Below are 55,228 nucleotides of genomic sequence, written 5' to 3' on the forward strand. Positions count from 1 at the left end.
CCACATTCAAGAACGGCGTACTCGTCGAACGCGAGGACGACCACCACCCGCAGCCCGAAGGCAACGAATCAGGAGGTGACGCTCAAGCCGCGTGACACGCCGATCCACAGGTCTTGACTATTGCTCCGGTCGGCCGCCTCGGAACCAGGAGGACATCATGGCCAAGTACCTGTTGCTCAAGCACTACCGCGGCGACCACGAGATCGCGCCGGGCGGGCTCGTGCCGATGGACCAGTGGACGCCCGAGGAGGTCCGGGCGCACATCGACTTCATGGTCGCCGTCGCGCAGGACTTCAAGGAGCGCGGCGAGTTCGTCGGCGAGCAGGCGCTCACGCCGGAGGGCACGTTCGTCCGCTACGACGGCGCGGGCCGCCCGCCGGTCACCGACGGGCCCTTCGCCGAGACCAAAGACCTCATCGCCGGGTTCATGATCATCGACGTCGACTCCGAGGAGCGCGCCTACGAGGCCGCCGCGCAGCTCTCGGCCGCGCCCGGCCCCGGTGGAGAGCCGATCTGCGAGTGGATCGAGGTGCGCCCGGTCCTCGGCCAGCTGCCGACGGTCACCGAGTGAACGACCTCCTGCGCGACCTGCGACCGCAGGTGCTCGCCGTCCTCGTCGGCCGTGGGAACGATCCCGCGGCCGCCGAGGACGCCGTGCAAGAGGCGATGCTCGAAGCGTCGCGGCATTGGCCGACGGAGCGTCCCGACGATCCGAAGGCCTGGCTGATCCGGGTGGCTGGCCGCAAACTGATCGACGCCCGCCGCGCCGAGGAGGCCCGCCGTCGCCGCGAGGAACGCTTGGCCGCCGAGCCCGAGCCGGGCCCCACCGAACAGGCCGACGACACGCTCCTGCTGCTCAGCCGCTGCTGCCATCCCTCGCTCACCCCCGCCTCGGCCGTCGCCCTCACCCTCCGATCGGTCGGCGGTCTCACCACACGGCAGATCGCCGAGGCGTTCATGGTCCCCGAGGCGACGATGGCCCAACGGATCTCGCGTGCCAAACGCGCCGTCAGCGACGTCCGGTTCGACCAGCCTGGCGACGTCCGGGCGGTGCTGCGCGTTCTCTACCTGATCTTCAACGAGGGGTTCACCGGGGAGGTCGACCTCGCCGCCGAGGCCATCCGCCTCCCCCGACTCCTCGCGGCCACGACCGACGACCCCGAGGTCGACGGGCTGCTCGCCCTCATGCTGCTGCACCACGCGCGGCGGGCCGCCCGGCGCACCGCCTCAGGCGACCTCGTCCCGCTCGCCGAACATGACCGATCGCAGTGGGACACCGTGATGATCGCCGAGGGCGTCGCCGTCCTTCAAAGCGCGCTGGCGCGTGACCGACTCGGCGAGTATCAGGCGCAGGCCGCCATCGCCGCCCTCCACGACGACGCCCGATCCGCCGACGAGACCGACTGGCCGCAGATCGTCGAGTGGTACGACGAGTTGGCGCGGATCGCCGACAGTCCGGTCGTCCAGTTGAACCGCGCCGTGGCGGTGGGGGAGGCCGACGGACCGCTCGCCGGACTGCGCGCCGTCGCGGAGGTCGACCCCGCCACCCCACGTCACACCGCGGCGGCGGCCTATCTCCACGAGAAGGCCGGCGACCTCGCCCGCGCCGCCGCCCTCTACGCCGACGCCGCCGAGGCTGCCACCAACGAGCCCGAGCGGCGTCACCTCATCGCCCAGGCCGCCCGGCTTCGCCAGCGACCACACGGTGTTTAGGCTGGTCGCAACTGTTGTCTGAAGGATCGGGGGAGTCACCATGCGCGCAGTCCGTCATGAGTCCATCGCGGTGTCGCAGTCGGCGGATGCCGTGTTTCAGGCGGCGCTCGGCGTCGTGCAGAACGCGAAGAACACGAGGATCCTGGCGGTCCACGACCAGGCCCGCAAGATCGTCACGCGGGAGAAGCCGAAGATGTCGAACGCCAAGTTCCAGGAGGTCTGGGTGCAGGAGAACGGCGACGGCGCGACGCTGAACGTCGCCGTCGGGACCGACCCGCGCACGCCCAAGGCACTGCTGGACGGCAAGTTCAACGGCTCCTCGCTCGCCAAGCTCGTCGAGAACATCCAGGCGGTGCTCGCGGGCACCGCCTCGGCCCCCGTCACGCCGGTGCCGAACCACTACCTGCAGAAGAAGGAGCAGGTCGCCTGGCTCGACCCGAACGAGGACCCGCAGATCGAGCTCGACGGCAACCTGCTCGCCCTCTACGGCCTCTGAGCGATCTCCGTCTCCTCGACGAACCTGGCGGTCAGGGCGACCGGGCGGTCGGGGTCCTCGGTGGGCCGTCGTGGTCGAGCGCCCTGGCGAGGGTGTCGATCTTCTCCAGCGCCTCGACCGCCCGGCGGCGACGCGCGGGGTCGGGGGAGTCGAGGGCGTCGGCCAGCGTCGGGACCGGCTCGTCGCCCGCGCGGGCGAGCGCCCCGTAGAGGGTTTCCGCGACCGACGGATGCGGCTCGTCCAACGCCGCCTCGGCCAGTGCCGTCATCTCGCGCCGTCCCACGTCCGGCAGCGACAGGGCTCGGCCGTTTCATGCGCACCGATCATTCCCGCAACTTGTTCACCGCCAACGGATGGGCTAACGACACTGTGATCGTTCCGATGCACGAGGACATGGCCGTGAGCGAGGTCTTCGCGCGCCTGCCGTCCAACGATCCTCCAGTCCTCGTCGCGGTTCACCATCCGAACCGCGCTGACGGGGAGGTTTTCACCTTCCTGCGCGTCACGCCTCGCCCGTCGAACGCGTTCGGCGAGCAGGACGCAGGCGGCACCGCGACCATCGGCATGTTCGTGGACGCGATCCAGGGACGTGGGTCTGTGAACATCGCTGTCAGCGCCTGGCATGCCGTCGACGCTTCGAAGTTCTCCCTCGCGTCGGCGTGAGGCGCCGGCGTACCCTGACCTCATGAGCGACGTCACCGTCTTCCACCACACCGCCTGCTCGACCTCGCGGCACGCGGTGGAGGCGGCGGTGCGGGCCGGGGTCGAGATCGACGTGGTGCAGTATCTCAAGGCGCCGCTCGACCGGGACGCCCTGCTGGCGCTCATCGACAAACTCGAGGACGCGCCCGCCGACCTCGTGCGCAAGGACAAGTTCTTCAAGGAGCAGGGCCTCGACGCCGTCGGCTACACCACGCCCGAGCAGGTCGCCGACCTCCTCGTGGAGCATCCCAGGCTCATGGAACGGCCCGTGCTGGAGCGCGGCGACCGGGCGATCATCGGCCGTCCGAAGGATCGCGCGGAGGCCTTTCTCGCCGAGGGCTGAACGTCTGGCACAATAGGCCCTTGTGTCCGGCTTCGGTGAGGACCCTCTATCCAGTTCACCGGCTCCGGCCCCCGACCCACTCGGTGCGAGTCCCCACCCGCGCCGGACGTCATCAGTTCCGATTATCAAGGAGACACCACACCCGTGGCCGTCAAGATTCGCCTCAAGCGGATGGGCAAGATCCGCGCGCCGTTCTACCGCATCGTCGTCGCCGACTCGCGCACCAAGCGCGATGGTCGTGTGATCGAGGAGATCGGCACCTACAACCCCAAGACCGAGCCGTCGACCATCAAGGTCGACTCCGAGCGCGCTCAGTACTGGCTCGGCGTCGGCGCGCAGCCGACCGAGGCCGTCGCCGCGATCCTCAAGCTCACCGGCGACATCGGCGGCAAGCCGTCGCTGAAGGAGCCCGCGCCCAAGCCCGACAAGGCCGCGCTGTTCGACGCCGCGCTCAAGGAGCTGCACGCCGAGCCGAAGGCCGAGGCCACCACGCCGAAGAAGGCGGAGAAGGCTGAGGAACCGGCCGCCGAGGGTGCCGAGTCCTGAGCATGGCCGCTCCCACACGAGAGGTCGTCGAACACCTCGTCAGCGGCATCGTCGACCACCCCGACGAGGTCGATGTGCGCGCCAAGCAGACCCGACGCGGCGAACTGTTCGAGGTCCGGGTCAATCCCGAGGACCTCGGCAAGGTCATCGGACGCAAGGGCCGCACGGCCTCGGCGATCCGCACGGTGACCGCCGCCGTCGCCGGCGACGCCGCGCGCATCGACTTCGTCGACGTCGACCGCCAGCGCTGAGGAGGGCACGATGACCGTCACGGTCGTCGTCGGTCGCCTGGGCCGTGCCCACGGGATCCGCGGCGAACTGGCCGTCGAACCCCGCACCGACGAGCCCGAGCGCAGATTCGCGCCGGGCTCGTCTGTCGTGTGCGGGGGACGTCGCCTCACGGTGAAAACCGCCCGTCCGCATGGGCAGAAGCTCGTCGTGCGCTTCGTCGAGGTCGCCGACCGCACCGAGGCCGAGACGCTGCACGGCAAGATCATCGAGGCCGAGGTGCCCGACGACGAGATCCCTACCGACGAGGACGCCTTCTACGACCGGCAGCTCGTCGGCCTGACCGTCCGCTCCGGCGGCGCCGACGTCGGCACGGTCCGGCGCGTCGACCACCTGCCGGGCCAGGATCTGCTGGTCGTCCGGACCCCGACCGGCGAGGTCCTCGTGCCCTTCGTGGAGGCCCTCGTCCCCGAGGTCGACCTCGACGCGGGCGTCGTCACCGTCGCCGACGTCCCCGGCCTGCTGAACCCCGGCCAGGCCGACGAGGCGCGCGACTGATGCGTCTCGACATCGTCTCGATCTTCCCCGAGTATCTGCGCCCCCTGGAGCTGTCGCTGCCGGGCAAGGCGCGCAAGAACGGCCTCATCGAGATCGCCACCCACGACCTGCGCGACTGGACCGACGACCGGCACCGCACCGTCGACGACACCCCCTACGGCGGGGGAGCGGGCATGGTCATGAAGCCCGAGCCGTGGGGCCGCGCCCTCGACGACCTCGCCACCGACGACTGCGTCGTGGTCGTGCCCACCCCCTCGGGACTCCCCTTCACCCAGGCCGACGCAGAGCGGCTCAGCGGCGAGTCGCACCTGCTCTTCGCCTGCGGCCGCTACGAGGGCATCGACCAGCGCGTCGTCGACGAGGCGGGCGAGCGCTGGCGGGTCGAGGAGATCTCCCTCGGCGACTTCGTCCTCAACGGCGGCGAGGTGGCCGCTCTCGCCATCATCGAGGCCGTCGTGCGCCTGCTGCCCGGCTTCATGGGCAACCCCGACTCCATCGTGGAGGAGTCGCACTCGCTCGACGGTCTCTTGGAGTACCCCGTCTACACCAAACCGGTCGCGTGGCGCGGCCGCGAGGTGCCCGACATTCTGCTGTCGGGCCACCACGCGAAGATCGCCGCCTGGCGGCGCGAGCAGTCGCTGGAGCGCACCCGTGAGCGCCGCCCCGACCTGTTGGGCGAGTGACCTCGTTCACCTGCGTGTCACGGGAATTTACGCGTATAGGGCGTGCGTAATCTCGCCGTAACGCAGTGGGCGACCTTCCTGAAACCTTGGTCGCCAAGGATGTTCTCGGGTCCTCCAAGAACAGCAGTGTGGCTGTGGGACGCCGAAGTAAACACCACAACCAGTACAACGAGGTTGATATGTCTCTCGAACTTGCGTGGCTGCTCATCTGTGCGGCTCTCGTGATCTTCATGACGCCAGGCCTGGCGTTCTTCTACGGCGGCTTGGTCAAGGCCAAGTCGGTGGTCGCCATGATGATGCTGAGCTTCGGTTCGATCATCGTCGTCGCGCTGCTCTACACGCTGATCGGCGCCGGCATCGCATCGCAGAACGGTGCGGACTCGAACGCGTTCTTCGGCAACCCGTTCTCGGACTTCGCCCTGCGCGAGACCGCCACGGCCCTCGGCGACAGCGATCCCGAATCGTACGGCCTGTTCGCCGGACACGCCTTCCTGGTGGCCTTCTGCATCATCACCGTCGCCCTCGTCTCGGGCGCGGTCGCTGATCGCGCGAAGTTCTGGCCGTGGATGCTCTTCGCCGCCCTGTTCTCCGTCGTCGTGGTGTTCCCGACGTTCCGCTGGCTCTGGGGCCTCGACGCCGAGGGCGATTTCGACGGCTGGCTCGCGAACGACGTCTACGGCTTGGGGGCCTCCTTCGACTGGGCCGGCGGCACGGTCATCCACCAGTCGGCCGGCGCTGCGGCGCTGGCGCTCGCGCTGGTCCTCGGCAAGCGCAAGATCGGCTTCTCGAAGGAAGAGGCTGTCAGCCACAACGTTCCGCTCGTCCTCATCGGCGCCGCGATCCTGTGGTTCGGCTGGTTCGGCTTCAACACCGGCGTCCACGGCGGCGACGTCGACTCCACGGGTCTGATCTTCTTCAACACCCTGATCGCTCCGGCCGCCGCCGCGTTCGGCTGGATCGTGGTGGAGAAGTTCAAGGACGGCAAGTCCACCGCCGTGGGCGCCGCTTCGGGCATCGTCGCCGGCCTCGTGGCCATCACCCCGGCCTGTGCGGCGCTGACCCCGCTGTGGGCCATCATCCTCGGCCTGGTCTCGGGCGCCATCTCGGCGCTGGCCGTCGAGCTGAAGTTCAAGTTCGGCTTCGACGACTCGCTCGACGTCGTGGGCATCCACCTCGTCGCCGGCTTCATCGGCTGCGTCTACATCGGTCTGTTCGGCACGGTCGGCGTGGACGTGGAGAGCGTCCTCTCCGACGGCAAGTTCAGCCTGCTCGGCGCCCAGGTGCTGTCGTCGCTGACGGTGATCGCCTTCTCCTTCGTGGCGAGCTTCGCCATCGCCCTCGGGATCGAGAAGACGATCGGCTTCCGCGTGAAGGAAGAGGACGAGATCGCCGGCATCGACTCGGTGCTGCACGGCGAGGGATACGCGATCGACTGATCGCGACGCTCGTCTGACAGAGCCAGGGACGCCCGCCGGATACGCTCCGGCGGGCGTCCCGTCCTGTCGACCCCGTGTCCTCGCGAGGACACGGACATGGCAAAATGGTGCGCTGTTGTGATCGCCGCTGCCGTGGGGGCGGCGATCAGCTATGTACGACCCCCTGTCGCCGTTCGGCGACAGCGACACGAACACACCGTTCGGCGGCCTACGGCGCCTGCGAGGAGCACATCATGACCAACATCGTCGATCAGATCGCCGACGCGTCGCGTCGCGACGACATCCCGGAGTTCCGCGCCGGCGACACCGTCAAGGTGCACGTGAAGGTCGTCGAGGGCAACCGCTCCCGCGTCCAGGTGTTCCAGGGCGTCTGCATCAAGGTGCAGGGCTCCGGCATCGGCCGCACGTTCACGGTCCGCAAGGTCAGCTTCGGCGTCGGCGTCGAGCGCACCTTCCCCCTGCACACCCCGGTCATCGAGAAGATCGAGGTCGCCACCCGCGGCGACGTGCGCCGCGCCAAGCTGTACTACCTGCGCAACCTGCGCGGCAAGGCGGCCAAGATCAAGGAGAAGCGCGAGGACTGAGCGCGTCGCTCGGACCGATTCGCTCCCGCACCGTAGGCTCTCGTCGTGACGACGCGCAAACAGCAACGGCATCGTAAAGGCCTGCCGATCTGGCAGGAGTCCCTGATCCTGGTGGTCGTCGCAACCGTCATGGCGATCGTCGTCAAGACCTTCTTCCTCCAGGCGTTCTACATCCCGTCGGAGTCCATGCAGCCCACGCTGCTGGTCAACGACAAGCTCCTGGTCCAGAAGGTCTCGCTGTGGAGCGACGAGCCCGAGCGCGGCGACATCGTGGTCTTCGACGACCCCGGCGACTGGCTGGGGCCCGACGAGCAGCACGAGCCGACGAACGTCGTCTCGAAGGGGTTGTCGTCCGTCGGCCTGCTGCCCACCGGCGGCCACCTCATCAAGCGGGTGATCGGCGTCGGCGGCGACCACGTCCAATGCTGCGACGGCAGCGGCCGCATCATGGTCAACGGCGAGCCGATCGACGAGCTCTATGTGCTCGACCCGACGGCCATCCGCCACCGCGAGTTCGACGTCACCGTCGACGAGGGCTATCTGTGGGTCATGGGCGACAACCGGGACAACTCGGCCGACTCCGTGGCCCACCTGGGCGATCCGGGCGGCGGCCAGGTGAGCGTCGACTCGGTGGTCGGCATCGCCTGGGTGCGTATGTGGCCGTTGAACCGCATGGGCGGACTCGACGACGCCGGGGAGGTCTTCGAGAACGTCCCCGACGTCCCGATGGAATGACCGTCCGGCTCACGGGTCGGGCGATCCGGCGCGACGCGGGACTCTACGGCTACGAGCGGGCGCTGCGCCGCCGCGGCCTCGCGCCGGTGGCGGGTGTCGACGAGGCGGGACGGGGCGCGTGCGCGGGTCCGTTGGTGGCCGCCGCAGTCGTGCTGGAACGAGAGATCCCGGGACTGGCCGACTCCAAACTATTGACTCCCGCGCGGCGCGACCGCTGCTACGACCTGGTCCTCGAACGGGCCGGCGACGTCGCCGTCGTGGTCGTGTCGGCCGCCGACTGCGACCGTATGGGGGTGCAGCGCGCCAATGTCGAGGCGTTGCGGCGCGCGCTCGCGCGGCTGTCGGTGCGGCCCGGGTACGTGCTGACCGACGGCTTCCCCGTCGACGGGCTGGGCGTGCCCGGCCTGGCGATGTGGAAGGGCGACCGGGTCGCGGCGTCCATCGCGGCGGCGTCGGTCGTGGCGAAGGTGACGCGCGACCGGATCATGGCCGACCTGCACGAGGAGCACCCGGTCTACGACTTCGCCACGCACAAGGGCTACGCCACCGCTGCGCACGAGGCCGCCTTGCGGCAGCATGGGCCCTGTCGGGAGCACCGGCACAGTTACGCCAACGTCAAGAAGGCCGCGGCGGCCCTGACCACACAGGAACACGGGGACCATGAGCACTGAGAACGTCGAGAAGTTCGAGGCCGAGGCCGAGCTGGCGCTGTACCGCGAGTACCGCGAGGTCGTGAAGGTCTACCAGTACGTCGTGGAGACCGACCGCCGATTCTATCTGTGCAACGGGGTCGACGTGAAGGTGCGCTCGGAGACCGGCGACGCCTACTTCGAGGTGACGCTCACCGACGCGTGGGTGTGGGACGTCTACCGCTCGGCGCGCTTCTCCGAGCAGGTCAAGGTGCTCACCTTCAAGGACGTCAACGTCGAGAAGCTCAAGGACGCCCGCCATCAGCGACCGCCGAAGGCGCGCTGACATGCCCGCGGCCCGCCCGTTGCCGCCCCCGCCCCGCGCGACGGGTGGCGCCGGACGGGGACTGGTCTGGCTGCTGGCCGTCGTGGCGGTGCTCGTGGTCGTCACCGTGGCCGTGGTGCTGTTGGTCCGTGACCGGGCTCCGGCGCTGACCGAGTCGGAGGCGCGCGAGGCCTATGACACGCTCGTCGAGGCGGTCGAGGATCGCGACTGCGCGCTGTACGAGAGCCTCACGACCGCGGACTTCCGTGACGAGGTGGACGACCTCGGCTACCAGTGCGACGCCTGGGAGGAGGCTGAGACCGGGTCGGCGACCTGGTCGGATCTCGAACTCGACGACGAGATCGAGATCGACGGCGACACCGCGACGCTCGTCGTGGAGGGCACGGTGGTGGTCGAGTACGCCGAGGACGACTTCATCGACACCGAGCGGTTCCGCGCGGCCTTCCAGGTGCGTCGGGTCGACGGCGAGCCGCGCTTCGCGCAGGGCCGCCTCGACGAACTCGACGAGTAGTTTTCCACAGGGGTTGTGACGAAGTGAGTCACACTGTCCACAGGTCGGAAAAAACCGGTGGCGGCACGGTGACCTCGCGGCGAGGCTCGGCCTATGAGCTACGCACGCAATCAGGCCGTAGCGGCCTATGGGGAACGCATCGCCGCCGACCATCTGCGGTCGGCGGGCATGGACGTCGTCGACCGTAACTGGCGGTGCCGTCAAGGGGAGATCGACATCGTCGCGCGGGACGGCACGACCGTCGTGGTCTGCGAGGTCAAGACGCGCAGCACCGACCGCTACGGCGGCCCGGTCGAGGCGGTCACGGCGCGCAAGGCCGAGCGGCTGCGGCGGCTCGCCCACGCCTGGCTCGAGGCGCACGACGAGCAGCCGGAGGGATTGCGCATCGACGTGGTCAGCGTCGTGGTGCCCTCCCGCGGCCGGGCGAAGGTCACCGCGATCCGAGGGGTCGCGTGATGGCCGGGCGGGCGCTGTCGGTCACCCTCGACGGGCTGACCGGGCGCGTGATCGAGGTCGAGGCCGACATGGTCGGCGGCATCCCGACGACGGTGATCGTCGGGCTGCCCGACGCGAGCGTCAGCGAGGCGCGCGACCGCTGCCGCTCGGCGGTGGTCAACTCCGGGGCGCCGTGGCCCGACCAACGGGTCACGGTCAACCTGGCCCCGTCGACGCTGCCGAAGTCCGGATCGCACTACGACCTCGCCATCGCGATGGCCGTGCTGGCCGCGCAGAAGGCGGTCGCGCCGGAGACGCTGTCCGGCACGGCGTTCGTGGGGGAGCTGGCGCTCGACGGGCGGCTGCGGGCGGCGCCGGGCGTGCTGCCGGCCACGCTCGCGGCGGCCGACGGCGGCTGTTCCCACGTGGTGGTGCCGGAGGTGAACGTGCCGGAGGCCGAGCTGGTCGACGGGATCACGGTCACCGGGGTGCGGTCGCTACGGCAGCTGGTGGCGATGATGACGGGCGAGGAGCAGCCGGACGACCCGCCGGTGCCGCCACTGGAGGCCTCGGGGGCGCAGCCGTGGGGGTCGTCCGAGCGCCTCGCCCGGCTCGACCTGGCCGACGTCGCGGGGCACGAGGACGTCCGGCTGGCGGTGCTGGCGGCCGCCGTCGGCGGCCATCATCTGGCGATGGTCGGCCCGCCCGGCGTCGGCAAGACGATGCTCGCGCAGCGGCTGCCCGGCCTGCTGCCCGACCTGGAGCGGCAGGACGCCATCGAGGTCAGCGCGGTCCACTCGGTCGCGGGCCTGCTGCCCAGCGACACGCCGCTGCTAACCCGCCCGCCCTTCCTCGACCCGCACCACACGGCGAGCGCGGCGGCCATCGTGGGCGGCGGCAGCCGTCAGGTGCGCCCGGGCGCGATGAGCCTGGCCCATCGTGGCGTGCTCTTCCTCGACGAGGCGCCGGAGTTCGCCAGCAATGTGCTGGAGGCGTTGCGGCAGCCGTTGGAGAGCGGCCGGGTCGTGGTGGCGCGGGCCGCGCAGACGGCGGTCTATCCGGCGCGCTTCCAGCTCGTGCTCGCCTCGAATCCCTGCCCGTGCGGACAGGCGGCGAGCCTCGACGGCTCGTGCCGCTGCACCCCGGCGATGCGGCGGCGGTACGGCGAGAAGCTGTCGGGGCCGATCCGCGACCGGATCGACATCCGGCGCACCCTCACCGCGCCGACGCGTCCGGAGCTGGCGGCGTCGGTCGCGCCGGGGCGGGGCACCGCCGAGCTCGCCGAGCGTGTGCGGCTGGCCCGCGAGCGGCAGCACGAGCGATACGCGGACACCCCGTGGCGGCTCAACGCCGACGTGCCGGGGCCGGAGCTGCGGCGGCAGTGGCCGGTCGCGGAGTCGGCGCGGCTGCTGCTGGAACGGAACCTCCGTTCAGACCGTCTCAACCCGCGCAGCGCCGACCGCGTGCTGCGCCTCGCGTGGAGCATCGCCGACCTGCTCGGGCACGACCGGCCCACCGACGAGGACGTGCGCACGGCGCTGAGCCTGCGGTCCGACCTGCCGCTCGACGCCTCGATGCGGGAGTTGGTGAGCGCGGAATGAACGGCGATCAGCGCGACCGGCTCACGGTGTCCCTGGCCGCCGAGCCCTTGGACGCCTCGCTGCGCCAATGGGTCGCCGACCGTGGCGTCGCGGTGGTCGCGGCGGCCTGCCGGGGCGAGAACGGCCTCGACGTGCCGGAGGAATGGGCCGACCGTTGCCGTCCCGGAGTCGTCGACTCTCTGGTGGAACGGGCCGAGACGGGGGAGTTCCGCTGGGTCGTGCCCGGCGACGCCGAGTGGCCGGTCGCCCTCGACGACCTCGCGGGACTCGACGCGGCCCCGTGGGGCCTGTGGGTCCGGGGGCCTCGGCCGTTGGTCTGCGGCCGTTCGGTGGCGGTGGTCGGTGCGCGCTCCTGCACCACCTACGGCGCCGAGATGGCCGGCGACATCGGCGCCGACCTGGCCGACCGCGACTGGACGGTGGTCAGCGGGGCCGCCTTCGGCATCGACGCCTGCGCCCACCGAGGGGCGCTCGCGGTCGGCGGCGGCACCGTCGCGGTGCTGGCCTGCGGGGTCGACGTGGTCTATCCGCGCGCCCACGCGGCCCTGCTGGACCGGATCGGCGCGCACGGCTGGATCGTTAGCGAGCACGCGCCCGGAGCCACACCGCAGAAGCACCGTTTCCTCACCCGCAACCGGCTGATCGCGGCGTTGAGCGCGGGTACGGTCGTGGTCGAGGCGGCCACGCGCAGCGGCTCGCTCAACACGCTGCACTGGGCCGACCGGCTGGGACGGCTGTCGATGGCGGTGCCCGGTCCCGTCCAGTCCCAGCAGTCGCAGGGCGTCCATCGCGCCATCCGCGAGGGCGAGGCCGTGTTGGTGACGTCGGCGGCCGAGGTCGCCGAGGAACTGGACGGCGTCGGATGGGCTGCGCGGGAGGCGGACCGGGAGGTCGGCGAGCAGGCGCGGCGGGCGCTCGACCTGCTCCGCGCCGAGCCGGGGCGCTCGGTGGTGGCCGTCGCGGGCACGCTGGGCGTGCCCGTGGCCGAGGCGCGCGCCCAGCTGTGCCTGCTGGAACGGCGGGGTCTGGCCCGGCCGGGAGCGGACGGTTGGGAGGCCTGCGGCGAGGTGTGACCGGTCGTCGGCGAAGCTGGATCAGTGAGCGACGCCGCCGACCTGGCCTGGGATCGGGCCATCGAGGACTACCGCCGCCATCTGGCGGTGGAGCGGGATCTGTCCGAGCACACGGTGCGCGGCTATGCGGCCGACGTCCGGGGCTTGGCCGATCACGCCGAGCGCATGGGCGTGCGCGAGCCGTCGGCGCTGTCGCTGCAGGTGGTGCGCAGCTATCTGGCGGCGCAGCGCTCGTTGGGACGGGCGCGTTCGACGCTCGCCCGACGGGGCGCCTCGGCCCGTGACTTCACCGCCTGGCTCCAGCGGACGGGCCGTTCCGAACAGGACGCGGCGGCGTCGCTGGTCACGCCGTCCGGCCGTCGGGAGCTGCCCTCGGTGGTCAGTGCCGCCGACATGCGGGCGGTGCTCGACGCGGCCGCCGAGCGGGTCGAGACGGACTCGGCGACGGGGCTGCGCGACCTGGCGATCATGGAGACGCTGTACGCCACGGGAGTGCGGGTCAGCGAGCTGGCCGGGCTCGACCTGGGCGACGTCGACCGGGCGCGCGGCGTCGTGCGGGTCTTCGGCAAGGGCCGCAAGGAGCGCTCCGTGCCGTGTGGCCGTCCCGCGCTGGAGGCTATCGAACGGTGGGTCGCGTCGGGACGACCCGAGTTCGCGACCGAGGCCAGCGGGCGGGCGCTCTTCCTCGGCGCGCGCGGCGGCCGGATCGACCCCCGGGTGGTGCGCGAGGTCGTGCATCGACGGCTCGCCGCCGTGGACAGCGCGCCCGACCTCGGCCCGCACGGCCTGCGCCACACCGCCGCCACGCATCTGCTCGACGGGGGAGCGGACCTGCGGTCGGTGCAGGAGTTCCTCGGCCACGCCTCCATCGGCACCACCCAGATCTACACCCACGTCAGCGACGACCGCCTCCGCGCCGCCTTCCGCCAAGCCCACCCCCGCGCCTGAGGGTGCTCACAACAGGGGCGCCGGGTCGACGAACTGGCCGTTCTCCTGGACGGAGAAGTGCAGGTGGCAGCCGGTCGAGGAGCCGGTGGTGCCGACCGCCCCGACCTTCTGCCCGGCGCTGACGGTCGAGCCGACGCTCACGCTCGTCGAGGTGAGGTGGCTGTAGGACGTGACGAGGCCGCCGCCGTGGTCGACCTCGACCCGTGTGCCATAGGCGCCGGCGGAGCCCGCGAGGCGGACCGATCCGGCCGCCGCCGCGACCACAGGGGTGCCGCACGGAGCCCCGAAGTCGACGCCGTCGTGCAGCTTGTAGACGCCGGTCACCGGATGGACGCGCATGCCGAACGCGGACGTCACAGGTCCCTCGACCGGCGGCGCCAGCGTGCCGTCGCCGAGCAGGGGCGGCTCGGGCACCGGGCCGTCGGGGTCGATCAGCTGGTAGCGCCCGCCCAACAGCTCGGCCGGGTCGAGGTAGGTCTCGCCCTCCAGGCGGCCCAGATGCAGGCAGGCCGCCGCGCCGCATCCGGTGTGCCCGGCGAGCAGCGTCCCGATCGGCTCGCCCGCCCTGACGGCGTCCCCGACCTCCACCGTCGCCGCGACCGGCAGATAGGTCGACCGCTCGGCGCCGTGGCTCACCGTGACGACCGGCCGGCCGCCGACCTGGCCGACGAAGGCGACGGTGCCCGCCGCGACGGCGCGCACCGTCTCGCCGGGCGACCCTGCGAGGTCGACGCCGCGATGGCCGGGGCCGTAGTCGTGCGCCGGCGGCGCGAACTCACGGGCGATGGAATGGTCCGACAGCGGCCAGGTCCAGCGCTGTCCCGCCGAGGCGGGCGGAGCGAGGAGGCCGAGCCAGAGAGCCGAGAAGAGGACGAGGGGGACCAGGTGACGAGTACGCATACGCCCACACCACCGGCTTCGCCCGCCGCGCGCCAGCATGATTTCCGAACCTGTGGACAGTGTGACTCGACTTTCACGAGGCCTGTGGATTTCTCCGCCGAGGACGCGTGCCCTAGTATGGAGGCACGCTCCCGTCCGCGGGAGCGAATTCGCGCGTCAGCGGCGTCCTCGCACCTTCGGGTCGGAGGAGGCCCTGAGAACCCTGGTCCGGCTTCGTCCGGCGGCTCTCAGGTGGCGCCAGGGCGTCGACGGAGGGTCGGCGCGACAACCAGGAACAGGGCGCAGCTGTGCCCGGAAATGAGAGAACATGGCCGTCGTGACCATGCGTCAGCTGCTGGAGAGCGGTGTCCACTTCGGACACCAGACCCGCCGCTGGAACCCCAAGATGAAGCGCTTCATCTTCACCGAGCGCAACGGCATCTACATCATCGACCTGCAGCAGTCGCTGGCCTACATCGACGCGGGCTACGACTTCGTCAAGACCACGGTCGCCCGTGGCGGCACGATCCTGTTCGTCGGCACCAAGCGCCAGGCGCAGGAGCCGGTCGAGGAGCAGGCCAAGCGCGTCGGCATGCCCTACGTCAACCAGCGCTGGCTGGGCGGCATGCTCACCAACTTCTCCACGATGCACCAGCGTCTCCAGCGCATGAAGGAGCTCGAGGAGATCGACTTCGACAACGTCGCCGGCTCGGGCCGCACCAAGAAGGAACTCCTTCAGATGCGCCGTGAGTACGACAAGCTCAACCGCACCCTCGGCGGCGTGCGCGACATGGCCCGCACGCCCTCGGCGCTGTGGATCGTCGACACCAAGAAGGAGCACCTGGCGGTCGACGAGGCCAAGAAGCTCGGCATCCCGATCGTCGCGATCCTCGACACCAACTGCGACCCCGACGAAGTCGACTACCCGATCCCGGGCAACGACGACGCGATCCGCTCGGTGGCGCTGCTGACCCGCGTCATCGCCGACGCCGTGGCCGACGGCCTCATCTCGCGCGGCGGCGCGAAGACCGGCGAGGAGGCCGCGGGCGACGAGCTCGGCGCGGGCGAGCCGCTGGCCGAGTGGGAGACCGAGGTCCTCGCGGGCGACAACGCCGAGGCCGCCCCCGCCGCTGAGGCTGCCGAGGCCGCTCCGGAGACCGAGGCCGCTCCGGCCGCCGAGGCTCCCGCCGAGAGCTGATCCTTCCCTTTCCCTTCTTTATCCGAGAACGAGGTAGACACATGGCGATTGCCGCCGCAGATGTCAAGAAGCTCCGCGACGCGACCGGCGCGGGCATGATGGACGCCAAGAAGGCCCTTGTCGAGGCCGACGGCGACTTCGACAAGGCCGTCGAGATCCTCCGTATCACCGGCGCGGCCAAGGCCGCCAAGCGTGGCGCGGAGCGCGAGGCCACGGCCGGCCTGGTGGCCGCGTCGGGCAACGCGATCGTCGAGCTCAACTCCGAGACCGACTTCGTGGCCAAGAACGAGCAGTTCATCGAGCTGGCCGACACGCTGGCCGCCGCCGCGGACGCCGCCCGTCCGGCCGACGCGGAGGCCTTCGCGCAGGTCGCGCTCGCCGACGGCAAGACCGTCGCCGAGACGATCAGCGAGCTGGCCGCGGTCATCGGCGAGAAGCTCGAGCTGGGCCGCGTGGCGACCTTCGAGGGTCAGACCGCGACCTACCTGCACCGTCGCGCCAGCGACCTGCCCCCGGCCGTCGGCGTGCTCGTGGAGTTCACCGGCGACGACGCCGACGCCGCCCGCGGCGCGGCCATGCAGGTCGCGGCCATGCGCCCGCGCTACCTGACCCGCGAGGAGGTGCCCGCCGACGTCGTCGCCAAGGAGCGCGAGATCGCCGAGGCCACCGCCCGCGAGGAGGGCAAGCCGGAGCAGGCCATCGCGAAGATCACCGAGGGCCGCCTCAACGGCTTCTTCAAGGAGAACGTCCTCCTGGAGCAGCCGTCGGTCACCGACAACAAGAAGACCGTCAAGGCGGTCCTCGACGCGGCCGGCGTGACCCTCAGCGGCTTCGCCCACATCGAGATCGGCGCCTGATCGGGTTCTGACCAGCGAGAACGCCCCCGCCCTCGGCGGGGGCGTTCTGCGTATCCGATAGCCTGTCGTCCCATGGCTCGCCGTGTGTTGCTCAAACTGTCAGGTGAGGCCTTCGGCGGTGGCGCGATCGGGATCGACCCCGACGTCGTCAGCCGCATCGCCGCGCAAGTGGTCGAGGCCGTCCGCTCCGACGTCCAGGTCGCGATCGTCGTCGGAGGAGGCAACTTCTTCCGGGGGGCCGAGCTCAGCCAGCGCGGCATGGAGCGCGGTCGCGCCGACTACATCGGCATGCTCGGCACCGTCATGAACGCGCTCGCGCTGCAGGACTTCATCGAGAAGCAGGGCGTCGAGACGCGCGTGCAGTCGGCCATCGCGATGGCCCAGGTCGCCGAGGCGTACATCCCGCGCCGCGCCGTGCGCCACCTGGAGAAGGGCCGCGTCGTCATCTTCGGCGCCGGCGCCGGTATGCCCTACTTCTCCACCGACACCGTCTCCGCGCAGCGCGCCCTGGAGATCAAGGCCGACGCCGTCCTGATGAGCAAGAACGGCGTCGACGGCGTCTACGACTCCGACCCTCGCGAGAACGCCGACGCGCGGCGCCTCCACGAGGTCAACTTCGACGACGCGCTGCGTCAGGGCCTCAAGGTCGTCGACGCGGCGGCCTTCGCGCTGTGCATGGAGAACAAGCTGCCGATGATCGTCTTCGGGATGGAGGGCGAGGGCAATATCGTGCGGGCCCTGCGGGGTGAGAAGATCGGCACGCTGGTCCACGCCGGGCCGCCCACCACCACAGGAGAGACATCGTGATCGACGAGACGCTGTTCGAGGCCGAGGAGAAGATGGACAAGGCCGTCGAGCACACGCGCGAGGAGTTCGCCGCGATCCGCACCGGTCGGGCCCATCCGGCGATGTTCGCCCAGATCACGGCGGAGTACTACGGCACGCCCACGCCGCTGCAGCAGTTGGCCAGCTTCCTGGTGCCCGAGCCGCGCACGGTCGTCATCAGCCCCTACGATCTGAGCGCCAAGAGCGCCATCGAGAAGGCGATCCGCGACTCCGACCTCGGCGTGAACCCGAGCGACGACGGCAAAGTGCTGCGCGTGACGCTGCCGGAGCTGACCGAGGAGCGCCGCAAGGAGTACATCAAGCTCGCCAAGTCCAAGGCCGAGGAGGGCCGCGTCTCGGTGCGCGCCGTGCGTCGCAACGCCAAGCAGGCGCTCGACAAGGCGGAGAAGGGCTCCGAGATCAGCCAGGACGACAACACCGCCGCCGAGAAGCGTCTCGATGCCCTGACGCGCACGTACGTCGACACCATCGACGACCTGCTCAAGGGCAAAGAGGCCGACCTGTTGGAGGTGTGAGCGTCCGATGAGCCATTCCGTCACTCCGCCCGCCGAGAAGAAAGACCACGGACGGGCCGGCCGCGACCTGCCCGCCGCCATCGGCGTGGGCGTCGGCCTGGTCGCGTTGGTCCTGGCCTCGCTCTTCTGGAAGAAGGACCTGTTCGTCCTCGTCGTCGTGGTCGCGCTGCTCGTGGGCCTGTGGGAGCTCAAGCGCGCCTTCGCGACCGCGGGCATCCGGATCCCGGTGCTGCCGGTCGCCCTCGGCGGCACGGTCATGCTGGCGTCGGCCTTCTACGCCGATATGGAGGCGACCGCCTTCGCGATGTCGCTGACGGTCATCGCCACGCTCGTCTGGCGGCTCGCCGACGGCGCCGACGGCTTCGTCCGCGACGTCAGCGCGGGCGTGTTCTGCCTGGCGTATCTGCCGCTCATGGGCGTGTTCGTGCTGCTCATGCTCGTCGAGGACGACGGACCGTGGCGCATCGTGGCGTTCATCGCCGCGACGGTCGCCTCCGACGTCGGCGGCTACGCGGCGGGCGTGCTGCTCGGCAAGCATCCGATGGCCCCGAAGATCAGCCCGAAGAAGTCCTGGGAGGGCTTCACCGGCTCGTTGCTGACAGGCATCGGCGTGGGCGTCCTGACAGTCGTCCACCTGCTCGACGGCCACTGGTGGGTCGGCGTCGTGCTCGGCGTCGGCGGCGTGGTCATGGCGACCCTCGGCGACCTGTCGGAGTCGCTCATCAAGCGCGACCTCGGCATCAAGGACATGGGCGACCTGCTCCCCGGCCACGGCGGCCTCATGGACCGCCTCGACTCCCTCATCGCGGTGGCCCCCATCGCCTGGGTGGTCCTGCACTACTTGGTTCCAGTCTCCTGAATCTCATCGTGGGCGGGGTGTGACACACCCCTGAAACCTGGATGAGGCAGGGTGGACGCATGGCGATCAAAGTCGGGTTGGAGCACCGCACGTCGTACGACTTCGACCGGCCGGTGAGATTGAGCCCGCATGTGGTGCGGCTGCGGCCCGCGCCGCACGCGCGCACGCCGATCGAGGCGTACTCGATGCGGGTCGAGCCGGCCGGGCACTTCGTGAACTGGCAGCAGGACCCCTTCGGCAACTGGCTGGCGCGGCTGGTCTTCCCCGAGCCGGTCGAGCGGCTGGAGGTGACCGTCGGGCTCGTCGCCGACCTGACGGTGGTCAACCCCTTCGACTTCTTCACGGAGGAGTACGCCGAGCGGTTCCCCTTCGCCTACGAGGAGGGCTTGAAGGCCGACCTCGCGCCCTATCTCGCGCCGGTCGTCGAGGAAGGGCACGACGGGCCCGGACCGCTCGTGCGCGCCTGGCGGGACGCCCTGCCGGACCTGCCCGCCGACGGCGTGCCGACGGTCGACTTCCTGGTGGCCCTGAACGCCGCCGTGCACCGCGACGTCGAGTACTCGGTGCGCATGGAGCCCGGCGTGCAGAGCCCCGACACCACCCTGCGCCGCCGGATCGGCTCGTGCCGCGACAGCGCCTGGCTGCTCGTCTCGCTGCTGCGCCAGTACGGACTCGCGGCGCGCTTCGTGTCGGGCTACCTCGTGCAACTGGCGACCGACCCGCTCGTCGCCGCGCAGGCCCTCGACGGCCCGACCGGCGCCACCGAGGACTTCACCGACCTGCACGCCTGGGCCGAGGTGTTCATCCCCGGCGCGGGCTGGGTCGGCCTCGACCCGACGTCGGCGCTGTTCGCCGGGGAGGGGCACATCCCGCTGTCGGCCACGCCCGACCCCGCCTCGGCCGCGCCGATCACCGGGATGATGGAGCCCGCGGAAGTCGCCTTCGACTTCTCCAACGTCGTCACCCGCGTCCACGAGGACCCCCGCGTCACCCTCCCGTACACCGACGAGGCGTGGGCGCGGATCGACGCGCTCGGCGAGGCCGTCGACGAGCGCCTGGCGGCCGACGACGTCCGGTTGACGATGGGCGGCGAGCCGACCTTCGTGTCCATCGACGACATGGCCGCCGAGGAGTGGAACACCGCCGCCGACGGCGAGGACAAACGTCGCCTCGCCGGAGAGCTGGCCGCGCGGCTGCGGGAGGTCTACGCGGGCGGCGGCGTGGTCCATCGCGGGCAGGGCAAGTGGTATCCGGGCGAGCCGCTGCCGCGCTGGCAGATCGCGATGCAGTGGCGGACCGACGGCGAGCCGATCTGGCGCGACCCGACGCTGCTCGCCGACCCCTGGACGCCCGACGAGGCCCGCGACGACGCGCCCGAACGCGCCGAACGACTCGCCGCCCGGATCGCCGAGACGCTGGGCCTCGACGCCGACGCGGTGATCCCCGCTTGGGAGGACCCGCTGGCCGCCTTCGCCGCCGCCCTGCGCCAGCCGGACGGACCGCCGCCGGCCGACGTGCCCGAAGAGCTGACGGCCTCCTGGGCCGCCGCGCTCGACGCCCGCGAACAGGCGCCTGCCGGATGGGTGCTGCCGCTCGTGCCCGAGGACGACGTCTGGACGAGCCCGCAGTGGTCCTTCCGTCGCGGGCGCCTCGTGCTGACCCCCGGCGACTCGCCCGTCGGCCTGCGGCTGCCGCTCGACGCGATCGCCTGGGAGCCGGCCGAGCCCGCCGGCGACCCCTCCTATCTCACCGCCGCCGCGCCGCTGACGCCGACGCTGCCCAGCGTCATGCGGATCGAGCCGGAGGACTCGCCGACCACGGCGCTCGCCGTCGAGGCCCGCGACGGCTTCGTGCATGTCTTCCTTCCGCCGACCCAGCGGCTCGAGGACTACGTCGGGCTGCTCGCCGTGGTGGAGCAGGCCGCCGCGAAGGACGTCACGCCCGTGGTGGTCGAGGGCTACGGACCGCCGCCGGACGCCCGGCTCACCCAACTGGTCGTGACGCCCGACCCCGGCGTCATCGAGGTCAACGTGCAGTCCAGCCGCACCTGGGCCGAGCTGCGCGACCTCACCGACACGCTCTACGCCGCCGCCCGCGAGACCCGCCTCGGCACCGAGAAGTTCGACCTCGACGGCCTGCACACCGGCACCGGCGGCGGCAACCACATCACCCTCGGCGGCTCCACCCCGGCCGACTCGCCGCTGCTGCGCCGTCCCGACCTCCTCGGCAGCCTCATCGCCTACTGGCAGCGCCACCCCTCGCTGTCGTACCTGTTCTCCGGACGCTTCATCGGCCCGACCAGCCAGGCGCCGCGCTTCGACGAGGGCCGCCCCGAGGCCGTCTACGAGATGGACATCGCGCTGTCGGAGCTGCGCCGCCTCGCCGCCGACCCCGACGGCGACCTGCCCGCCCGCCCCTGGATGGTCGACCGGGTGCTGCGGCACCTGCTCACCGACCTCACCGGCAACACCCACCGCGCCGAGTTCTGCGTCGACAAGCTCTACAGCCCCGACTCCTCGCGCGGGCGCCTCGGACTGTTGGAGCTGCGCGGCTTCGAGATGCCGCCGCATCCGCAGATGGCGATGGTCCAGGCGCTGCTCGTGCGCTCGCTCGTCTCGATGCTGTGGCGCGCGCCCGACACCGCCCCGCTCGTGCGCTGGGGGACCGCCTTGCACGAGGACTTCCTGCTGCCGCAGGGGGCCGCCGCCGACATCGCGCAGGTCGTCGCGGACCTGAACGAGGCCGGGATCGCCTTCGAGCAGAGCTGGCTCGACCCCTTCGTCGAGTTCCGCTTCCCGCGCATCGGCAAGGCGCTCGTCGAGGCGCGCGGACACAGGGCCGAGCTGGAACTGCGCGCCGCCGTCGAGCCGTGGCACGTGCTCGGCGAAGAGGCCACCGGCTCCGGCACCGCCCGCTACGTCGACTCCTCGCTGGAGCGGTTGCAGGTGCTCGTGCGGGGAGTCGACCCGCACCGCCATCTCGTGACGTGCCAAGGTGTGACGGTGCCGTTGACATCGACCGGGACGCCCGGGGAGTTCTACGCGGGCGTGCGCTACCAGGCGTGGCAGCCCTGGTCGGCGCTGCACCCGACCATCGAGCCGCACTCCCCGCTGCGCTTCGACCTCGTCGACGCGCACACGCAGATGTCGCTCGGCGGCTGCACCTACCACGTCGTGCATCCGGGCGGCCGCAGCTACGATCACCCGCCGGTCAACGCCGCCGAGGCCGAGGCCCGACGCGGCAGCCGTTTCGAGGCCTTCGGCCACACGGCGGGCCGGATCGACGTCGCCGCGGTCCGGGAGCGGGGCGCCCGCGCCGCCGCGCCGGAGTACCCGCGCACCCTCGACCTGCGACGCGCCGACGTGACGCGCACGGAGCGCGATTGACCGTGCTGAAGGAGTACACGGACGCGCTGGAGCAGTCGCCGTCCGGCATCGTGCGCTATGACGAGATAGTCGGTTCCGACGGGGATTTCCGTCCGGCATGGAAGACCGTCACGACCTCGGCGCTGGCGCTCGACAGCAACGCGCTGCGCCGGGTCAGCAGCGACGCCGCGCGCCTGCTCAGCGACGACGGCGTGCGCTACTCGCGGCCGGGGGAGTCGCCGTCGTCGTGGCGGCTCGACCCGCTGCCGGTCATGGTGGCGGCCGAGGACTGGTCGACCTTGCAGGCCGGCCTCGTCCAGCGCGCCGAACTGCTGAACGCGCTGCTGGTCGACCTGTACGGGCCGCAGCGGCTGCTGGCGGGCGGCGTGATCCCGCCCGCCGTCGTCTTCGCCCACTCCGGCTTCCTGCGCGCGCTGCGGGGGAGCAGCCCCGAGGCGTCGCCGCTGGCCATCGCCGCCGCCGACGTGATCCGCACCGTCGACGGGGAGTGGCAGGTCGTCGCCGACCGGGCCGGCGCCCCGTCCGGCCTCGGCTACGCGATGGAGAACCGCCGCGTCGTCAGCCGGGTCATGCCCAAGCTGTACCGGGAGGCCGGGCCGCACCGTATCGCTCCGTACCTCCATGCGCTGCGCGACACGCTCCTCGACGCCGCCCCGCGGGAGACCGACGACCCCCGTGTCGTCCTGCTGTCGCCCGGCCCGCGCTCGGAGACCTCCTACGACCAGGCCTATCTCGCCTCCCGCCTCGGCTTCCCGCTGGTGCAGGGCAGCGACCTCGTCGTGCGCGACGGGGTCGTCTGGACCCGCGCGGTCGGCGAGCTGCAGCGCGTCGACGTGATCGTGCGGCGGGTCGACGCGGCCTGGAGCGACCCCTTGGAGCTGCGCGGCGACTCCCAGCTCGGCGTCACCGGCCTGGTGGAGGCGGTCCGTCGGGGCACGGTGCGGGTCGTCAACGGTCTCGGGTCGACGGTCCTGGAGAACCCTGGCCTCACGCCCTTCCTCGCCCGCGCCTGCGAGGAGCTGCTGGGCGAGCCGCTGCGGCTCGCCTCGCCGTGCGCGCACTGGCTGGGCGACCCCGACGAGCTGGCAGCCGTCCGCGACCGTCTCGACGAGTTCGAGGTGCGGGTGGTCGACCCGGCCGGCTCCCGGCGCGAGGAGCGCGGGACGCCCGGGGAGCTGCTCGCCCGGATCGTCCGCGCCCCGCACCGCTTCGTCGCGCAGGAGCGACCCCGGCACTCGCAGACCGTCGCCTTCGGCCCGCTCGGCCTCCGCCCGGAGCCGGTGGTGATCCGCGCCTTCACGATGCGGCACGGGTCGGGCTACCGCGCGCTCATGGGCGGTCTGGCGACGGTCGTGGAGACCGGGCGCACACCGCGCAGCAAGGACGTGTGGGTGCTCAAATCGTCGCCGGACGAGGCCGACCAGCGGTTGGTCGAGCACACCCCGTCGGTCACCGCCAGCGCCCCGGCCGCCGTGCCGCGCGTGCTGGAGGACATGTTCTGGATCGGCCGCTACGCCGAGCGGGCCGAGGACACGCTGCGGCTCGTGCTCGCCGCGCACGGCCTGGCCGAGGACTTCCGCGGGCGTCCGGCCGCCTCGGTCGGCCTGCGGACGCTGCGGGTGCTCGTCGCCCAGTTGCGCGGTCTCAGTCCGTCGATGGTGGACGAGGACGACTTCGACGCGGAGTTCCGTTCGCTGCTGCTCGACATGTCGCGTCCGGCGTCGGTGGCGCAGTCGGTCGCGGCGCTGCGCGAGGCCGCCCAGTCGGTGCGCGACCAGCTCTCGCCCGACGTGTGGCGCGTCTTCGCCTCCATCGACCGGGCCGCCGCCGCGCTCGGCCCCGACGCCCCGAGCCCGCAGGTCAATGAGAGCGCCGGACGCATGCTCACCGCCATCTCGGCCCTGCACGGCGTCTCCGACTCGATGATGCGCGACGACGGCTGGCGCATGATGATGTTCGGCCGGGCCGTCGAACGCTGTCAGCAGGTGGTGCGGCTGCTCGACGGCGCGGTGACCGTGCGGCGCGGCGTCGACGTCGACCGCAACGTGCTCGCGACGGCCCTGACCGTCGCCGAGAGCGCCGTGACGCATCGTCGCCGGTACCGCGGCTCCCTCGGACCCGAGGGCGTGGTCGACCTGCTGCTGTCCGACGAGGCCAATCCGCGCTCGGTGGCCTTCAACCTCGCCCGCGCGGCGGAGCTGCTGGCCGCGCTGACCGGGTCGACGGGGGCCACGCGGCCCGAACGGCTGCTCGACGACCTGCGCGAGGAGGTGGCGGGCGTGGACGCCGCCGCGCTCACCCGCTACGAGGACGACCGCCGCCCGGAGCTGGAGAGCCTGCTCGGCTCGGTCCGCTCGCTGTTGAACCGGCTGGCCGACGCGGTCGCCGAGACGCACCTGGTCGCCGCGCCCACGCCGCGTTCCTTCGACCTCGTCACGATGGGAGGCGAGGCGCGATGAACGGAACGCGCTACCGGGTCCGTCACACGACGATCTACGAGTACGACGACGACGTCACCGACAGCTACGGGCTCGCCCACATCACCCCTCGGTCGCTGCCCTGGCAGTTCGTGACCGACCATCGCGTCGAGACCGATCCGGGCGCCGCCGACCAACGGACCTCCGAGGACCACTTCGGCAACACCGCGACCTATTTCCAGGTCGACGAGGACCATCGGCGGCTGCGCATCGAGGCGCGCTCGGAGGTGCATGTGCTCACCGCGCCCCGCGACGCGACGGCCGACGGACAGTCGTGGGAGCGCTGCCGTCCGACCGAGCGCGGCGACGTCGCCGACGCCTGGCAGGCGGTCGAGTTCGCGCTGCCGTCCGACCTCGTGCCGTTCCACGAGCGGGCCCGCGACTACGCGAAGGTGTCGCTGACGCCGGGCCGCTCCATCGTGGAGGCCTCGGTCGAGCTGATGCGCCGCGTGCACGCCGACTTCGCCTACAAGCAGGGCGCGACGACCGTCAGCAGCACCATCGACGACCTGTTCGAGACGCAGGCCGGCGTCTGCCAGGACTTCGCCCACCTGACCCTCGCCTGCCTGCGCGCGCACGGCCTCGCCGCCCGCTACGTCAGCGGATACCTCGCCACCGACCCGCCGCCCGGCAAGCCGCGGGTGGTGGGCGCCGACGCCTCGCACGCCTGGCTCGCGGTGTGGGTGCCCGGAGGCGGCTGGCTCGCCCTCGACCCGACGAACGACCAGTTGGCCGGGGAGAAGTACGTGACCGTCGCCTGGGGTCGCGACTACGCCGACGTGCCGCCGGTCAAGGGCGTCATCTTCAGCGAGGCCTCCTCGTCGACCCTCGACGTGGAGGTCGACGTGGAGCCGGTGGCCGACACCGCTCTCTGAGACGATGGCGTCATGCGCGTCTTCAACTGCTCCTCCTGCGACAACCGGCTCTACTTCGAGAACAGCGTGTGCGTGTCCTGCGGCGCGGCGTTGGGCTTCTGGCGGGACCGGTCCGAGATCGTGGTGGTCGGCGACGACGGGAGCTTCGTCGACCCCGAGGGTCTGATCTGGTTCGTCTGCCCGAATCTCGACCTGTCCGGCTGCACCTGGCTGACCCGGTTCGAGGGGGCGCCCTGCTCGGCGTGCGAGCTGACCCGGGTGCGTCCGGCCGACGACGACCCGACCGGCCTGGCGCAGTTCCCGGTGGCCGAGGCCGCCAAGCGGCATCTGCTGTTCGAGCTCGACCGGCTGGGCTTCGGCTACGTCTCGCGCGCCGACGACCCGGACTTCGGGCTGTGCTTCGACATGCTGTCGAGCGTCGGCGAGAACGTGGTCATCGGGCACGCCGACGGCGTCATCACCATCGACCTGGCCGAGGGCGACGACGCGCACCGGGCGAAGGTGCAGGCCGAGCTGGCCGAGCCGTACCGGACGATGCTGGGCCACCTGCGCCACGAGGTCGGGCACTACATGCAGTCGCTGCATGTGACCGAGGGGGAGCGGCTGGAGCGGTCGCGCGAGCTGTTCGGCGACGAGACGGTCTCGTATCAGGACGCCATCGACCGGCACTACTCCGAGGGGCCGCCCGCCGACTGGGCCGAGCGGCATATCAGCACCTACGCGACGATGCATCCGTTCGAGGACTTCGCGGAGAGCTTCGCGCACACTCTGCACATCCACGACACCATCGACACGGCCCGCTGGAACGGCCTGGTGGCGGTCGACCCCGACGCGTTTAGCGTGTTCGGCGACCTGGTGGCGGGGGTGTGGATGCCGCTGTCGACCGCGCTCAACCAGATCAACCGCAGCATGGGCGCCGACGACCTCTACCCCTTCGTCATCGCCCCCGACGTCGTGGCGAAGCTGGACTTCGTGGACTCCCTGCGTCGGCGGTGAGTCAGGCTTCCCAGGGGTTGACGAGGGTCAGGCCGATGCCGTCGAACCCGCCGATGTCGCGAGTGGCGACGGCGGCGTTGTCGACCCGTGCGATGGATGCGATGAGCGCGTCCATGCCGCCGATCGGCAGGCCGAGTCTCCGTCGTGTGTTGGTGATGTCGGCGTAGGCCGGAGCGCAGTCATCAACCAGCGGTAAGACGCGAGGGATGCTGAAGAACAACGCCTCGGCGCGGGTGCGGAGTCCTTCTTTGCGTCGTCCATCGGGCATGGTCTCGATACCGGCGAGAATTTCCGCGCGGTTGATGACGGTGGTCACCGTGTCGTTGTGATGCGCACGAGACCAGCGCACGACGCGAGAGTCAGCCCGTTCTCCGTGCATCAACTCTGAAATGACGTTGGTGTCGAGGATGATCATTCGGCGAACATCTCCGAGTAGTCCACGGGTTCGTCAGGAAGCTCGGGGATGCGTTCGCCGGGAAAGTCATTGCCGATTTGGATGAGCTGCTCGATCCAGTTCAGATCGACGTTCGTGGGTTGGTTGAGCCCAGCGACCAGGATGTCGCGGGCCTCGGCCTCCATCGAGCGACCGTTGGCCGCCGCGCGCATGCGAAGGCGTTGTTTGGTCCCCTCGGGGAGTTTACGAATGGTGATGGCCGTCATGCAACAACGATATCACTGTTGCATTATTGTGCCGATTCGTTCGCGCGCGCTCGCGATGGGACAATAGGGGTCATGACCGAGACGACGCGGACTCTGCCGCTGGTGATGGCGGCTCCGCGTGGACGGGCCAAGCCGCCGCGGCATCTGGCCGATCTGAGCGCCGAGGAGCGGGTGGCCGCCGCGAAGGAGATGGGCGAGCCGCCGTTCCGGGTCAAGCAGGTCGCGCACCACTACTTCGCGCGGTTGGAGCGCGACCCGGCGGCGATGACGGATCTCCCGGCGAGGAACCGCGACGCCATCGCGGGCGCGCTGCTGCCGGAGCTGCTGACGCCGGTGCGCGTGCAGGAGGCCGACCAGGGCACGACCCGCAAGACGCTGTGGCGGCTGTTCGACGGCGCGCTGGTCGAGTCGGTGCTGATGCGGTACTCCGAGCGGGCGACGATCTGCGTGTCGAGCCAGGCCGGTTGCGGCATGGCGTGCCCGTTCTGCGCGACCGGCCAGGGCGGCCTGCAGCGCAATATGAGCACCGCCGAGATCGTCGACCAGGTCGTCGATGGCGCGGCGGCGATGGCGCGCGGCGAGGTCGCGGGCGGTCCCGGGCGGCTGTCGAACGTCGTGTTCATGGGCATGGGCGAGCCGCTGGCGAACTACAAGGCGGTCGTCGGCGCGGTGCGTCGCATGACCTCGCCCGCGCCGGACGGTCTGGGCATGTCGGCCCGCAACATCACCGTCAGCACGGTGGGGCTGGTGCCGCGCATCCGCCAGCTGACTGAGGAGGGCATCCCGATCACGCTCGCGCTGTCGCTGCACGCCCCCGACGACGAGCTGCGCGACGAGCTGGTCCCGATCAACACGCGGTTCGACGTGGCCGAGACGGTCGAGGCGGCGTGGCAGTACGCGAAGAAGACCAAGCGCCGGGTGTCGATCGAGTACGCGATGATGCGCGACATCAACGACCAGGCCTGGCGCGCCGACCTGCTCGGCGACGTCCTGAACTCCTACGGCGACTGGGGCTGGGTCCACGTCAACCTGATCCCGTTGAACGAGGTTCCGGGCTCCCGCTTCACCCGCTCCCGCGACGCCGACACCGACGAGTTCGTGCGCCGCCTGCAGGCCAAAGGCATCAGCACCACCGTCCGCGACACCCGCGGCGACGAGATCGACGCCGCCTGCGGCCAGCTGGCCGCGCAGGAGTGATGACGCCGCACGGCTGGGAGCGAGTCGTCTCGGCCGGAGCGGGTGGCGTGCTTGCCGCGGCTGTGTCGGATGAGACGCGTGCGACCGTCTCATCCCAGAGGTCGCGGTCGAGGTCAGGGAATACGTCCAGTTCGACGAGTTGGGTTGGGTGCGTGAACATGCGGCGGACGCGCTGTCCGAGGGGCATCGCCGCCTGCCCGGAGCCTGCTTGAGACGGGGAAGACTCCTACACCCTTACATCGGAAGATCCCGTTATGCCTCCTGCCACGACCATGGTTCGGCCCAGAAAGGCGGGTACAGCGGCTCGTCGAACTCGAACTCCGCAGGCGGCGGAGTCGCCTCGGTGGCGGCGCATACCCGCCCGTCCGGCAGCGTGAGCCATCGGGCGGTCGTGCCGGACAGGAACTCGGCGACCTGCGCCCAGGCGGCGGGATCGAGCCTCGTGTCCGGCAGGTCGCTCACGGCGAGAAGAGTCGGGACCTGCCGTTCCAGACTCCGGCGCAGCGAGTCGATGCCGTGGTCGGGATCGCCCGAGACGAGTCGAGCGAGGGTTCGGCAGTTCACGAGCGCGACCACCACCCCCGCCTCGTCGTCGGCGCCCGGCGGCATCGCCGGTCCGAAGTCGGGCGAGTACTCGTCGGCCGGACGATCGACCCCGACCAGCGCGACGGTCTCCCCTGCGGCCACGAGATGGTGCACGACGTCGTCGACGAGGTCGGCGAGGGGAGAGCGGTCGACGACGACAAGACACACGGTGGCCATGGCGTCATTCTGGCTCATACCGCAGGGGTGACGCACGATGATGGATTGAGGCAGCGGGAGCAGCCGTTATCCATCACCGTGGCGTTCCTGCGCGGCGGCGTCGACGCGGAACACCACGAACGCGCCGCGCCGCGCGCCGACCCGGCGGGCCGTCTCGACGTCAGGGGACAGATGGACGTGGTGACGGTCGCGCGGGTCGAGGCCGTCGGCGAGGATCGGGCCGATATTGCGTCGCGGCGTGCCGTGGAAGAGTTCGGCGGGCGGTGTCGCGGTCGGGAGGTCGAGGTCGACGGTCACTGAATGTCCTTGCCGCGCACGGATGCGCATCCTCTTCTCGTCGAACTCGAAGCGCTGCTTGTCGTAGCCCGCGACCACACGGTCGAGATCGTCGCGCGTCCACCGGGGGCCGTGGTCGTTCAAAGACCTCAGCAGAACCGTCACCGCCACCCACCCGTTCCGATCCAGCTCGATCCCGATGGAGTCGGGCCGATGTCGGAGCACCAGGGAGAGCCGCTTGGACCGCTTGACGTCGTCGGAGCGCATGAGGCCACTGTGGCACGGGGCGATGGGCGCCTGTGGAAAGTCGGCTGGGCGGATCGCCGTAGTCCGGCTAGCCTCCGGGCATGGAGATCGTGGGGTGCGCGGGGGCAGCCGCGCTGGTCGGGGGATTCGGGCCGTGGGTGATCGGGCGGCTGCCGGAGCCGGAGGAGCCCGCCGAGGGCAAGGCGCTGTACGCCGACATCGCGCGGCCGCGCTGGCTGGCGCCCTTCCTGGCGGTGTTCGCCGGGACGCTCGCCGGAGTGGTCGCCTGGCGGGTGGAGTCCGCCGCGGTCCTGCCCGTGTGGGTCGCGGTGTGCGGCGTCGGCGCCTGGCTGGCCTACATCGACTGGCGCACCCGGCTGCTGCCCTACCTGGTCGTCGCGCCGCTCTACCTCACGGTCGTCGCGCTGACCGTCCTCGGCGCATGGATCGCCGACGACTGGGGGATCGCGGTCCGCGCGGCCGTCGCCAACATCGTCGTCTTCGCCGTCTTCTGGTTGATGCACCTGATCGGCCGGCGTCTCGGCCAGTCCTTCGGGTACGGCGACGTGCGGCTCGCGACGGTCCTGGCGGTGGCGCTCGGACCGTTCGGCGCGACCTCGACCCTCGTCGGCCTGTACGCGGGCTTCGTCATCGGCGCGGTCGCCGGAATCGCGCTGTCGGCGGCCCGGCTCACCGACAAGGGGACGTTCGCCTTCGGCCCCTACCTGATCCTCGGCGCGGTGGTCGGAGCCTGCTGGCCGTCGTGAAAGAATCAGCGCCATGCTTCGCTGGTCCACCGCAGGTGAGTCACACGGTCCCGCCCTCGCGGCCTTCATCGAGGGCATCCCCTCGGGGGTGTCGGTCACACGTCAGAACATCGACGCCGCCCTCGCCCGCCGTCGCCTCGGCTACGGCCGTGGCGCGCGCATGTCCTTCGAGGCCGACGTGTTGGAGATCATCGGCGGCGTCCGCCACGGCCTCACCCTCGGCAGCCCTGTCGCGCTGCGGATCGGCAACTCCGAATGGCCCAAGTGGGAGCAGGTGATGTCGGCCGATCCCGTCGACGCCGAGACGCTCGCCGGGCTCAAGCGCAACGCCCCACTGACCCGCCCCCGCCCCGGCCACGCCGACCTCGCCGGGATGCAGAAGTACGACTTCGACGAGGCCCGTCCGATCTTGGAGCGCGCCAGCGCCCGGGAGACGGCGGCCCGCGTCGCCCTCGGCGAGATCGCCGCGCAGTTCGTCGAGCAGGCCACCGGCGCCACGCTCGTCTCGCACGTCGTCGAGCTCGGCACGGTCGCCGCGCCCGCCGGCCTCGTGCCCGCCAAGCGCGACGTCGAGGCGCTCGACGCCGACCCGCTGCGCTGCTTCGACCCCGAGACGAGCGCCCGCATGGTCGCCGAGGTCGACGGCGCCCACAAGGACGGCGACACCCTCGGCGGGGTCGTCGAGGTCGCCGTGCACGGCCTGCCGCCCGGCCTCGGCTCGCACACTCAGTGGGACCGTCGCCTCGACTCCCGCCTCGCCGCCGCGCTCATGGGCATCCAGGCGATCAAGGGCGTCGAGCTGGGCGACGGCTTCGAGCTGGCCCGCACCCGCGGCTCGCTGGCGCACGACGAGATCGTGCCCGGCGGCGAGACCGGCCTCGACGGCATCCGCCGCGTCTCCGGCCGCTCCGGCGGCACCGAGGGCGGCATGAGCACCGGCGAGATCCTGCGGGTGCGCGCCGCGATGAAGCCCATCGCCACGGTGCCGCGCGCGCTGCGCACCATCGACGTCACCACCGGCGAGGAGACCCGCGCCCACCACCAGCGCTCCGACGTCTGCGCGGTCCCGGCGGCGGGCGTCGTCGCCGAGGCGATGGTCGCGCTCGTGCTGGCCGAGGCCGTCCTGGAGAAGTTCGGCGGCGACTCGCTCGGCGAGACCCGCCGCAACGTCGAGGGCTACCTCGCGAATCTGAGACTGCGTTGACCGGGGCTGGGTCGAGCGGTCCGGTCCTGGTGCTGATCGGCGCGCCGGGGGCGGGCAAGACCACCGTCGGACAAGCGGTGGCCCGACGCCTCGGCGTGGGTTTCCGCGACACCGACGCCGACGTCGTCGCCGCGCAGGGTCGGGACATCTCCGACATCTTCCTCACCGACGGCGAGCCGTTCTTCCGCGAGCTGGAGGAGGCCGCCGTCGCGAGCGCGCTCGCCGAGCACGACGGGGTGCTGGCGCTCGGCGGGGGAGCGGTGCTGAGCGAGGCCACCCGGCAGCGGCTCGCCGGGCGCCCCGTCGCCTACTTGGAGGTCGGCCTCGCCGGCGCGGCGCAGCGGGTGGGCTTGAACGCCAGCCGTCCGCTGCTCGTCGGCAACGTCCGAGGCCGGCTCAAGAGCCTGCTCGACGAGCGCCGACCGCTCTATGAGGACGCCGCCCGTTGGCGTGTCGAGACCGACCACCGCACGTCCGCCGAGGTCGCCGACCTCATTGTGACGTTGATCGAGGAGGACCCCGTATGAAGCTCCGGGTCGCGACCGCGCAGCCCTACGACGTCGTCATCGGACGAGGAGTGCGCGACCAGCTGCTCGACCTCGTCGGCCCCGACGCCGAACGGGTCGCCATCATCCACTCCCCGCACGTCGCCGACCGTGCGACCGGCCTGCGCATGCCGCTGGCCGACGCGGGACTCTCGGTCCGGGTGATCGAGGTGCCCGACGCCGAACAGGCCAAGACCACCTCGGTGCTGGCCGAGTGCTGGCGGGTGCTCGGCGAGGCCGGCTTCACCCGGTCCGACGTGGTCGTCGGCCTCGGCGGCGGCGCCACCACCGACCTCGCGGGCTTCGTCGCGGCCACCTGGCTGCGCGGCGTGCGCTTCGTCAACGTGCCCACCACCGTGCTCGGCATGGTCGACGCGGCCGTCGGCGGCAAGACCGGCATCAACACCGCCCAAGGCAAGAACCTCGTCGGCGCCTTTCACGAGCCCGTCGGCGTGCTGTGCGACCTCGACGCGCTGCCGACGCTGCCCGTCCGCGAGGTGCGCAGCGGCCTGGCCGAGATCGTCAAATGCGGCTTCATCGCCGACCCGTCGATCCTCGACCTCGTCGAGCACGACCCGGAGGCGGCCGGCGACGTGCGCTCGCCGGTCATGGCCGAGCTGATCGCCAAGGGCATCTCGGTCAAGGCCGCCACGGTCAAGGGCGACCTGCGCGAGGCGGGCGGCTCGCGCGGCGCCATCGGCCGCGAGGCGCTCAACTACGGCCACACGCTCGGCCACGCCATCGAGCGGAACGAGGACTACGCCATCCGCCACGGCGAGGCCATCAGCGTCGGCATGGTGTTCGTCGCCGAGCTCGCCCGCGCCGAGGGGCTCATCGACGACGACCTCGTCGACCGGCACCGCGCGACCTTGGAACTGGTCGGCCTGCCGACGTCGTATCGGCGCGACGCGTGGCCGCGGCTGCTCGACGCGATGCGGCTCGACAAGAAGACCCGTGGCAACACCCTGCGTTTCGTCGTGCTCGACCGGCTCGGCTCGCCGCGCATCCTGCCGGTCACCGACGAGTACCTGCTGCGCGACGTCTACCGGGCGGTCAGCGCTTGATCGACCTCGACGGACGCCGCTTCCGCGCGGCGGTGGCGCTGCGCGAGCTGAAGGCCGACCGACTGCTGGTCACCCGGCTCGTCAACGTCCGCTATCTGACCGGCTTCACCGGATCGCACGGCGCCGTCGTGCTCGCCGCCGACGGCACCGCGACCCTGCTGACCGACGGCCGCTACCAGGATCAGGCGGCCGCCGAGTGCGACGGCGTCGAGGTGCGGGTCGAGAAGACTCTCCTGAAGCCCGCCGCCGAGCTCGCGCCACGCGCCCAGTGGGCGGTCGAGACGCACGCGATGCCCGTCGACGACCATGCGGCGTTCACGAAGGAGGTCCGGTTCGCGCCCGTGTCGGCCGGGCGGCTCGTCGAGACGCTGCGCGAGGTGAAGGACGAGGCGGAGATCGCGCTGCTCACCCGCGCCTGCTCCTACTCGGTGGCCGCGCTGCGCAAGATCTGGGACGGCCCGCTGGAGGGCCGCACCGAGCGCGACATCGCCGCCGAGCTGGAACGGACGATGGTCGCCTACGGTGCCGACGGGCCCGCGTTCGAGACGATCTGTGCGGCCGGGGAGCACTCCGCCATCCCGCACCACCGGCCCACCGGCCGCGTCGTCCGGTCCGGCGACCTGCTCAAGATCGACTTCGGCGCGCGCGTCGAGGGCTATCACGCCGACTGCACGCGCACGGTCGTCGTCGGCCGCGCCGCGAGCTGGCAGCGCGAGATCCACGCCGCGGTCCGGCAGGCTCAGGCGCTCGGCGTGGCCGTGCTGCGCGAGGGCACGACCCCGGCCGAGGTCGACGCCCTGGTGCGCGCCGACCTCGAGGAGTCGGGCTGGCTGGAGCGCTTCACCACCGGCCTCGGCCACGGCGTCGGCCTGGAGATCCACGAGGACCCGTTCTTCGGCCCGAAGCGGACCGGTAGACTCGGCGACCGCACTGTGCTGACGATGGAGCCGGGGATCTACCTGGCCGGTCGCGGCGGCGTGCGCATCGAAGACACCGTCCGCGTCACTCCCGGCGACCCCGAGGTGCTGACGCGGGCTCCCACCGACTTGTTGGAGATCGCCTGATGGCCACCACGAACGACCTCAAGAACGGCATGGTGCTCAACATCGACGGACAGCTGTGGTCCGTCGTCGAGTTCCAGCACGTGAAGCCGGGCAAGGGCCCCGCTTTCGTGCGCACCAAGCTCAAGAACGTCGAGTCCGGCAAGACGGTCGACAAGACCTTCAACGCGGGCACCAAGGTCGAGACGGCCTCGGTCGACAAGCGCGACATGCAGTACTTGTACAACGACGGCACGTCCTATGTGTTCATGGACACCGCCACGTTCGACCAGATCGAGATCGCGCCCGAGCAGATGGGCGCCGTGCCGGACTTCCTGCTCGAGAACCAGGACGCCGTCGTCGCGTTGAACGAGGGCCGCGTGCTGTACGTCGAGCTGCCGCTGTCGGTCGAGCTCGTCGTCGAGCACACCGACCCGGGCTTGCAGGGCGACCGCTCCTCGGGCGGCACCAAGCCCGCCCGTCTGGAGACCGGCCGTGAGATCCAGGTTCCGCTGTTCTTGGAGACCGGCGAGAAGATCAAGGTCGACACGCGCGACGGCAGCTACCTCGGCCGCGTGAAGTCTTGATGGAGGGCAACTGATGGGCGCGCGCACCAGATACCGCAAGCGCGCCCTCGACGTCCTCTTCGAGTCCGAGCTGCAGGGCCTGCCGCTCGGTGGCTCGCTCCCGGAGCGGCTGAGGACGAACTATCCGCCGATCAACGCCTACACGGTCACCCTCGTCGAGGGGGTGGCCGAGCACGCCGCGCGGATCGACGCGCTCATCGAGCGGCACGCGCGCGACTGGACGCTCGACCGCATGCCCGGCGTCGACCGGAACCTGCTGCGCATCGGCCTGTTCGAGATCCTCTACGCCGACGACGTGCCCGACGCGGTGGCGGTGAGCGAGGCGGTCGAGCTGGCGCGCGAGTTGAGCACCGACGACTCGCCGTCCTTCATCGGCGGCGTCCTCGGCGCGATCATCGACGCCAAGCCGGGACTGGCCGCCGAGGCCTCAGCCACGCAGTTGGCCGAGGACGAAGGAGAACGCGAAGGGGCGGTCGACTGACACCCGCGTGTCGTCGCCGCTCCATCGCCCGGCCTCGGCGTAGACGCCGGAGCCGGGCGTGAGTTCCAGCGCCGTCAGCGCGAGCTCCGGCCGCGTGTGGACGATCCAGTAGTGACCGATGCCCCAGGCGGCGTAGCGGGCGCGTTTGGTCACCTGGTCGTGGGTGGTCGAGTGCGGTGAGACGACCTCGATCGCCAGCTCGATGTGTTCGGCGCTCAGTAGGGGGATGTTCCAGGCGTCGACGCCTTCTTTGACGACCACCACGTCGGGCACGAGATAGGAGTCGCGGCGGAAGGCGACGCCGCAGGGTGAGATGACACGGCGGGGGCCAGTCACTCTGCGGAGCATGTAGGCGAGTTCGGTCGCGGACATCTCGTGGCGGGACTCGGCAGGCGGCGGGGGCACGATCAGCTCTCCGTCGAGGAGTTCGTAGCGGCCGGTCCCGTCGTCGGGCAGGTCGTCGACGGTCCACGGCCCCGCGCGATGGGGGAAGGTGACGGACATGCTGGTCCTCCGATCAGGGTCGGCACTGACTCTGGCAGTGTGGCATGGGCGAGCGACATGACGCCAGGATCGGTCAGGCTCGCCAGTCTGTCGAACGAGTCGTCCACAGGTCGTGTGACCTGCGGGAATGTGGGATTCACCGCACACACAGGTTCCCGTTAGGCTCTTCTCGGTCATCCGTGGTTCGATAGGACATATGCCCGCGTTCACCCCCTTCTGTCATGGCCTGCCTCGGCGGGCCGCGGAGCTTATGGCGTGAGCGCGGCTGTCGCGGCCGATCCGGTGGACGCCCCACCGACACCCAGCACTGGATCGCATGTGGCCGCTCTCGACGGGTTGCGCGGTGTCGCGGTGCTGCTCGTGGTCGTCTACCACGCGCTGCCCGAACGCCTGCCGGGCGGCTTCGCGGGCGTCGACGTCTTCTTCGTGCTGAGCGGCTTCCTCATCACCACGTTGCTGCTGCGCGAGCGCGACGAGACCGGGCGGATCGCGCTGCGCCGGTTCTGGGTGCGCCGGCTGCGGCGGCTCGTCCCGGCGATGGCGGTCATGGTCATGGTGACGATGGCGCTGACCGTGGTCGTCGGCCGCGACACCGCCGCCGGTCTGCGCAGTCAGGTGGTCGGGGCGGTCACCTGGACGAGCAACTGGATCCAGATCCACGAGGGCTGGTCCTACTCGGACTCCTTCCTGCCGCCGCTGTTCAACCACCTGTGGTCCCTCGGCATCGAGGAGCAGTTCTACCTGCTGTGGCCGCTGGTGTTCGTCGCGCTGATCGGCCCCTTCGGGCGCCGCCGGTTCGTATGGGCGGCGTTGGCGGTCGCGGCCGGCTCGGTGGCGCTGATGGCGGCCTGGTACCAGAGCGTCGACCCGACCCGCGCCTACATGGGCCTCGACTCGCACGCCTTCGGCCTGCTGCTCGGCGCGGCGCTCGCGCTCAGCGGGGTGCCGCACGCGCTGTCGGAGCGTCCGGCCGGGGAGGAGCAGGCCCGGCGCCTGTCCTTCCTGGGCACGGCCGGCCTCGTGGTGGTCGTCGCGTTCTCGCTGCTCGTCCCGTGGGACAGCCCACGTACCTTCCTCGGCGGGCTCGGCCTGGTGAACCTAGCGACGGTCGGCGTGATCCTCGCCGCGGCCAATCCGACGCCGGTCGCCTCGGCGTTGAGCCGGGCGCCGCTGCGGTGGCTGGGGGAGCGGTCGTACGGGCTGTACCTGTGGCACTGGCCGCTGATCGTCTTCGCCGTCCGGGTGGCCGATCCCGAGGACGTCGAGGTCGCCAGCTGTCTGGCGGTCGTGGTCGCTCTGGCGGCGGCGGCGCTCTCGTACCGTTTCGTGGAGACGCCGATGCGCGGCGAGGGCATGCGTGCGACCTTGCGCCGCTGGGGATCGGTGTTGCGCCAGTCGCGCCGGCGCCGGGTGGTCGTGGCGCGGCTCGCGGCGACCTTCGGCTGTCTGACGGCGGTCTTCGCGGTCGCCGCGCTCCTGCAGGCGCCCGGCGACTCCGAGATCGACCGGGTCTTGCGCGAGGGCCAGTCGATGACGGTCTCGGTCGCCGACCTGGAGAAGGTCGAGGGGCAGCCGGAGGAGAAGACGAGAACCTGCGAGGAGGTCGCGGTGAACGCGCCGCTGAGCGCCTTCGGCGACTCGGTGACCATCGCGATCACCCCCGTGCTCGTCGAACGCCGCCCGGGCACCACCTCGGTCGCCGAGGTCGGCTGGCAGTACACCGACGTGGCCGCGGCGCTGCGCCAGGCGAACGCCGCCGGACAGCTGCAGCCGGCGGTGCTCATCGCGACGGGCACGAACGGCGTGATCGACGCCGCCGATCTGGAGGCGTTGGTCTCCAAGGATCTCGCCGGGCGCCAGGTCGGCCTCGTCGCGCCCTATGTGCCGGGACGCTCCTGGACCGACCAGTCGCTGTCGGCGGTCTATGCGGTGGCGGAGAAGTACGACCACGTGCACCTGGTCGACTGGAACGCGCTCGCCGCGTCCCGCCCGGACCTCACCATCTCCGACCGCGTGCACCCCACGGCGGTCGGCCACGCCGTCTTCGCCGACCTCATCGGCACCGCCCTCGCCACCTGCGAGGAGTGAACGCCAGGAGGTAGCTCAGGCACCCTACGGAGGAGCGGAAGGTAAGGGAGGAACCTTACCGGCTCTCCATAGGGTTGATCCGCTACCTCTCGGGTGTTTGTAGGGTTGCTGAGGTACCTCCCACGGTCGATCGGCACGGCGGAGGGCGCGTCGAGCCGGGTCGCCGTCCACGCTGCTAGGGTGACACTGATCGACATCCTTTAACGGCCGTCCCGTGAGGCGGAGAAGGAGGTCAGCATGGTCACGCCTCGTGACGCATCTGATGCCCGCACGGTCCTCGACGCCGCCGAGATCGGCCGCGCGTTGACCCGCATCACCCACGAGATCCTCGAGCGCAACCACGGCTCGTCCGACCTGGTCATCCTCGGCATCCCGACGCGCGGCGTCGACCTCGCCCGGCGCATCGCGGCGAAGATGAGCCAGGTCGAAGGACGCCCCATCGCCTCCGGCGCGCTCGACGTCACGATGTACCGCGACGACCTGCGGCTCAAGCCCGCCCGCGCGCTGGAGCACACCGAGACGCCCGAGGACGTCGACGACAAAATCGTCGTCCTCGTCGACGACGTGCTGATGAGCGGACGCACCATCCGGGCCGCCCTCGACGCGCTCGGCGACCTCGGCCGCCCCCGCGCCGTCCAACTGGCCGTGCTCATCGACCGGGGCCACCGCGAGCTGCCGATCCGCGCCGACTTCGTCGGCAAGAACCTGCCCACCGCCCTGACCGAGAAGGTCCGGGTCCGCCTGGCCGAGGCCGACGACACGAGCGACTTCGTCGCCATCGTGGGAGCTGATCAGTGAAAAAGCATCTGCTGAGCGCGGCCGACCTCAGCCGCAGGGACGCGATCGCGATCCTCGACACCGCCGCCGAGCTGCTGGGCGTCGCGAAGCGTCCCATCAAGAAGCTCCCCACGCTGCGCGGCCGGACCGTCGTCAACCTCTTCTTCGAGGACTCCACCCGCACCCGGATCTCCTTCGAGGCCGCCGCCAAGCGGCTCAGCGCCGACGTCATCAACTTCTCGGCGAAGGGCTCCAGCGTCAGCAAGGGCGAGAGCCTCAAGGACACCGCGCTGACCTTGCAGGCGATGGGCGCCGACGCGGTCGTCATCCGCCATCACGCCTCGGGCGCGCCGCAGCGGCTCGCCGACGCGGGCTGGACCGACGGGGTCGTCGTCAACGCCGGCGACGGCACCCACGAGCACCCCACGCAGGCGCTGCTCGACGCCTTCACGATGCGTCAGCACTTGAGCGGCCTCGGCCAGGACCTCGCCGGCCAGCGCGTCACCATCGTCGGCGACGTCCTGCACAGCCGGGTCGCGCGCTCCAACGCGCTGCTGCTGAGCACTCTCGGCGCCGACGTCACGCTCGTCGCCCCGCCGACGCTCCTGCCGGTCGGCGTGGAGCAGTGGCCGGTCGCCACCGGCTACGACCTCGACGAGGCCGTCGAGGGCGCCGACGCGGTCATGATGCTGCGCGTCCAGCGCGAGCGCATGAACGCCTCCTTCTTCCCGAGCGCGCGCGAGTACAGCCGCCGCTACGGGCTGAACACCGCCCGCATGAACCGCATGGCCGAGCACGCGATCGTCATGCACCCCGGACCGATGAACCGGGGCATGGAGATCACCGCCGACGTGGCCGACTCCGACCGGTCGGTCATCGTGGAGCAGGTCACCAACGGGGTGGCCGTCCGCATGGCCGTGCTCTATCTGCTGGTCGGCGGCGCCCAGGACAACGAGGAGACGGCATGACTGACTACGTGATCCGCGGGGCGCGCGTCCTCGGCGGCGAGCCCACCGACATCGCCCTCTCCGGCGGCGTGATCGAGGCGATCGGCGCCGGACTCGACGCCGGCGGAGCCACCGAGGTCGACGCCCGGGGCCTCATCGCGCTGCCCGGCCTCGTCGATTTGCACACCCACCTGCGCGAGCCGGGCCGTGAGGACGCCGAGACCGTCCTGACCGGCAGCCAGGCCGCTGCGCGCGGCGGCTTCACCTGCGTGCACGCGATGGCCAACACCGACCCCGTCGCCGACACCGCGGGCGTCGTCGAGCAGGTCTGGCGGCTCGGCCGCGAGTCCGGCTACTGCGACGTCCAGCCCGTCGGCGCGGTCACCGTCGGCCTCGGCGGCACGCAGTTGGCCGAGCTCGGAGCGATGGCCGACTCCGCCGCCACCGTCCGGGTCTTCTCCGACGACGGCAAGTGCGTCTGGGACCCTGTGCTCATGCGCCGGGCGCTGGAGTACGTCAAGGCCTTCGGCGGCGTCATCGCCCAGCACGCCCAAGAGCCCCGGCTGACCGAGAACGCCCAGATGAACGAGGGCGTCCTGTCCGGCGAGCTCGGCCTGCCCGGCTGGCCCGCCGTCGCCGAGGAGTCGATCATCGCCCGCGACGTGCTGCTCGCCGCGCACGTCGGCTCGCGGCTGCACGTGTGCCACCTGTCGACGCGCGGCTCGGTCGAGATCGTCCGCTGGGCCAAGAGCAAGGGCTGGGACGTCACCGCCGAGGTCACCCCGCACCACCTGCTGCTCACCGACGACCTCGTGCGCTCCTACGACCCGATCTACAAGGTCAACCCGCCGCTGCGCACCGCCGACGACGTCCAGGCCGTGCGCGAGGGACTGGCCGACGGCACCATCGACGTCGTCGCCACCGACCACGCCCCGCACCCCATGGAGGACAAGGAGTGCGAGTGGTCGGCGGCCGCCTTCGGCATGATCGGCCTGGAGACCGCGCTGTCGGTGGTGCAGCAGACGATGGTCGACACCGGGCTGCTCAGCTGGGAGCAGGTCGTCGACCGCATGTCGGCGGCCCCGGCGAAGATCAGCGGCGCCGGCGGAGGCCACGGCCGCCCCCTCGCGGTCGGCGAACCGGCCCACCTCGTGCTCTACGACGCCGACGCGACACGCGTGGTCGCACCCGACGACACCGCGTCGCTGTCGCGCAACACTCCCTACTCTGGTCGGGAACTGCCCGGCCGGGTCGTCGCCACGTTCCTGCGTGGCGTCCCCACCGTCCTCGACGGAACATTGCAGGAGGTCAACGGATGAGCGAGCGCCAGCGAGTGAAAATCGAAGATGATCTCATGACGGCATCGGCTACCGTCGTTTCTTCCGAGGCGGTGGCGTCATGAGCCCGAACACCGGGGAGACCACGGAGGCGATCCTCGTCCTGGAGGACGGTCGCGTCTTCCGCGGCGAGGCGTACGGAGCCATCGGCGAGTCCATCGGCGAGATCGTCTTCAACACCGGCATGACCGGCTACCAGGAGACGCTCACCGACCCGTCGTACCAGCGGCAGATCGTCGTGCAGACCGCGCCGCACATCGGCAACACCGGCGTGAACTCCACCGACGAGGAGTCGCGGCGCGCCTGGGTGGCCGGCTACGTCGTGCGCGACCCCGCCCGCATGCGCTCCAACTGGCGCTCCGAGGGCACGCTGGAGGACTTCCTCGTCGACCAGAAGATCGTCGGCGTCCAGGGCGTCGACACCCGCGCGCTGACCCGTCACCTCCGCGAGGCAGGGGCGATGCGGGCGGGCATCAGCTCGATCACCACCCATCCCGACGTCCTGCTCGCGCGGGTCCGGCAGGCCCCGAAGATGGCCGGCGCCGACCTGGCCGGCGAGGTCACCACCTCGCGCCCCTACGTGGTCGAGGCGTTGGGCGAGAAGCGGTTCACCGTGGCCGCCCTCGACCTGGGCATCAAGGGCATGACGCCGCAGCGCCTGGCCGAGCGCGGCGTCGAGGTGCATGTGCTCCCGGCGAGCTCGACCCTGGAGGACGTGCTCTCGGTCGGCGGCGAGGACGGCCCCGACGGCGTGTTCTTCTCCAACGGCCCCGGCGACCCGTCCACGGCCGACGGCCCGGTCGAGGTGTTGCGCGGCGTGTTGGAGCGCGGCGTCCCGTACTTCGGCATCTGCTTCGGCAACCAGTTGTTCGGCCGGGCGCTGGGCCTGGGCACCTACAAGCTCGGCTACGGGCATCGGGGCATCAACCAGCCGGTCAAGGACCTCACCACCGGCAGGGTCGAGATCACCAGCCACAACCACGGCTTCGCGGTCGACGCGCCGTTGGAGGGCACCTTCGAGACGCCCTTCGGTCCCGGCCGGGTCACCCACGTGGGCCTGAACGACGACGTGGTCGAGGGCGTCGCGCTCCTCGACCGTCCGGCGTTCAGCGTGCAGTACCACCCGGAGGCGGCTGCGGGACCGCACGACGCCGCCTACCTGTTCGATCGCTTTGTCGACATGATGGCCGAGCCGGTGGCGGTCGTCGCGCCGCCGGTGGCCGCGCCGACGACTGTGCAGGAGCCGACGGGCGCGAGCACGCTGCTCGACGCAGCGAGCCCGGTCGTCTTCCCGATGGTGACCCTGGGCGAGCGCCGGAGCGTCGAGGAGGCCGCGGTCGTCGAGTCGGCGGCGTCGCCCGTGGTCGCGCCGCGGGTGACCGAGCCGTTGGTCGCCGCGCCGGTGGCCTCCACCCCCCTGGTGGCCGAGCCGGTCGGACCGGAGCCTGAGCTGCTGCCCGAGCCCGAACCCGTCGTGGTGGAGCCCGAGCCGGTCGTCGTCGAACCCGAGCTGGAGCCGCTTCCGGCGCCGGATCCGCTGCGGGACCCAGTCGTCGAGGCCCGGCCCGAGCCGCTGCCGCAGGTCGAGCCGGCGCTCGCTGAGGCCGAGGTGGTCGAGGAGCGCGGCCCGCTCGAGCTCGACGCCGAGCCCGAGGTCGGCTACGAGCCCCAGCGTCGTCGCTGGCCCTCGCTGGGACGCTTCCACGAGCGGCCCGCCGAGGCCGAGGCGCAGCCTGCTCCGCGCCCCGAGCCCTCCTGGTCGGAGGCCTATCTGACCGCCGGGCAGATCGCGGCGGCCTCGCCGCTCGACGACGAGCCCGTCGAGGAGCCTCCCGCGCCCCGGCCGGGGGGACGCCGCGCCCAGACGGTGCGCGACGAGCTGGCCGAGCAGGCGCAGGCGCCCGCCCCGGTGATCGAGTGGGCGAACGAGCCGCCGCCCTTCGACCTGCCCGACATCGATTTCGACGAGGAGTCCTGATGCCCAAGCGTGACGACATCTCATCTGTCTTGGTGATCGGCTCCGGCCCGATCGTCATCGGGCAGGCCTGCGAGTTCGACTACTCCGGGACCCAGGCGTGCCGGGTGCTGCGCGAGGAGGGCCTGCGGGTCGTCCTCGTCAACTCCAACCCGGCCACGATCATGACCGACCCGGAGTTCGCCGACGCCACCTACGTCGAGCCGATCACCCCCGAGTTCGTCGAGAAGGTCATCGCCAAGGAGCGCCCCGACGCCGTCCTGGCGACCCTCGGCGGCCAGACCGCGCTCAACTGCGCGATGCGGCTGGACGCGGCCGGCGTCTTGAAGAAGTACGACGTCGAGCTCATCGGCGCGTCGATCGACGCGATCGAGAAGGGCGAGAACCGCGAGATCTTCAAGCGGATCGTCGAGGGCCTGCCGGCGGAGTGGGGAGCGGAGGTCGCCCGGTCGGCGATCTGCCACTCGATGGAGGACTGCCTGGCCGCCGCCGACGACCTCGGCTACCCGGTCGTGGTCCGGCCGTCCTTCACGATGGGCGGCAGCGGCTCGGGCCTGGCCTACGACGAGGCCGACCTGCACCGCATCGCCGGCTCCGGCCTCGCGCTCAGCCCGACCACCGAGGTGCTCCTGGAGGAGTCGATCCTCGGCTGGAAGGAGTACGAGCTGGAGGTCATGCGCGACCAGGCCGACAACGTCGTCATCGTCTGCTCCATCGAGAACTTCGACCCGATGGGCGTGCACACCGGCGACTCGATCACCGTCGCCCCGGCCATGACGCTCACCGACGTCGAGTACCAGCGGCTGCGCAACATCTCCATCGGCGTCATCCGCGAGGTCGGCGTCGACACCGGCGGCTGCAACATCCAGTTCGCGGTCAACCCGGTGGACGGGCGCGTCGTCGTCATCGAGATGAACCCGCGCGTGTCGCGTTCCAGCGCGCTGGCGTCGAAGGCCACCGGCTTCCCGATCGCCAAGATCGCCGCGAAGGTCGCCATCGGCTACACGCTCGACGAGATCCCCAACGACATCTCCCAGCGCGCCGACGGCGGCTCCACCCCGGCCAGCTTCGAGCCGACGCTCGACTACGTGGTCGTCAAGGCCCCGCGCTTCGCCTTCGAGAAGTTCCCGGCCGCCGACGACACGCTGACCACGCACATGAAGTCGGTCGGCGAGGCGATGGCCATCGGCCGCAACTTCACCGAGGCGCTCGGCAAGGCGCTGCGCTCGCTGGAGAAGTCCGGCTCGCAGTTCAGCTGGCCGACGACGAAGGGCGACAAGAAGAAGCTGCTGGAGGAGGTCAAGCGTCCGCACGACGGCCGGCTGCAGACCGTCATGCACGCGATCCACGCCGGGGCGACCGCCGACGAGATCCACGTCGCCACAGCCATCGACCCGTGGTTCGTCGACCAGCTCATGCTCGTCCAGGAGATCGCCGACGAGCTGCACGACGCGGTCGACATGCGCCCGGAGCTGCTGCGCAAGGCCAAGCGCCACGGCTTCTCCGACGCCCAGATCGCCCAGCTGCGCGGGGTCGACGAGACGGTGCTGCGCGGCGTGCGGCACTCGCTCGGCATCCGGCCGGTCTACAAGACGGTCGACACCTGCGCCGCCGAGTTCGCCGCGCGCACGCCGTACCACTACTCGTCCTACGACGAGGAGACCGAGGTCGTGCCGCGCGAGAAGCCGGCCGTCATCATCCTCGGCAGCGGTCCGAACCGCATCGGCCAGGGCATCGAGTTCGACTACTCGTGCGTGCACGCCGCGCTCTCGCTGTCGGCGGCCGGCTACGAGACGATCATGGTCAACTGCAACCCCGAGACCGTCTCGACCGACTACGACACCTCCGACCGCCTGTACTTCGAGCCGCTCACGCTGGAGGACGTGCTGGAGATCTACTACGCCGAGCGCGTCGCCGGACCGGTCGCGGGCGTCATCGTGCAGCTGGGCGGCCAGACGCCGCTCGGCCTGGCCAAGGGCCTGGAGGCGGCGGGCGTGCCCATCGTCGGCACGAGTCCGTCGGCCATCGACCTCGCCGAGGACCGCGGCCTGTTCGGCCAGGTGCTCGCCGACGCGAAGCTGCCCGCGCCCAAGCACGGCACGGCGGTCACCTTCGAGCAGGCCAAGGCCATCGCCGACGAGATCGGCTACCCGGTCCTGGTGCGCCCGTCCTACGTGCTGGGCGGACGCGGCATGGAGATCGTCTACGACGAGGAGACGCTGGCCGACTACATCGGCCGCGCCACCGAGATCTCCCCGGAGCACCCGGTGCTGGTCGACCGCTTCCTCGACGACGCCATCGAGATCGACGTCGACGCGCTCTACGACGGCGAGGAGCTGTTCCTCGGCGGCGTGATGGAGCACATCGAGGAGGCGGGCGTCCACTCGGGCGACTCGGCCTGCACGCTCCCGCCGATCACCCTCGGCGAGGCGGAGATCGACCGCATCCGCGCCTCGACGGAGGCCATCGCGGCCGGGGTCGGCGTGCGGGGGCTGATCAACATCCAGTTCGCGCTGTCGGCCGACACGCTGTACGTGCTGGAGGCCAACCCGCGCGCCTCGCGGACCGTGCCGTTCGTGTCGAAGGCGACGAACACGCCGCTGGCGAAGGCCTGCGCGCGGCTGATGATGGGCGAGACCATCGCCGAGCTGCGGGCCGCAGGCGTGCTGCCGACGACCGGCGACGGCGGTCGGCTCGACCCGGACGGCCCCATCGCGGTCAAGGAGGCGGTCATGCCCTTCAACCGCTTCCGCACCTACGACGGCGCCTACGTCGACACGGTGCTCGGCCCGGAGATGCGCTCGACCGGCGAGGTCATGGGCTTCGCGGAGGGTTTCGGCCCGGCGTTCGCCAAGAGCCAGGCCGGCGCCTCGGCGCACCTGCCGACCAGCGGCACGGTGTTCGTGTCGGTCGCCAACCGCGACAAGCGCAACATCATCTTCCCGGTCAAGCGGCTGGCCGACCTCGGCTTCGAGATCCTGGCGACGCAGGGCACCGCTCAAGTGCTGCGCCGTCACGGGGTGGAGGCGACCGAGGTGCGCAAGCTCGCCGAGGAGCCGCTGCCGGACGAGACCCGCTCGACGGTGGTCGACAAGATCCGCGACCACGGCGTGCAGCTCATCATCAACACCCCGCACGGCGTCTCGGCCGGCGTCAACGCGCGCGTCGACGGCAACGAGATCCGCACGGCGGCGGTCGGCGAGGGCATCCCGTGCATCACCACCGTGCAGGGGCTCGCGGCGGCGGTCCAGGGCATCGAGGCGCTGATCGCCGACCACCTCGACGTCGCCTCGCTGCAGGAGTGGGCGGCCCGATGAGCTTCGGCTCGCGGGCGCGCGCCGCCGCCGACGCCTACGGTCCGCTGTGCGTGGGCGTCGACCCGCACGCGGCGCTGTTGGAGCAGTGGGGCGTGGGCGACACCCTCGACGGGTTGAAGCGGTTCGCCGACGCCTGCGTCGAGGCGTTCGCGGGCCAGGTGGCCTTCGTCAAGCCGCAGGCGGCCTTCTTCGAGCGCTTCGGCGCGCGCGGGATGTCGGTGCTGGAGGACACGATCGCCGGGCTGCGGCACACCGGCTCGCTGGTCGTGCTCGACGTCAAGCGCGGCGACGTCGGCTCGACGGCCGCCGCCTACGCCGACGCCTACCTCGACGAGGACTCCCCGACGGCCGCCGACGCGGTCACGGTGAGCCCCTATCTCGGCCTCGGCTCGGTCGACCCGTTCTTCGAGGTCGCGGAGAAGAACGACGCGGGCGTGTTCGTGCTGGCGCTCACCTCCAACCCGGACGCCCCGCTCGTGCAGCACGCCTCGACGGCGGACGGCCCGACGGTCGCCGGTGCGGTGCTGGCCGACCTCGCCCGGCGCAACGCGGGGGCGAGCCCGATGGGCTCGGCCGGAGCGGTCGTCGGCGCGACCATCGGCGAGACCGCCGAGAACCTGGACATCAACGGCCCGCTGCTGGTCCCGGGCTTCGGCGCCCAGGGCGGCACGGTCGAGGACCTGCGCCGCCTCTTCGGCGACGTCTGGCCGCAGATGATCGCCTCGTCCTCGCGCGACGTGCTGAGAGCCGGTCCCGACCCGGCCGCCCTGCGAGCCGCGGCTCAGGCCGTCGCCGCGACGCTGGAGTCGGCGTGAGCCCCCGCCGCGTTGCGGCGGTCGCGGCACTGCTGCTGGCGGCGGTCGGCTGTGGAGGCGGAGGCCCGAGCGGTCCCGACGAGTACTGCGAGGCAGTCGAGAAGAACCGGTCCGGTCTCGACGCGGCCACCACCACGTCGGACTCTTTCGAGGCGATGGCCGCCTCGCTGCGCGCCATCGAGAAGCAGGCCCCCGCCGGCATCCGCTCCGACTACGCCGAGGTGGCCGAGTCGGTCGAGGCGCTTCTCGCCGCGCAGGAGGCGAGCGGCGTGCCGATGGAGTCCTTCGTCTACGACGACGTCGGCCCGATGGAGCAGGCCGACGTCGACGCGTTGCGCGCGGCCTACCAGGACTTCCTCGACACCGCGGAGGTCCGTACGACCATCGCCGACCACATCGCGAGCGAGTGCGAGGTCACCTTGAAGGCGCCCGGCGAGGCCGCCCAGTAGGATGCCAGCCAACGAGCCGGGGAGGAATTGTGGCGCTTCCGAAGTTGACCGCTGAACAGCGACAGGCCGCCTTGGAGAAGGCGGCGGCGGCGCGCCAGCTGCGTGCCGAGATCAAGCACCGCCTCAAGACCTCGGGGGCCTCGCTCGCCGACGTCATCGCCGAGGCGCGGGCCAACGAGGTGGTGGCCAAGCTCAAGGTCGTCGACCTGCTGCAGTCCATGCCCGGCGTCGGAAAGGTCAAGGCCCGCGAGATCATGGACCGGGTCGGCATCGCCGACAGCCGACGTCTGCGCGGCCTGGGAGCGAACCAGATCCAGGCGCTGCTGCGGGAGTTCGGCCATCGTGACTGAGGGGGTCGGCCGTTCCCGGCTCGTCGTGCTCGCCGGTCCCACTGCGGTCGGCAAGGGCACGGTGACGGCCTGTGTGCGACAGGCCCATCCCGACGTCTGGGTGTCGGTGTCGGCCACGACGCGCGCGCCGCGTCCGGGCGAGGTCGACGGCGAGCACTACCACTTCGTCAGCGACGAGGAGTTCGACGAGCTGGTCGCCTCGGGCGGGCTGCTGGAGTGGGCGCTGGTCCACGGCGCGGCCCGTTACGGCACGCCGCGCGCCCCCGTCGAGGAGCAGTTGCGCACCGGCGAGCCCGCGCTGCTGGAGATCGACCTGCAGGGCGCCCGCCAGGTGCGCGAGGCGATGCCCGACGCGTATCTGTGCTTCCTCGCCCCGCCCTCCTTCGAGGAGTTGGAGCGCCGTCTGGTCGGCCGGGGCACCGAGACCGCCGAGGAGCGCGAGCGTCGATTGCGGACCGCGCGCGAGGAGTTGGCCGCCGAGTCCGAGTTCGACGCCACCATCGTCAACACCGACGTCGAGACGGCCGCCGCCGAGTTGGTAGAGTTGCTCCGTTCGACGCCCCAATCTTTGTGAGGTCTTGTGTCCACCACGCGTTCCGTCGCCCACGGCATCACCAACCCGCCGATCGACGATCTGCTCGAGAAGGCCGACTCGAAGTACAAGCTGGTCCTGTACAGCGCCAAGCGCGCCCGTCAGATCAACGCCTACTACGCCCAGTTGGGCGAGGGCCTGCTGGAGTACGTCGGACCGCTGGTCGAGACCCACGTGCAGGAGAAGCCGCTCTCCATAGCGATGCGGGAGATCAACGACGGCCTGCTGACCGCCGAGGACGTCGAGCCCGGCGCAGAGCCGGCCGCCGTGGCCGAGGCTCCGGCTGAGGAATCGGGCGACGACGTCGCGTGAGCGAGATCGTCCTCGGCGTCTGCGGAGGTGTCGCGGCGTACAAGGCCGCGCTGCTGACCCGGCTGTTCACCGAGGCCGGGCACGGCGTCGCCGTCGTGCCGACCGAGTCGGCGCTGGAGTTCGTCGGCCGCGCCACCTGGGAGGCGCTGTCGGGCCGTCCGGTTCAGACGGGCGTCTTCGAGAACGTCCACGAGGTGCCGCATGTGCGCCTCGGGCAGCACGCCGACCTCGTCGTCGTCGCCCCGGCCACCGCCAACACCCTGGCGAAGGCCGCCGCGGGCATGGCCGACGACCTGGTGACCAACACCCTGCTGACGGCGCGCTGTCCGGTGTTGATGGCTCCGGCGATGCACACCGAGATGTGGGAGCACGCCGCCACCCAGGCGAATGTCGTGACGCTGCGTGAGCGCGGCGTCACGGTGGTCGACCCGGCCGTCGGACGGCTCACCGGCTCCGACACCGGCGCGGGACGCCTGCCCGATCCCGAGCAGATCTACGCCGTCGCCCTGGCGTTGCTGGCCGGCCATCCGCGCGACCTCGTGGGCCGTCATGTCGTCGTCACCGCCGGTGGCACCCGCGAGTATTTGGACCCCGTCCGTTTCCTCGGCAACCGCTCGTCGGGCCTGCAGGGGGTGGCGCTGGCCGAGGCCGCCGTCGCGCGCGGCGCCAGCGTCACGCTGATCGCGGCGAACGTCGCTGTGTCGACGCCCGCGGGCGTCGAGCTGGTCGAGGTCGTCTCGACCGAGGAGTTGCGGGTCGCTGCGACGGAGGCCGCGCGGAGCGCCGACGCGGTCGTCATGGCTGCCGCTCCCGCCGACTTCCGTCCCGTCGCGCGGTCCGACGCCAAGATCAAGAAGCGCGCCGACGGTCAGGCGCCCACGATCGAGCTGGTCGAGAACCCCGACATCCTGGTCGAGCTGGTCGGCCAGCGCACGGGGGAGTCGCCGGTGATCGTCGGTTTCGCGGCCGAGACCGGCGACGGGAACGGCAGCGTGCTCGACCATGCCCGCGCCAAGCTCGCCCGCAAGGGCTGCGAGCTGCTGGTGGTCAACGACGTCAGCGCGGGCAAGGTGTTCGGCCGTGAGGACAACGAGGCGGTGCTGCTGTCCTCCGACGGCTCCGCCCAGGAGGTCCCGCTCGCGCATAAGTCGGTGCTCGCGCACGCGATCTGGGAGCGGGTCGCGACGCTGCTGTCCGAGGACCGGAACAGCTGACCATTCTGTGAGACCTCGCCTAGACTGAGTTCGTCGTACACCCGAGACCAGGAGCCTGGCGTGAGCCGACTGTTCACCTCCGAGTCCGTGACCGAGGGTCACCCGGACAAGATCGCCGATCAGATCAGCGACAGCGTGCTCGACGCGCTGCTCGCCGCCGACCCGAAGAGCCGGGTCGCCTGTGAGACTTTCGTGACGACGGGGCTTGTGCTCGTCGGCGGCGAGGTCAGCACCGAGGCGTACGCCGACATCGCGCGCATCGCCCGCGACCGTGTGCTGGAGATCGGCTACGACTCCTCGACGAAGGGCTTCGACGGCGAGTCCTGCGCCGTGCAGGTCACCCTCGACGCGCAGTCGCCCGACATCGCGCAGGGCGTCGACACCGCCGAGGAGGCCCGTGTCGGCGGCGCCACCGATCCCCTCGACCTGCAGGGCGCCGGCGACCAGGGCCTCATGTTCGGCTTCGCCTGCGACGAGACGCCCGAGCTGATGCCGCTGCCGATCACCATCGCGCACCGGTTGGCCGAGCGACTGACCGAGGTCCGCAAGAACGGCACGCTGCCCTATCTGCGCCCGGACGGCAAGACCCAGGTCACCATCGAGTACGACGATGACGACAAGCCCGTGCGCGTCGAGGCCGTCGTGGTCTCCACTCAGCACGAGGACGGCGTCGACCTGGAGAACCAGCTGGCCGTCGACGTCAAGAAGCACGTCATCGACGAGGTGCTCGGCCAGTACGACATCGACTCCTCCGACTACCGCGTCCACATCAACCCGACCGGCCGGTTCGTCATCGGCGGTCCGATGGGCGACGTGGGCCTGACCGGCCGCAAGATCATCGTCGACACCTACGGCGGCTACGCCCGTCACGGCGGCGGCGCGTTCTCGGGCAAGGACCCGAGCAAGGTCGACCGCTCGGCCGCCTACGCGATGCGCTGGGTCGCCAAGAACATCGTCGCCGCGGGCCTGGCCACCAAGGCCGAGGTCCAGGTGGCGTACGCCATCGGCGTCTCGCGTCCGGTCGGCTTCTACGTCGACACCTACGGCACCGAGACGGTCGGCGTCGACACGATCCGCGAGGCCGTGCTGGAGGTCTTCGACCTGCGTCCCGGCGCCATCGTCCGCGACCTCGACCTGCTGCGCCCGATCTACGCCCAGACCGCCGCCTACGGCCACTTCGGCCGCCCCGGCCTCCCCTGGGAGAATACCGACCGCGCCGAGGCGCTGAAGGCCGCCGCCGGCCTCTGAGCGTCTTCTCGCGAGAACGTGGCCGCCGCCCTCATCTGAGGGTGGCGGCCACGTTTCGTCATCAGCACTGCGGTAGTGGTGGCTCAGCGGCTTCTCGGAGGTTTCTCTCCTTGACGGGGGGGGGGAGTGTTCCTTTAGCGTCGTCGTATGTCGTCGTGGGTGGTGCGGAGAGTTGTTGTTGGTGTCGTCGTGTTGTTGGCGTTGTCGGCGTGTGGTGGTGAGAGTGAGACGCGGGCGTTGGGTGAGGAGCCAGAGTTGGAGGTTCCTGCGGTTCCGACGGTGATGGTGTTGGACGCGTCGGCGTCGATGTTGGCTGATGATGCTCCGGGGGTGCGTTTTGAGGCGGCCCAGGTGGCGGTGACGTCGTTGGTGGACGCTCTGCCGGAGGAGCATGAGTTGGGTCTGGTCGTGTATGGCACGGAGACGGGGACGGCTGAGTCGGAGCTTGAGGCGGGTTGTGAGGACGTGTCGGTCCTGGTCGAGCTGGGGCCGCTCGACAAGGCGGACTACACGTCGACAGTCGACAGCCTGGAGCCGCGTGGGTTCACGCCGATGGGCAAGGCGTTGCGGACTGCTGCCGCTGAGCTGCCCGGTGAGGGTGAGCGGGCGATTGTGATCGTGTCTGATGGTGAGGATCATTGCGGTGCGGCGGGTCTGGGTGATGACCCCTGCGAGGTCGCTGCTGATCTTGAGGGGATCACGGTTCATACGGTGGGGTTCAAGACGGCCGGTAACACAATTGCGACGGAGCAGTTGGATTGTGTGGCGGAGAAGACCGGTGGACTCGCTTTGGACGCGGCGAATCCGGCTCAACTGGAGGCCAGGCTTCCGGCGGTGTTGAACCCTGAGTGGGCGGCGTCGACGATTCAGCCGGCGGGGTATCGGGGTGTGCGGCCGGGGATGACGGTGGAGGAGGCGACGTTGGCGGCTGAGGCCGCTGGCGAGGAGCTGCCGGAGGTCGAGGCGACCGGGACGGTTGAGGTCGTCTACGTCGATTGCACCCTGGTGTTCGAAGACGGAGTGTTGGCCCGGGTGGTCTCCGACAACGAGGACATGCAGACCATCGACGGGGTGCGTGTCGGTGATGACATCACTGAGGCGGAGGAGTTGTACGGGCTCGCCGACACTCCCTCGACCCCCACGGATGAGGGAACGGTGGTCTACGAGGTCGACCCGGACCTGGGCACCGGGTATGAGATCGCCTACAAGCCCAAGGCTGCGGGGGAGTTGGCTGGTGAGATCACCCAGATCATCCTCTGCCTCTGCCTACCAGAGCCCGAGGAAGTAACGTTCGATCCCGCCGTCACGGTGGCGTCGAGCGCTGACCTCGGCAAATTGGTCGGCGCCAGCCAGGATTTCAAAGACCTCATCCGTGAGACTCTGAACGAGCTGCAGGGCCAAGGGGCCTGGGAAGGGTGCCCGGCGAACTCTGGGATTAACGTTTTCCGCTATCGATCTGACGGTTACGCCCTCGGCGATGACGGCCACTGTGAGATGGAAACTCGCTATCTCTGGGCTCTTCGTGACGGCGTCTGGGTCGCCCTTGATTTTCAGCCGTGGCCAGGCTGCGATCAACTACGCGAAGTGGGGTGGCCGCCGGAGGTCTTCGGACCGTGGGAGTGTTTTGACGAGAGCGGAGAGCTCGTGCCGTATACGGGGTGACATGAGTACCAACGAACTCAGAGGTCAGGCGGCGAGGAGTGTGTCGTGGGCGTGGGAGGGCGCCACGTCGAGCAGACCTCGGTGGATCAGGTGATGACATCTACTGCAATATCCGGCCATTTCGTCGAGATTGGTTTTGCCGCCGTTGCTCCACCAGGTGGTGTGGTGGATTTCGAGGTGGGTGTTGGTGCATCCGGGGGCTGCGCATCTGCCGTGTTGTCGGGCGGTGATGGCTTTGCGTTGTCGTGGTGTCGCTAACCGGTGGTCGCGGCCGACGTTGAGGATTTTTGCTTGGGGTAGGTCTTTGCCGCTGGTGAGGATGGGGGTGATGTCGCCGGCGCAGCCGAGGTAGTTCAACAACTGGGAGCCGATGGGGCCGAATCCGACCAGTTCGGCGGGCTTGCCGCCGGTGTTCGACTGGCTGGTGAGGGCGTTGTGCAGTGTCTCAACATCGACGTTCACGAGGATGTGGGGTCGGATGCCTTTGTCAGAGGGGAGCCCGTTGTCGAGGACGGACGTCACCAGGTCGTCAAGGGCGTCCACGCGTCGTTGGGCGCTGGTGCGGACGTCGTCGATGGACGAGGGCTTCGTCAGAGCGTCGAGGACGGCTTTGAGTTTGGCTCCGGTGGCCTGGTTCAGAAATCCCGATACATGCCATCCGTCGGGGACGGGGCTGATCTTCAGATCCTCGCGGTCCATGCCGCGAATCCATGCCTCGTCGAGAGAGTCCGGGTAGACGGCTTGGCGTAGTTCCTTCATGACGGCCCGGAGTTTCGAGGGCTCGCAGGTCTTCGCGACCCTGAGCAGCCAGTCGGTCGACTCTTTGATGATGTCGTGGCCGATGTGCTTGACCCCGTAGGCGAACAGGTTCAGATGCTCCATCCGCACCGAGCCGGTGGCGGCGGCTTCTTCGACTTCGGGCAGGTCGCGCATGGTCTTCGCGCACCGCACGGCCGTGCGTGTCTGGGCGGGTTCCAAACGGAGTTCCCGGCGGGCCCAGTTGGTGACCGAGGACGCCCCGTCCAGTTCGTAGTCTTTCGACTCCTCCAACTTCCCCAACAGGTGGGCTTTCGCCGCGTCGAGCGCGTCCTGAGCCGCCTGCACAGCCCGCAACGCCTCCCGCGTCTGACCACCGCGAAGAGCGTACGCGGCGGTGCGCATCGCGTCGATGGTGGCGGCTGTGCTCATGCTTTCATTTTATACGAACAGATGTTCGTATAGCAAGGGTTCGGGGCGGGTTTCTCGATGGAATCCGAGACGCCCGGACCTCGGTGGGTCCGGGCGTCTCGTCATGCGTGGTCGTGTCGGACTCAGTCCTCGGCGAGCACGTCCTCCATCTGGCCCATGGCGGCGCGCATGCCCTCTTCCATGCCCATCTCGACGACCTGCGCGAGAGCCTCGGCCGAGGCGTACTGGGTGACGCACTCGACCCGCGCGCCGGTGTCGGTGGCGTCGAAGGCGAAGCGCATCGTCGCCACCGGCATATTCGGCAGCGGCTCGCCGTCGTCGTCGGCGAAGAGGTCGCGGACCGCGAAGGACGCCTGCGGCTCGACGCTGTCGACGTGCCACAGGCCGTGGTACTTCTCGCCCTCGGGGCTCGTCATGAAGTAGTGGACGACGCCGCCAGGGCGCAGCTCGTGGCGCACGACGGTGGCCGGGTAGGTCGGCGGGCCCCACCAGCGCTCCAGCTTGCGGGGGTCGGCGTAGAGGTCCCAGACCTTGGCGAGCGGGTGCTCGAAGGTGCTGACCACCGTGATGCGGTGGGCCTCGTGGTCGGTGGTGACGTTCAGTTCCATGTCAATCTCCTTCGTCGAGTACGTCGGACATGCGTTGGACCCGTCCTCGCCAGGCCTCGGCCAGCTCGTCGAGGGCTCGGCGGGCTCGGTCGACGACGTCGGGGTCGGAGCGGACGAGGGTCTCGCGGCCCCGTCGTTCCTTGGCCACCAGGCCGGTCTCGGCCAGCACGGACACGTGTTTCTGCACGGCGGTCAGGCTGATCGGGTAGGCCTCGGCGAGACGGCTGACCGACAGTTCCCCCCGCACCGCGCGGCGCAGGATGTCGCGGCGCGTCGCGTCGGCGAGGGCGTGGAACAGTCGGTCCACCTCGACGTCGTCCAACTCATGAATCACAACCATTTGGTTGTAGGTTAGCGTGATCGCGCCCCGATGGCAAGAGTCGGACCCTCCTGTCCAGGCTGACTGGCGTGCTTTCTCGAGCGACGGTGCGGAATCGTTGACGTGGGAAGGGCAGTCGTGTCTAGCCTCGTCAGATGGACGACGATCTGAGAATTCTCCAGTCCGCGCTGAAGCATGGTGTCGCCGCGGATGACATTCAAAGCGTCTTGCAGAGGCCGGTC

Annotated in this window: 60 protein-coding genes and 1 pseudogene (1 of these 61 cut by a window edge); 51 read left to right on the plus strand and 10 right to left on the minus strand. The window is 70.7% G+C overall.

Going from position 1 to position 55,228, the window contains the following annotated elements; genetic code table 11:
• Window positions 1–157: 157 nt before the first annotated feature.
• Genes QM621_RS03310 through QM621_RS03320 form a run of 3 tightly spaced genes read left to right on the plus strand, consistent with a single transcriptional unit; the run spans window position 158 to window position 2,209 of the window.
• Entirely contained in the window at window positions 158–571 is a 414-nt protein-coding gene (locus QM621_RS03310) for a YciI family protein (RefSeq protein ID WP_414988931.1), read from the plus strand.
• Window positions 568–1,713 carry an RNA polymerase sigma factor gene (locus QM621_RS03315; protein ID WP_414988932.1) on the plus strand — a complete coding sequence of 382 codons (1,146 nt, stop codon included), beginning with the start codon at window positions 568–570 and terminating at the stop codon, window positions 1,711–1,713. Before QM621_RS03310 ends, QM621_RS03315 begins: the two co-directional genes overlap by 4 nt.
• A 40-nt stretch (window positions 1,714–1,753) precedes the next feature.
• Entirely contained in the window at window positions 1,754–2,209 is a 456-nt protein-coding gene (locus QM621_RS03320; RefSeq protein WP_414988933.1) for a hypothetical protein, read from the plus strand.
• 31 nt (window positions 2,210–2,240) lie between these two features.
• Here the strand turns inward: QM621_RS03320 and QM621_RS03325 are convergent, their stop codons facing one another.
• Window positions 2,241–2,477 (minus strand): HEAT repeat domain-containing protein, encoded by a 237-nt coding sequence (locus tag QM621_RS03325; protein WP_414988934.1) that lies wholly within the window; start codon window positions 2,475–2,477, stop codon window positions 2,241–2,243.
• Window positions 2,478–2,521: 44 nt separating this feature from the next.
• Here QM621_RS03325 and QM621_RS03330 point away from each other — a divergent pair, with 44 nt between their 5' ends.
• From QM621_RS03330 to QM621_RS03405, 16 genes are all read left to right on the plus strand, one after another.
• Window positions 2,522–2,872, plus strand: a complete 351-nt coding sequence (locus QM621_RS03330) for a hypothetical protein (protein ID WP_414988935.1) — start codon at window positions 2,522–2,524, stop codon at window positions 2,870–2,872.
• A 22-nt stretch (window positions 2,873–2,894) separates the two neighbouring features.
• Window positions 2,895–3,254 carry an ArsC/Spx/MgsR family protein gene (locus QM621_RS03335; protein ID WP_414988936.1) on the plus strand — a complete coding sequence of 120 codons (360 nt, stop codon included), beginning with the start codon at window positions 2,895–2,897 and terminating at the stop codon, window positions 3,252–3,254.
• Window positions 3,255–3,398: 144 nt separating this feature from the next.
• Window positions 3,399–3,800 carry a 30S ribosomal protein S16 gene (gene rpsP, locus QM621_RS03340; RefSeq protein ID WP_414988937.1) on the plus strand — a complete coding sequence of 134 codons (402 nt, stop codon included), beginning with the start codon at window positions 3,399–3,401 and terminating at the stop codon, window positions 3,798–3,800.
• Between the two features lie 2 nt (window positions 3,801–3,802).
• Window positions 3,803–4,051, plus strand: coding sequence for an RNA-binding protein (locus QM621_RS03345; protein WP_414988938.1), 249 nt, complete (start codon window positions 3,803–3,805; stop codon window positions 4,049–4,051).
• Between the two features lie 10 nt (window positions 4,052–4,061).
• Window positions 4,062–4,586, plus strand: a complete 525-nt coding sequence (gene rimM, locus QM621_RS03350) for a ribosome maturation factor RimM (protein ID WP_414988939.1) — start codon at window positions 4,062–4,064, stop codon at window positions 4,584–4,586.
• On the plus strand, window positions 4,586–5,269 hold the full coding sequence (gene trmD / locus QM621_RS03355) for a tRNA (guanosine(37)-N1)-methyltransferase TrmD (RefSeq protein ID WP_414988940.1): 684 nt from the start codon (window positions 4,586–4,588) through the stop codon (window positions 5,267–5,269). The genes rimM and trmD overlap by 1 nt, the downstream gene beginning before the upstream one ends.
• Window positions 5,270–5,448: 179 nt before the next feature.
• Window positions 5,449–6,705 (plus strand): ammonium transporter, encoded by a 1,257-nt coding sequence (locus QM621_RS03360; RefSeq protein ID WP_414988941.1) that lies wholly within the window; start codon window positions 5,449–5,451, stop codon window positions 6,703–6,705.
• A gap of 233 nt (window positions 6,706–6,938) precedes the next feature.
• The gene (rplS, locus tag QM621_RS03365; protein WP_414988942.1) at window positions 6,939–7,289 is read left to right on the plus strand and encodes a 50S ribosomal protein L19; all 351 of its coding nucleotides are present in this window, start codon (window positions 6,939–6,941) and stop codon (window positions 7,287–7,289) included.
• A 45-nt stretch (window positions 7,290–7,334) separates the two neighbouring features.
• Complete coding sequence (lepB, locus tag QM621_RS03370; RefSeq protein WP_414988943.1) at window positions 7,335–8,024, plus strand: signal peptidase I; 690 nt, start codon at window positions 7,335–7,337, stop codon at window positions 8,022–8,024.
• Entirely contained in the window at window positions 8,021–8,695 is a 675-nt protein-coding gene (locus QM621_RS03375) for a ribonuclease HII (RefSeq protein WP_414988944.1), read from the plus strand. The genes lepB and QM621_RS03375 overlap by 4 nt, the downstream gene beginning before the upstream one ends.
• Window positions 8,685–8,999, plus strand: a complete 315-nt coding sequence (locus QM621_RS03380; protein WP_414988945.1) for a DUF2469 family protein — start codon at window positions 8,685–8,687, stop codon at window positions 8,997–8,999. The genes QM621_RS03375 and QM621_RS03380 overlap by 11 nt, the downstream gene beginning before the upstream one ends.
• A 1-nt stretch (window position 9,000) precedes the next feature.
• A complete protein-coding gene (locus tag QM621_RS03385) occupies window positions 9,001–9,510 on the plus strand; it encodes a hypothetical protein (RefSeq protein ID WP_414988946.1) in 510 nt (169 codons plus the stop codon).
• 93 nt (window positions 9,511–9,603) lie between these two features.
• Window positions 9,604–9,966, plus strand: a complete 363-nt coding sequence (locus QM621_RS03390) for a YraN family protein (protein ID WP_414988947.1) — start codon at window positions 9,604–9,606, stop codon at window positions 9,964–9,966.
• Entirely contained in the window at window positions 9,966–11,546 is a 1,581-nt protein-coding gene (locus QM621_RS03395; RefSeq protein ID WP_414988948.1) for a YifB family Mg chelatase-like AAA ATPase, read from the plus strand. Before QM621_RS03390 ends, QM621_RS03395 begins: the two co-directional genes overlap by 1 nt.
• Window positions 11,543–12,619 carry a DNA-processing protein DprA gene (gene dprA, locus QM621_RS03400; protein WP_414988949.1) on the plus strand — a complete coding sequence of 359 codons (1,077 nt, stop codon included), beginning with the start codon at window positions 11,543–11,545 and terminating at the stop codon, window positions 12,617–12,619. The genes QM621_RS03395 and dprA overlap by 4 nt, the downstream gene beginning before the upstream one ends.
• A gap of 24 nt (window positions 12,620–12,643) precedes the next feature.
• The gene (locus QM621_RS03405; RefSeq protein ID WP_414988950.1) at window positions 12,644–13,567 is read left to right on the plus strand and encodes a tyrosine recombinase XerC; all 924 of its coding nucleotides are present in this window, start codon (window positions 12,644–12,646) and stop codon (window positions 13,565–13,567) included.
• Between the two features lie 6 nt (window positions 13,568–13,573).
• Here the strand turns inward: QM621_RS03405 and QM621_RS03410 are convergent, their stop codons facing one another.
• Complete coding sequence (locus tag QM621_RS03410; protein WP_414988951.1) at window positions 13,574–14,467, minus strand: peptidoglycan DD-metalloendopeptidase family protein; 894 nt, start codon at window positions 14,465–14,467, stop codon at window positions 13,574–13,576.
• A 307-nt stretch (window positions 14,468–14,774) separates the two neighbouring features.
• On the opposite strand from QM621_RS03410, the gene rpsB reads away from it, so the two are divergent.
• The 9 genes from rpsB to QM621_RS03455 all read left to right on the plus strand — a co-directional run bounded on the left by rpsB (window position 14,775) and on the right by QM621_RS03455 (window position 26,455).
• Window positions 14,775–15,644: a 30S ribosomal protein S2 gene (gene rpsB, locus QM621_RS03415; protein ID WP_414988952.1), complete on the plus strand. Its 870-nt coding sequence runs from the start codon at window positions 14,775–14,777 to the stop codon at window positions 15,642–15,644.
• 41 nt (window positions 15,645–15,685) lie between these two features.
• A complete protein-coding gene (gene tsf, locus QM621_RS03420) occupies window positions 15,686–16,501 on the plus strand; it encodes a translation elongation factor Ts (RefSeq protein WP_414988953.1) in 816 nt (271 codons plus the stop codon).
• A 72-nt stretch (window positions 16,502–16,573) separates the two neighbouring features.
• The gene (pyrH, locus tag QM621_RS03425) at window positions 16,574–17,308 is read left to right on the plus strand and encodes a UMP kinase (RefSeq protein ID WP_414988954.1); all 735 of its coding nucleotides are present in this window, start codon (window positions 16,574–16,576) and stop codon (window positions 17,306–17,308) included.
• Entirely contained in the window at window positions 17,308–17,862 is a 555-nt protein-coding gene (gene frr / locus QM621_RS03430; RefSeq protein ID WP_414989019.1) for a ribosome recycling factor, read from the plus strand. The genes pyrH and frr overlap by 1 nt, the downstream gene beginning before the upstream one ends.
• Before the next feature lie 7 nt (window positions 17,863–17,869).
• A complete protein-coding gene (locus tag QM621_RS03435) occupies window positions 17,870–18,721 on the plus strand; it encodes a phosphatidate cytidylyltransferase (RefSeq protein WP_414988955.1) in 852 nt (283 codons plus the stop codon).
• Between the two features lie 59 nt (window positions 18,722–18,780).
• Window positions 18,781–22,107, plus strand: coding sequence for a DUF2126 domain-containing protein (locus QM621_RS03440; RefSeq protein ID WP_414988956.1), 3,327 nt, complete (start codon window positions 18,781–18,783; stop codon window positions 22,105–22,107).
• A gap of 2 nt (window positions 22,108–22,109) precedes the next feature.
• Window positions 22,110–24,566: a circularly permuted type 2 ATP-grasp protein gene (locus QM621_RS03445; protein ID WP_414989020.1), complete on the plus strand. Its 2,457-nt coding sequence runs from the start codon at window positions 22,110–22,112 to the stop codon at window positions 24,564–24,566.
• Complete coding sequence (locus tag QM621_RS03450) at window positions 24,563–25,459, plus strand: transglutaminase family protein (RefSeq protein ID WP_414988957.1); 897 nt, start codon at window positions 24,563–24,565, stop codon at window positions 25,457–25,459. The genes QM621_RS03445 and QM621_RS03450 overlap by 4 nt, the downstream gene beginning before the upstream one ends.
• A gap of 12 nt (window positions 25,460–25,471) precedes the next feature.
• Window positions 25,472–26,455 (plus strand): putative zinc-binding metallopeptidase, encoded by a 984-nt coding sequence (locus tag QM621_RS03455; protein WP_414988958.1) that lies wholly within the window; start codon window positions 25,472–25,474, stop codon window positions 26,453–26,455.
• A 1-nt stretch (window position 26,456) separates the two neighbouring features.
• On the opposite strand, the gene QM621_RS03460 is transcribed toward QM621_RS03455, so the two are convergent.
• Together QM621_RS03460 and QM621_RS03465 are read right to left on the minus strand one after the other, a co-directional pair.
• The gene (locus tag QM621_RS03460; RefSeq protein WP_414988959.1) at window positions 26,457–26,870 is read right to left on the minus strand and encodes a type II toxin-antitoxin system VapC family toxin; all 414 of its coding nucleotides are present in this window, start codon (window positions 26,868–26,870) and stop codon (window positions 26,457–26,459) included.
• The gene (locus tag QM621_RS03465; protein ID WP_414988960.1) at window positions 26,867–27,115 is read right to left on the minus strand and encodes a FitA-like ribbon-helix-helix domain-containing protein; all 249 of its coding nucleotides are present in this window, start codon (window positions 27,113–27,115) and stop codon (window positions 26,867–26,869) included. Before QM621_RS03465 ends, QM621_RS03460 begins: the two co-directional genes overlap by 4 nt.
• Window positions 27,116–27,187: 72 nt before the next feature.
• Between QM621_RS03465 and rlmN the strand changes: the two genes are divergently transcribed.
• Window positions 27,188–28,312: a 23S rRNA (adenine(2503)-C(2))-methyltransferase RlmN gene (gene rlmN / locus QM621_RS03470; RefSeq protein WP_414988961.1), complete on the plus strand. Its 1,125-nt coding sequence runs from the start codon at window positions 27,188–27,190 to the stop codon at window positions 28,310–28,312.
• Between the two features lie 252 nt (window positions 28,313–28,564).
• Here the strand turns inward: rlmN and QM621_RS03475 are convergent, their stop codons facing one another.
• Window positions 28,565–29,074, minus strand: a complete 510-nt coding sequence (locus tag QM621_RS03475) for a hypothetical protein (RefSeq protein WP_414988962.1) — start codon at window positions 29,072–29,074, stop codon at window positions 28,565–28,567.
• A 66-nt stretch (window positions 29,075–29,140) separates the two neighbouring features.
• The gene (locus QM621_RS03480; RefSeq protein WP_414988963.1) at window positions 29,141–29,617 is read right to left on the minus strand and encodes an RNA 2'-phosphotransferase; all 477 of its coding nucleotides are present in this window, start codon (window positions 29,615–29,617) and stop codon (window positions 29,141–29,143) included.
• A gap of 80 nt (window positions 29,618–29,697) precedes the next feature.
• Here QM621_RS03480 and QM621_RS03485 point away from each other — a divergent pair, with 80 nt between their 5' ends.
• The 7 genes from QM621_RS03485 to nusB are packed head-to-tail and all read left to right on the plus strand — an operon-like array spanning window position 29,698 to window position 35,284.
• Window positions 29,698–30,363 (plus strand): prepilin peptidase, encoded by a 666-nt coding sequence (locus tag QM621_RS03485; protein WP_414988964.1) that lies wholly within the window; start codon window positions 29,698–29,700, stop codon window positions 30,361–30,363.
• 13 nt (window positions 30,364–30,376) lie between these two features.
• Entirely contained in the window at window positions 30,377–31,567 is a 1,191-nt protein-coding gene (aroC, locus tag QM621_RS03490) for a chorismate synthase (RefSeq protein WP_414988965.1), read from the plus strand.
• Entirely contained in the window at window positions 31,564–32,094 is a 531-nt protein-coding gene (locus QM621_RS03495) for a shikimate kinase (RefSeq protein ID WP_414988966.1), read from the plus strand. The genes aroC and QM621_RS03495 overlap by 4 nt, the downstream gene beginning before the upstream one ends.
• Complete coding sequence (gene aroB, locus QM621_RS03500; RefSeq protein WP_414988967.1) at window positions 32,091–33,176, plus strand: 3-dehydroquinate synthase; 1,086 nt, start codon at window positions 32,091–32,093, stop codon at window positions 33,174–33,176. Before QM621_RS03495 ends, aroB begins: the two co-directional genes overlap by 4 nt.
• A complete protein-coding gene (locus QM621_RS03505) occupies window positions 33,173–34,240 on the plus strand; it encodes a M24 family metallopeptidase (protein WP_414988968.1) in 1,068 nt (355 codons plus the stop codon). The genes aroB and QM621_RS03505 overlap by 4 nt, the downstream gene beginning before the upstream one ends.
• The gene (gene efp / locus QM621_RS03510; protein WP_414988969.1) at window positions 34,240–34,803 is read left to right on the plus strand and encodes an elongation factor P; all 564 of its coding nucleotides are present in this window, start codon (window positions 34,240–34,242) and stop codon (window positions 34,801–34,803) included. Before QM621_RS03505 ends, efp begins: the two co-directional genes overlap by 1 nt.
• Before the next feature lie 13 nt (window positions 34,804–34,816).
• Window positions 34,817–35,284, plus strand: a complete 468-nt coding sequence (gene nusB / locus QM621_RS03515; protein WP_414988970.1) for a transcription antitermination factor NusB — start codon at window positions 34,817–34,819, stop codon at window positions 35,282–35,284.
• On the opposite strand, the gene QM621_RS03520 is transcribed toward nusB, so the two are convergent.
• Window positions 35,231–35,788, minus strand: coding sequence for a Uma2 family endonuclease (locus QM621_RS03520; RefSeq protein ID WP_414988971.1), 558 nt, complete (start codon window positions 35,786–35,788; stop codon window positions 35,231–35,233). The two genes, nusB and QM621_RS03520, sit on opposite strands and share 54 nt — an antisense overlap.
• A 255-nt stretch (window positions 35,789–36,043) precedes the next feature.
• Here QM621_RS03520 and QM621_RS03525 point away from each other — a divergent pair, with 255 nt between their 5' ends.
• From QM621_RS03525 to QM621_RS03590, 14 genes and pseudogenes are all read left to right on the plus strand, one after another.
• Window positions 36,044–37,876, plus strand: coding sequence for an acyltransferase family protein (locus QM621_RS03525; RefSeq protein ID WP_414988972.1), 1,833 nt, complete (start codon window positions 36,044–36,046; stop codon window positions 37,874–37,876).
• A 237-nt stretch (window positions 37,877–38,113) separates the two neighbouring features.
• Window positions 38,114–38,674, plus strand: coding sequence for a bifunctional pyr operon transcriptional regulator/uracil phosphoribosyltransferase PyrR (gene pyrR, locus QM621_RS03530; protein WP_414988973.1), 561 nt, complete (start codon window positions 38,114–38,116; stop codon window positions 38,672–38,674).
• Window positions 38,671–39,621 (plus strand): aspartate carbamoyltransferase catalytic subunit, encoded by a 951-nt coding sequence (locus QM621_RS03535; RefSeq protein WP_414988974.1) that lies wholly within the window; start codon window positions 38,671–38,673, stop codon window positions 39,619–39,621. Before pyrR ends, QM621_RS03535 begins: the two co-directional genes overlap by 4 nt.
• On the plus strand, window positions 39,618–40,919 hold the full coding sequence (locus QM621_RS03540) for a dihydroorotase (protein WP_414988975.1): 1,302 nt from the start codon (window positions 39,618–39,620) through the stop codon (window positions 40,917–40,919). Before QM621_RS03535 ends, QM621_RS03540 begins: the two co-directional genes overlap by 4 nt.
• A 79-nt stretch (window positions 40,920–40,998) precedes the next feature.
• Window positions 40,999–42,126, plus strand: a pseudogene (gene carA, locus QM621_RS03545) (glutamine-hydrolyzing carbamoyl-phosphate synthase small subunit); the annotation flags it as partial.
• A 788-nt stretch (window positions 42,127–42,914) separates the two neighbouring features.
• Window positions 42,915–46,229, plus strand: coding sequence for a carbamoyl-phosphate synthase large subunit (gene carB / locus QM621_RS03550; RefSeq protein ID WP_414988976.1), 3,315 nt, complete (start codon window positions 42,915–42,917; stop codon window positions 46,227–46,229).
• Window positions 46,226–47,044 (plus strand): orotidine-5'-phosphate decarboxylase, encoded by an 819-nt coding sequence (gene pyrF / locus QM621_RS03555; RefSeq protein ID WP_414988977.1) that lies wholly within the window; start codon window positions 46,226–46,228, stop codon window positions 47,042–47,044. Before carB ends, pyrF begins: the two co-directional genes overlap by 4 nt.
• On the plus strand, window positions 47,041–47,493 hold the full coding sequence (locus QM621_RS03560) for a hypothetical protein (protein WP_414988978.1): 453 nt from the start codon (window positions 47,041–47,043) through the stop codon (window positions 47,491–47,493). Before pyrF ends, QM621_RS03560 begins: the two co-directional genes overlap by 4 nt.
• A gap of 29 nt (window positions 47,494–47,522) precedes the next feature.
• Window positions 47,523–47,843: an integration host factor, actinobacterial type gene (gene mihF, locus QM621_RS03565; RefSeq protein ID WP_414988979.1), complete on the plus strand. Its 321-nt coding sequence runs from the start codon at window positions 47,523–47,525 to the stop codon at window positions 47,841–47,843.
• Window positions 47,833–48,417, plus strand: coding sequence for a guanylate kinase (gene gmk / locus QM621_RS03570; RefSeq protein WP_414989021.1), 585 nt, complete (start codon window positions 47,833–47,835; stop codon window positions 48,415–48,417). The genes mihF and gmk overlap by 11 nt, the downstream gene beginning before the upstream one ends.
• Window positions 48,418–48,423: 6 nt before the next feature.
• Window positions 48,424–48,747, plus strand: coding sequence for a DNA-directed RNA polymerase subunit omega (rpoZ, locus tag QM621_RS03575; RefSeq protein ID WP_414988980.1), 324 nt, complete (start codon window positions 48,424–48,426; stop codon window positions 48,745–48,747).
• Entirely contained in the window at window positions 48,744–49,961 is a 1,218-nt protein-coding gene (gene coaBC / locus QM621_RS03580; RefSeq protein ID WP_414988981.1) for a bifunctional phosphopantothenoylcysteine decarboxylase/phosphopantothenate--cysteine ligase CoaBC, read from the plus strand. The genes rpoZ and coaBC overlap by 4 nt, the downstream gene beginning before the upstream one ends.
• A 60-nt stretch (window positions 49,962–50,021) precedes the next feature.
• Window positions 50,022–51,209 carry a methionine adenosyltransferase gene (metK, locus tag QM621_RS03585; RefSeq protein ID WP_414988982.1) on the plus strand — a complete coding sequence of 396 codons (1,188 nt, stop codon included), beginning with the start codon at window positions 50,022–50,024 and terminating at the stop codon, window positions 51,207–51,209.
• 147 nt (window positions 51,210–51,356) lie between these two features.
• Window positions 51,357–52,871 (plus strand): vWA domain-containing protein, encoded by a 1,515-nt coding sequence (locus QM621_RS03590; RefSeq protein WP_414988983.1) that lies wholly within the window; start codon window positions 51,357–51,359, stop codon window positions 52,869–52,871.
• A gap of 24 nt (window positions 52,872–52,895) precedes the next feature.
• Here the strand turns inward: QM621_RS03590 and QM621_RS03595 are convergent, their stop codons facing one another.
• From QM621_RS03595 to QM621_RS03605, 3 genes are all read right to left on the minus strand, one after another.
• On the minus strand, window positions 52,896–54,059 hold the full coding sequence (locus tag QM621_RS03595) for a DUF222 domain-containing protein (RefSeq protein ID WP_414988984.1): 1,164 nt from the start codon (window positions 54,057–54,059) through the stop codon (window positions 52,896–52,898).
• Window positions 54,060–54,181: 122 nt separating this feature from the next.
• Window positions 54,182–54,667: an SRPBCC family protein gene (locus QM621_RS03600; protein WP_414988985.1), complete on the minus strand. Its 486-nt coding sequence runs from the start codon at window positions 54,665–54,667 to the stop codon at window positions 54,182–54,184.
• A gap of 1 nt (window position 54,668) precedes the next feature.
• Window positions 54,669–55,007 (minus strand): ArsR/SmtB family transcription factor, encoded by a 339-nt coding sequence (locus QM621_RS03605; RefSeq protein WP_414988986.1) that lies wholly within the window; start codon window positions 55,005–55,007, stop codon window positions 54,669–54,671.
• 134 nt (window positions 55,008–55,141) lie between these two features.
• Between QM621_RS03605 and QM621_RS03610 the strand changes: the two genes are divergently transcribed.
• A protein-coding gene (locus QM621_RS03610) for a hypothetical protein (RefSeq protein WP_414988987.1) crosses the window boundary here: on the plus strand, window positions 55,142–55,228 show its 5' end (the start). Its footprint extends 180 nt past the window's final position; the window shows 87 of its 267 coding nt (coding positions 1–87); it begins with the start codon at window positions 55,142–55,144; its stop codon lies beyond the right edge, outside the window.

This window comes from Aeromicrobium sp. (assembly GCF_047606445.1).
In the GTDB taxonomy this organism is placed as follows: domain Bacteria; phylum Actinomycetota; class Actinomycetes; order Propionibacteriales; family Nocardioidaceae; genus Aeromicrobium.

Coding starts and splice junctions, on each gene's coding strand:
- QM621_RS03310 (WP_414988931.1), top strand. CDS start 158: ATGGCCAAGTACCTGTTGCTCAAGCACTACCGCGGCGACCACGAGATC.
- QM621_RS03320 (WP_414988933.1), top strand. CDS start 1,754: ATGCGCGCAGTCCGTCATGAGTCCATCGCGGTGTCGCAGTCGGCGGAT.
- QM621_RS03325 (WP_414988934.1), bottom strand. CDS start 2,477: ATGACGGCACTGGCCGAGGCGGCGTTGGACGAGCCGCATCCGTCGGTC.
- QM621_RS03330 (WP_414988935.1), top strand. CDS start 2,522: ATGCGCACCGATCATTCCCGCAACTTGTTCACCGCCAACGGATGGGCT.
- QM621_RS03335 (WP_414988936.1), top strand. CDS start 2,895: ATGAGCGACGTCACCGTCTTCCACCACACCGCCTGCTCGACCTCGCGG.
- QM621_RS03345 (WP_414988938.1), top strand. CDS start 3,803: ATGGCCGCTCCCACACGAGAGGTCGTCGAACACCTCGTCAGCGGCATC.
- rimM (WP_414988939.1), top strand. CDS start 4,062: ATGACCGTCACGGTCGTCGTCGGTCGCCTGGGCCGTGCCCACGGGATC.
- trmD (WP_414988940.1), top strand. CDS start 4,586: ATGCGTCTCGACATCGTCTCGATCTTCCCCGAGTATCTGCGCCCCCTG.
- QM621_RS03360 (WP_414988941.1), top strand. CDS start 5,449: ATGTCTCTCGAACTTGCGTGGCTGCTCATCTGTGCGGCTCTCGTGATC.
- rplS (WP_414988942.1), top strand. CDS start 6,939: ATGACCAACATCGTCGATCAGATCGCCGACGCGTCGCGTCGCGACGAC.
- QM621_RS03375 (WP_414988944.1), top strand. CDS start 8,021: ATGACCGTCCGGCTCACGGGTCGGGCGATCCGGCGCGACGCGGGACTC.
- QM621_RS03380 (WP_414988945.1), top strand. CDS start 8,685: ATGAGCACTGAGAACGTCGAGAAGTTCGAGGCCGAGGCCGAGCTGGCG.
- QM621_RS03385 (WP_414988946.1), top strand. CDS start 9,001: ATGCCCGCGGCCCGCCCGTTGCCGCCCCCGCCCCGCGCGACGGGTGGC.
- QM621_RS03390 (WP_414988947.1), top strand. CDS start 9,604: ATGAGCTACGCACGCAATCAGGCCGTAGCGGCCTATGGGGAACGCATC.
- QM621_RS03395 (WP_414988948.1), top strand. CDS start 9,966: ATGGCCGGGCGGGCGCTGTCGGTCACCCTCGACGGGCTGACCGGGCGC.
- dprA (WP_414988949.1), top strand. CDS start 11,543: ATGAACGGCGATCAGCGCGACCGGCTCACGGTGTCCCTGGCCGCCGAG.
- QM621_RS03410 (WP_414988951.1), bottom strand. CDS start 14,467: ATGCGTACTCGTCACCTGGTCCCCCTCGTCCTCTTCTCGGCTCTCTGG.
- rpsB (WP_414988952.1), top strand. CDS start 14,775: ATGGCCGTCGTGACCATGCGTCAGCTGCTGGAGAGCGGTGTCCACTTC.
- tsf (WP_414988953.1), top strand. CDS start 15,686: ATGGCGATTGCCGCCGCAGATGTCAAGAAGCTCCGCGACGCGACCGGC.
- pyrH (WP_414988954.1), top strand. CDS start 16,574: ATGGCTCGCCGTGTGTTGCTCAAACTGTCAGGTGAGGCCTTCGGCGGT.
- QM621_RS03435 (WP_414988955.1), top strand. CDS start 17,870: ATGAGCCATTCCGTCACTCCGCCCGCCGAGAAGAAAGACCACGGACGG.
- QM621_RS03440 (WP_414988956.1), top strand. CDS start 18,781: ATGGCGATCAAAGTCGGGTTGGAGCACCGCACGTCGTACGACTTCGAC.
- QM621_RS03450 (WP_414988957.1), top strand. CDS start 24,563: ATGAACGGAACGCGCTACCGGGTCCGTCACACGACGATCTACGAGTAC.
- QM621_RS03455 (WP_414988958.1), top strand. CDS start 25,472: ATGCGCGTCTTCAACTGCTCCTCCTGCGACAACCGGCTCTACTTCGAG.
- QM621_RS03460 (WP_414988959.1), bottom strand. CDS start 26,870: ATGATCATCCTCGACACCAACGTCATTTCAGAGTTGATGCACGGAGAA.
- QM621_RS03465 (WP_414988960.1), bottom strand. CDS start 27,115: ATGACGGCCATCACCATTCGTAAACTCCCCGAGGGGACCAAACAACGC.
- rlmN (WP_414988961.1), top strand. CDS start 27,188: ATGACCGAGACGACGCGGACTCTGCCGCTGGTGATGGCGGCTCCGCGT.
- QM621_RS03475 (WP_414988962.1), bottom strand. CDS start 29,074: ATGGCCACCGTGTGTCTTGTCGTCGTCGACCGCTCTCCCCTCGCCGAC.
- QM621_RS03480 (WP_414988963.1), bottom strand. CDS start 29,617: ATGCGCTCCGACGACGTCAAGCGGTCCAAGCGGCTCTCCCTGGTGCTC.
- QM621_RS03485 (WP_414988964.1), top strand. CDS start 29,698: ATGGAGATCGTGGGGTGCGCGGGGGCAGCCGCGCTGGTCGGGGGATTC.
- aroC (WP_414988965.1), top strand. CDS start 30,377: ATGCTTCGCTGGTCCACCGCAGGTGAGTCACACGGTCCCGCCCTCGCG.
- aroB (WP_414988967.1), top strand. CDS start 32,091: ATGAAGCTCCGGGTCGCGACCGCGCAGCCCTACGACGTCGTCATCGGA.
- efp (WP_414988969.1), top strand. CDS start 34,240: ATGGCCACCACGAACGACCTCAAGAACGGCATGGTGCTCAACATCGAC.
- nusB (WP_414988970.1), top strand. CDS start 34,817: ATGGGCGCGCGCACCAGATACCGCAAGCGCGCCCTCGACGTCCTCTTC.
- QM621_RS03520 (WP_414988971.1), bottom strand. CDS start 35,788: ATGTCCGTCACCTTCCCCCATCGCGCGGGGCCGTGGACCGTCGACGAC.
- pyrR (WP_414988973.1), top strand. CDS start 38,114: ATGGTCACGCCTCGTGACGCATCTGATGCCCGCACGGTCCTCGACGCC.
- QM621_RS03540 (WP_414988975.1), top strand. CDS start 39,618: ATGACTGACTACGTGATCCGCGGGGCGCGCGTCCTCGGCGGCGAGCCC.
- carB (WP_414988976.1), top strand. CDS start 42,915: ATGCCCAAGCGTGACGACATCTCATCTGTCTTGGTGATCGGCTCCGGC.
- pyrF (WP_414988977.1), top strand. CDS start 46,226: ATGAGCTTCGGCTCGCGGGCGCGCGCCGCCGCCGACGCCTACGGTCCG.
- QM621_RS03590 (WP_414988983.1), top strand. CDS start 51,357: ATGTCGTCGTGGGTGGTGCGGAGAGTTGTTGTTGGTGTCGTCGTGTTG.
- QM621_RS03595 (WP_414988984.1), bottom strand. CDS start 54,059: ATGAGCACAGCCGCCACCATCGACGCGATGCGCACCGCCGCGTACGCT.
- QM621_RS03600 (WP_414988985.1), bottom strand. CDS start 54,667: ATGGAACTGAACGTCACCACCGACCACGAGGCCCACCGCATCACGGTG.
- QM621_RS03605 (WP_414988986.1), bottom strand. CDS start 55,007: ATGGTTGTGATTCATGAGTTGGACGACGTCGAGGTGGACCGACTGTTC.